This is a genomic window from Vibrio sp. NFR (assembly GCF_027587095.1).
Lineage (GTDB): Bacteria > Pseudomonadota > Gammaproteobacteria > Enterobacterales > Vibrionaceae > Vibrio > Vibrio harveyi.
In genome coordinates this window covers 172,605-230,275 of record NZ_JAPPTN010000005.1, presented here as the reverse complement: position 1 = coordinate 230,275, position 57,671 = coordinate 172,605, and the positions used below count along the sequence as shown (strand labels likewise).

Below are 57,671 nucleotides of genomic sequence, written 5' to 3'. Positions count from 1 at the left end.
TCATCAATACAGGGTAGAGCTTGATACGCAAGCGATTCGACAATTAGGTCTGAGTGTGGGTGATATTGCGGAGCAAATTGGTCGTCAAAACGTTAAGTTACCAAGTGGTAATGTTGAAACACCAGACAAAAATTTCCTGATTCGTTTTGACGAACGCCGCGTTACGCCAGAAGAACTAGAAACTATTGTTGTTGGCTCAGGTCCGAATGGCTCAATCATTCGCTTAAAAGACATCGCTACGATTACAGATCGCTTTGAATTAGATGAGCAGAAAGTACTCTTCGATGGTCACCCTTCTGCCCTTCTAAAAATCAGTAAAAACAAAGAAGACGATGCTCTCAGAATCAAAGAACGTGTCGCTCAATTTGTGGAAGAACAGCAAGCCAACGCGCCAGACGGAGTCATGCTACAAATGACCAATGATCTCTCGTCGGTGCTTTGGGATCGTCTTACTATGATGGTTAAAAATGGCTGGCAAGGTATCATTTTGGTCTTCGCTACGATGTGGTTGTTTTTTAGCTTTCGCTATTCATTTTGGGTTGCCGCCGGTTTACCTGTTGCATTTTTAGGTGGCTTGTTTTTGATGGCACAGCTTGGACTATCCATCAACATTATGTCCTTAGTCGGCTTGCTAATGGCGATCGGTATCATGATGGATGACGCAATCGTTATAGCAGAGTCCATTGCCGCTCACCTTGACCGAGGCGAAGAGATTGATGACGCCGTTATCAAAGGCGTTAAGAAAGTTTTACCGGGTGTAATTTCTTCCTTCTTAACCACCGTTTGCATCTTTGGTAGCCTGCTGTTTCTACAAGGTGAAATGGGTGCAGTGCTAAAGGCGGTCCCGCAAGTACTTATCTTGGTATTAAGCTTGAGCTTAGTGGAAGCATTTTTGATTTTACCCAACCACTTATCTCATTCACTGCATAAACAAAAACAGGAAAAGACCACACCAAAGTTCAAACAAAAACTACTGGCATCTTTTGAGAACTTCCGTAATACCACGCTGGTTAATGCCGTAGATAAAGTGGTCGAGTATCGCTACGCTTTCATGGGCAGTGTCATTACTTTGCTGCTGATTTCTGCCGCAACGTTAATTGGCGGTTTGCTTAAGTTCCAGCCCTTCCCTGAGCTAGACGGGGATATTGCCGAAGCTCGTATCATTCTTCCTCCTGGGTCTTCGCTATCCCAAACAGAGGCAGTGGTAGATAAGATCGTCGCATCAGCGCAAAAGCTCGATAAAGAATGGACTGAAAAAGTTGAAGGCGGTAATCCGCTCGTACTACACATAACCAGTCAATTCAACGCGAATGCCGATGCCAACGAATCAGGTCCCCATATCGCAACAGTTAGATTGGACTTGTTAGGGGCAGAAAGCCGCAACACTCTCATTGATGACTTTATCGCAGCATGGCGTGAAGATATTGGAGAACTCGCAGACCCCATCTCTCTGGTATTCAAACAGCCCACGATGGGACCGGGTGGGCGAGCGATAGAAATTCGTGCAAAACATGATGATCTTGATGCATTGAAAGCAGCTTCGATTGATATTCAACAGTATCTTAATCAATTTGACGGTGTTCATGGCGTGCTAGATGACATGCGCATGGGTAAAGAGGAAGTTCTGGTTAAATTGCGTCCCGGCGCAGAAGCTTATGGCATCAATGGTCAGCTTGTTGCAAACCAACTGCGTGCGGCATTTTTTGGTCAAACCGCTGACGAAATCCAAGTCGGCGTTGAGAATATTTCGATAGAAGTTCGACTAGATAAAACGCAAGCAGGCGACTTACAACAGTTGGCGAACTTTCCGATTATCTTGCCAGACGGTAGCCAAATTCCGCTCGCGACCATTGCAACATTGAATTTCCAGCGCAACTACGTACGCATCCAACGTATTGATGGATTGCGCACGGTGAGCGTATTTGGTGATACCGACAACACCAAGGCAAACTCAACCGCTATCATTCGCCAATTCCAACAAGATGAAGCGCCAAAATTGATGCAGAAGTACCCTGGGTTACGTTTCGACTTTGAAGGCGAAGCTAAAGACACAGCCGAGACCGGAGCCTCTATGGGCAAAGGCTTCTTGCTTGGGTTATTTGGCGTGTTTGCCATCCTAAGTTACCAATTCCGCAGTTACTTGGAACCGTTTGTAGTCATGCTCGCGATCCCACTTGCTTTTATCGGGGTAGTATGGGGGCATATTGTGCTTGGGCATTCCTTAAGTATGCCGAGCATGATGGGCTTTGTCTCATTGGCTGGTATCGTAGTAAACGACTCAATCTTGCTAGTACAGTACATACGCCATCATGTAGATGAAGGTGACAATGTTCATGATTCTGTCGTTAAAGCGAGTAGAGAACGTTTCCGTGCCGTATTCCTAACTTCGATGACAACCGCTGCAGGTTTGCTACCGTTGCTAACGGAAACCAGTTTGCAAGCCCAAGTTATCCAACCTCTGGTTATCTCTATCGTGTTTGGTATTTTCGCCTCGACGTTGTTGGTACTGTTTATGATTCCTGCCGCTTATGCCATTTTGGCTGACTTCGGTCTAGTTCATAAGCACGAAGAGATCTAAAACAATCCGATAAGTTTCCTTATCAAAACAAACAAGAGCGGCTTAGGTCGCTCTTTTTGTTTTCAGTGAAAAACGTTAAAAGCCACACAAACACGTAACAATTAAAAGGTTATTATGAGGCATTAAGTGCAAATATGAACAATTGAGAATGCGATATGTTGACTTTTATATAACTAATTCAAATGACAGGTACCGTGTTTATGATAAGTTTTATTATCAAAAACGACATTTAGCACAGTAAAAACACACACAGACAACACATTCACAATTTGAACTAACGATAATGAAATCATTGATTGAAGAATTAACATTTTAACAATGATTACAACAATGTTAACTTTAGCCCCGTTGGTCGCACTGGTGGTAAGCCTCTCACCAAGCCTATTGTCAGTATGATATGGACGTTCGACCATCTCCAAAATGAATAGACACCCAAATTGGTGCCCTTTTTTCGCCCGCGAAGGTATTCTTCGCGGGCTTTTTTCTTTCTAACTATTTCAACTCACTACTGTTGCCTATCATGTCGCCAGATATATCGTTCGTTTTCACTAACTCGTAAACACAAAAAAAGCCAACCTAGTTAAATAGATTGGCAAACAGAGCAACAAGATTGACGCCGATAATTCATCACGTCGCCCTTGTATCGGATGTACTTTGGTTAATCGCGCTTCCTTGTGACTAACACGGAATCTTTAACGTCAGAGCTTAAGATTTGGTTGCCTCTATCTTCTGGCACTTGATCTTTACCAACTGCGCTTGTTGTTCTTTGATGTGTTTAACAATGCGCTCATCACGTTCATCAATGGCGTCCATGTTCATTTGTTGGATGTCCGCAACTGCCTCATGCTTCATTGTTGTAAATTCTTGACGTAGATCTGCACTCCACTCATCTTTGTCTAGAGTGTTAGCAGCAGCGATTGGTGATGACATTACAGCAATAAGACCTAGAGTAGATAGAAATACGCTTTGCATAATAAGCTCCTTAGGGATTAGCAGTTCATTGGGTTGCATCCTATACATTGCACATAGAATGCCAACTTTTTAAACCTTTAATATCAATGACTTAAAATAAGCATCATTTTTCCACCATCTGCTCGGTGGCGAATTTCACACACTCAGTGTTAAATTAACCAAGCAAATTTATGAATATTTAACCATTCACTCAATTTATAGTATAGGAAGTTCATTTCAGTTCGCTTAAGGTACAAAAAAAGCAGCCCGAAGACTGCTTTGTAATTTCGTTCTAGGTGAAACTAGCTTTGCATACTTTCTCTACCAGTTGTATTCGCTGACGGCTTCTTGAACTTACTCATCACACGCCCGAAAAAGCGTTTGATTGCTCGGAAGATGTTTTTAATGTCTTCAAGCATCAGGTACAAACAAGGCACCAAAATCAAGGTAAGTACAGTAGCAAACAGCACTGCGAAACCAAGGGCTACTGCCATAGGGATAACGAATCGAGCCTGCAAGCTGGTTTCAAACATGATGGGTAAAACACCAGCAAACGTCGTGATCGATGTCAGCGTGATCGCTCGGAAACGTGCACACCCAGCCTCAACGACTGCTTGCTTGATGCTCATGCCTTTTTCACGCACCTGGTTGACGTAATCTGTCATCACCAAGGAATCATTGATAACCACACCCGCTGCCGCGATCAAACCAAACGTCGACATCATGCTGATGTCCATATCCAGCCAGAAGTGTCCCCAAATCGCACCTGTTAAGCTAAACGGAATCACCGACATGACGATCAGCGGTTGGGTATAGCTCTTCAACGGCACAGCCAGCAAGATGTATACGATGATCATGCCTGCAATGAAGAACATGATTTGCTCGTTACGCTGCGCAGCTTGCTCTTCAATATCACCGCCCAATTCCGTTTTCACACTCGGGAAAGCTTGCTTCATGTCCGGTAAGATGTTGTCGTCAATTACCTTCACAACTTCTTGAGGTTCAACCAACTCTTCATCAATAGAACCATAAACGTAAACGGTTTGGTAACCACCTTCTCGTCGAATGCTACTCACACCCGGTTGTTCGTTGATCTTAACCACATCACCCAGCATGACCTTTTTCCCTGCTGGCGTCGTGATCACTGCATAGCGTAAAGAAGAAAACGCTTCACGAGTCAATTGCGGGTAACGCACCATGACTTTGATTTCTTCACCATCACGAATGATGCGTTGCGCTTCACCACCATAGAAACTGCCACCAACTTGTTCTGCAATCATCGTCAGATCCAAACCAAGGTCGTAAGCAACTGGAGCAAGTGATAGTAGAACTTCTTTGCTACCGGAATCGATAGACGAAGATACGTCATACAAACCTTCTTCTTGCTGCAGTCGACCAATCAAGTAACGACCAGCTTCATTCAGCTCGTTAATATCCGAACCAAACAATAAGTAACCAAACTCATCACGATCACCACCGCCTGCACTTTGCTCACGGATCTTAAAGCTCTTCATTCCCGGAATCACAGGCATAGCTTCACGCCAACGACGCGCAAGCTCAAAGGTATTAAATGGACGTAATTCTTCATCGACAAGTGGCACAAGAATGCGACCTTCAGTACGACTGCGGTTGTAAGACAGCACGTCACGAATCATACCTTGACCGTATTCATCGATGATCTGATCTTCGATTTCTTGCATCACACCTTCAATGGTTTTTAGCGCATTAATGGTTTGCTCACTCGATACCGTGTCATTCATTTCAATCGTAATCGCAGGATAATCCGTTGGTACCTTTGGATTCGGAATCACACGCACATAGTTAGAACTCACCAGGGCTGCACTAATAAGAAGCAAGCCACAGAAGAAGGCAAATACAGTCCAGCGCCAATGCGTACACGCTTTAACAAAACTACGGTAAGGACCATTCACAAAACCAAAGAAACGCTTGTTAAAGCTATCACGCCATCCATCTGGTTTGATTGGTTTGAAGTTCGTATGCGCCAAGTGAGCCGGAAGAATCAACTTAGATTCAATCAAACTAAAGGTAAGACACAGGATCACAACACCAGCAATGCCATAAAAGAAAGCACTATCGATACCACTAGAAAGCAGGAAAGGTGCAAATACCGCAATCGTAGTCAACACACCAAAGGTAGCTGGGGTAGCAACACGTTTAACGCCAGTGACAACATTTTCGACACCACCGCCCTTCTCTTCGATTTCACTATAAGCACTTTCCCCAGTCACGATAGCGTCATCGACAACGATACCGAGTACCATAATAAAGGCAAATAAAGAAACGATATTTACAGTGATACCAAGCATGGGCATCATCATCACTGCACCTAAGAAACACACTGGCAGCCCTAACATTACCCACATCGCCAAGCGGAAACGCAAGAACACGCTCAGCATGATCGCTACAAGCGCCGCACCTTGAAGCAAGTTTTTCAGCATCATATCGAGACGACCATTGAGGTAATAGGTCATATCAACCAGTACTTTCAACTGAATATCACTAGGTAACGTTTTGTTCTTTGCTTCAATATAATTACGAACAGACTCTGCAACAGGAATGATGTTTTGGTCGCGCGTGGCTTGAACCGCCATGTAAATTGCGTTTTGACCTGAATATTCAAAGTAACGATCTTCTTCTGTGAAGCCATCTTTGATGGTTGCAATGTCTTGCAGTAACACCTTGGCGCCATTTGCGCCGAGTTTAACGGGGATATTTCGAAATTCATCGCCATGGTAGTACTGGTTCTCAATACGAACCGCGATCATACCTGCGTTGGTTTTCACCTCACCTGCGGAGAAGTTAGCAGAATAGCGACGAATCGCATTACTCACGTCATTCAGTGTTAGATCATACTTACGCAAAACAAGTGGGTCGACTTCAATCGCAATCTCTTCTTCTGGCGCACTGAGATCCACCAACATAACGTTTTGTAGTTGCAGAAGCTCATCTTCGACTTGTTTAGCAATAGGTTTGAGCTCTTCAAGAGGTCGGTCCCCGACTAACCCCATCTCAATCACTTCTTGCCGCCACTCCACTTGATAAACGTTAATCGGCTCCATACCCGCAGGCAAATTGGATAAGGTGTCCACTCTTTGCTTTACATCGTCCAACACACGTTTGATGTCCGCGTTCACATCCACTTCAATCGACACATGCGCACTGCCTCGGGATGCGCGTGCGACCGTCTTTTTGATGCCGGTGACGTCTTTAATCGACTCTTCCACTTTCACCAAAATACTCTCTTCAATTTCTTGTGGAGAAGCACCTGGATAAGCAGCACGAATATTGATGTAGTTGACCTCAACATTCGGGAACATTTGACGTTGAATGAATAAGAAACTCACGATGCCCATCACGATGATGAACACCATCATTAAGTTTGCAGCGACAGAGTTATTGGCAAAATAGGCAATAATGCCTTTTTGTTGATTCTCTTCCATGATTGACTCCTACTTACTGTACGACGGTTTCGGAGTCGTCATTCTTTTTTGCGACTTGGACTGCCATGCCTTTTTGCGGGTACTCAGGCAAAGTCAGAACAAGCATGTCTGATTGCTCCAAGCCTTCCCCAACAAGCAAAAACTCACCTTCTGCACGAAGCACGTTTACTGTTCTTGGTTGCAGTTCCTTTTCACCATTCACTACCCAAACCGTTCGGTTTTTCACTAACTCTTGTGGTAAGCGATAAATGTGCTTTAGTTCTTTACCTGTGAAACTCACTTCGACATACGAGCCAAACTTAATCGGCGGCTGCTTGTTATCTAAGCCATAAGGATCTTTCACCTGAATGACCATGTTGATCATACGTGTCGCGCTGTCGATCATTCCTAAATCTCGAACGACCTTACCTTCTCTCGTTGTTGAAAGAATACCTTGTTGGGTCACCGTTGCTCGCAGTTCTTTTAAGGAGTCAGGAAGGAACGCACTGTCAAAGCCTGCGATCGGAACATGGATCTCTGCCACTTCAATGTTATTTAACGTAGCCACACGAGAACCAGAAGAAACAAATTGACCGACACCGATGTCGCGTTCAACAACGAGAGCATCGTAAGGTGCTACCACTTTGCAGTTTTCTAGGTCACGCTTTGCTCGTTTCAGGGCTGCTTGCGCTGACTTCACTTGCGCTTGAGCACTTAACACCTGTGGTTTGCGTAAATAGAGGTCTGTAATTTGTTTATCGCTTAACTTCTTCGCTTGACGTTTCGCTACCTCAGCTTTTGCTTGCTCTTCAATTAGAGCTGCACGAGCGCTTGCTAAACCGGCTTCAGCTTGGAGTACTGCCGCTTCGTAATTATCACTTTCAATCGTGAATAGCACTTCACCACGTTTAACGATGCCACCAGTGACAAAGTTTGGATGCCAACTCACGACCTCACCGCTGACTTGTGCAGCGAGGTGGGTTTTCTCGAAAGGGACCATCTCACCATGACTGGTGATTACGACTTTATGATCGGTTGGAAAAAGTGAAGAAGTTTGTACTGTAGGTTCAGTAACGGTGTCTTTGGTTGACTCTTTTTCTGGTGCGGTCGCAGCGATAGCGGCATAGCCCGCATAAGCCCCCCCCATCACGACGAAGGGTAAAAGCCAACGTAATACTGGTTTTGCTAACATCAAAAATCCTTTTTTATTTTTGTATTCTCCTATTCATCCCCATCAGGCATTCGCCTTAAGACCACGTTAAAAATCCGAGATTTTGTAACTGGACCTTACACTCCCCGCGGACAAACAGTGAGATATTTGCATCTGAAATAGACAACTTTATAAAAGAGCCGTGCTTCCGCTGTTTTTGTGACTATCGATCACAAAAGAACTATCCATGGCAAGTTAATAAAATTAACAAAAACTTAACCACTTTCGCAAGTTACGACCTCTCACACTCACCGTTTATACGCAATAGGTGTGCCAATCGTTTACTTTTTAAATATCAATAAGTTAAATTAATCTAGCTATTTTTTGTAGTTCAGTGTTGGTAATTACCACCAGATATTAGTGATATTAACCATTTACCAACAAAACATAAGTTAAAAACATGATATTGTCCGCCTGAATAATATTCCATTTTCATGCATTAAATGTGGTTTCGCGCTCTTTGCCTTGAATGTGAAAACTGCGACTTAACCTAACCCGCTCGCATTACCAGTTACCAACGCTTGATATATAATCAAAAGGTTATGATAAACAAGGAAGTGTGCATTGCGACGTTCTCTCTCAAAAGCCCTCTTGGGCTCTATGCTCTTACTGGTCTCAGCGTGTTCATCCATTCAACACAGAGATCCAAGTGAGAAATCCACCAGCTTTCAATTTGGCTATCAAAATGATTCTGCTTTGGCTGAGTTTTTTGAAAGCTACGACAAAGATCCAGACTCTGATACCGGTTTTTATCCACTAAACCAAGGCAATGACGCACTTCTTGCTCGAATAGCTCTGATTGAATCCGCCGAGAAAAGTTTGGATTTGCAGTACTACATTTACCGTAGCGACGAAACTAGCCAACTGATGACATGGCGATTGTATGAAGCCGCTCAACGCGGTGTACGTGTTCGCCTATTGCTGGATGACATGCAAAAACGCAATGATGAAGGTATGGCGCAACTGAATGCTCACCCTAACATCGAAATTCGTTTGTTCAATCCTCATCAATACCGAGACGCGCGCGTATTTGCTCTTGCGAGTGACTTTGACCGCCTTAATCGTCGTATGCACAACAAGTCACTAATATCAGATAGTGTCTCCGCGATTGTTGGTGGCAGAAACATTGGTAATGAATACTTCTCTTTTGAATCTAATGTCGAATTCGGCGATTTCGATGTCATGCTTTATGGCGAGGCTGTGACACAAACCGCGGATCAATTCGACCTTTACTGGAACAGCTTGTATGCGATCCCAATGGAATGGATTGTGCCTGAATCAGAAAGAGTTGCCGATGATGCCATTCAAACTCAAGTTAAGAACTTGAAATTAGAAGAAAAGTTCTCTGCTGGTCCCTATAATTTTAAAGAACTCGATCTTTACGAAGAACTGCAACAGGGCAAGTTGAATTTATACTGGGGACAAGGTGAAGTTTGGTTCGACTTGCCCGATAAGATTGCAACTCAAGAAAGCCAACTTGTTGCCAACCTCAGTGAACTGTTAGCAAACGTAGATAACTCTTTTGTACTAATATCCCCGTACTTTGTGCCAACAAAATCTGGGACAAAAGCACTGACGGACGCGGCAAAGCGAGGTATCGACATCACAATAGTCACAAACAGCTTGGCATCGAACGATGTGTTTGCCGTTCATGGTTGGTATGCGAAATACCGAGAAGACTTGGTTAAAGCTGGGATCAAGCTTTGGGAAGTGAAAGCCAGCGCAAAAATCAAAAGTAAATGGAGTCTCACGGGCAGTAGCAGAGCAAGTTTGCATGCCAAAGCCATGATGATCGATAGTAAAACTCTGTTTGTTGGTTCCATGAATTGGGATCCACGTTCCGCTGAACTCAATACCGAAATGGCAGTCGTCATCGAACAACCTGAATACGTGCAAAAATCCTTAGCGGAGTTGCCCAAACAGCTCAGAGAAAATGCCTATAAAATCGTAATCAAAGATGGCGACATAGCGTGGGTTGATATGGAAACTGGTGAAGAATTCGATTCGGAGCCAGAAGCCAGTGTATGGAGAAAAATGGGCGCTTGGTTCTCTGGCATACTTCCAATTGAAGATCAGCTATAACCCTCGTTATGCGCCTGCTGAATACCAGAAACCAGAGAGAATAGCCCACCGCTCAGAACATAAGGGAGTCGTGTTCTATTGAAACGTAATACGACAAAAATAGAAGAGTGAAAAAGGAATCACGATGTCAGTAAAATGGAACGAATATTATCAAAAGGTCGCGCAGCAGCCGCACCGTCCCAACGTCGAGCGTGCAGCGAATTTACTTACTCTCGATAATAAAACCGCTATAGATGCGGGATGTGGAACTGGAAGAGACTCTCAGTATCTTCTTAGTCGAGGCTACACCGTTCATGCTTTCGATGCGCATCAAGACGCTGTCGAAACCTGCTTAACTCGCTTTGAAGGCAACCCTCACTATTCCATATCCCATTCTTGTTTTAGTGATTTTACGTATCCTGCTTGCAGTTTATTTATCGCCAGCGCTAGTTTGTTCTTTTGTCCTAGCGAACACTTCGCCAAGGTCTGGCAAAAAATCAACAAAGCATTAGGGTCTGTTGACCTTTCGAGCTGATTTTTGCAGCGAATTGTTGGGGATTTATACAAGGCAGAGACTTTGCTGTGTAGCTAGCCTACATGAGAAGGCGATAACGCAGTAGAAATGACCAACAAACGCTGCCCGGAGGGTTCGGCTAAAATCGTTTTATGCTTTGTTAAGGAGTATTTACTTAGAATGACTAGGCAGCACACTCCTTGCCTCGCCTAAAACGATTTTATCTCGAACAAAATTTAACCGTGAAAGGGTCAACAGACCCTAGTACCTAACGGCGTATTTTGTGGCGACTTGTTAGGAATCAACGATTCTTGGGTTGAGGCAGATACTCACCCCAACATCTGTGCTTTCACCAAAGAGCAAGTGGAAGCTTTGTTTGAAGGTTATGAAATACTTCATTTTCACGAACGAGATGAAGATGGCACAACAGCTGTTGGACACACAAAGCATTGGCACACGTTCAGCATCACCGCCATTAAACGTTAATTAAAAGGTAAGCTATGTACCATTTCCAAGGCGTGACACTGCGACGCGCGACCCCTGAAGAAGCAAAGAATCTATATCAGTTAATTACTGAAGATGAACGATGGGCTAAATTTAATGGTCCTTACTTTCCATATCAAACTCCGACACTGGAAGGCTTTCGTAACAACACCTTACAACGCCTAATAAAAGGTGAAGACATGTTATTGATTGAGTTCGAGGGTAAACCTGTTGGCTCTGTCAGTTGGTATTGGGAATGCGAGAGCACGCGTTGGTTAGAAGCTGGGATCGTCATTTACGATTCTAACTACTGGAACAAAGGGTTAGGTTTTAGCGCATTGGTGCCTTGGATAAGCCATATCTTTGACACACAAGAAATAGAGCGAGTCGGATTAACCACATGGTCAGGTAACCCGAGGATGATGCGCTGTGCGGAGAAACTCGGCATGCAGCAAGAAGCACGAATTCGTAAAGTGCGTTATTACCAAGGCGAATACTACGACTCGGTCAAATATGGCGTATTGAAAGAAGAGTGGCAAACACTGATCCAAGGCATGTTCAGCCCAGATCAATTCGCATAGATCACTTACACAATACCGGAGTAAAAAGAGCAAATGCCCTACAAAGTGAGATAGCCCGCCACGAGACGAAAAGCTAATGACTCGTCAGAACACATTATAAAACAAGTGTTTTTCATGAGTTCTTTGCTAAACATAGTCGCTATTTGCTATGGTTTCAGAGATCCATCCACTCTCGACGCAAAAGGACGTTTTATGCGCTTAATCATCGGCATATTCTTCGCTGCTCTACTCTCTTTTCCATCTCTAGCATCAGAAGAAAAGTATTCAGAATCCGACCTTTTAGATCGCCCTTTGATGGAACGTTATATCCTCGACGAATTAAAGTCTCTACGTCAGGAACAACAGGATTTAGAACGACGGATGGTCGTCGAGATCACCGACCGCGAGCTTACCGTAGCCGATAAATCATTGAACTACGCTAACGTCACCGTCACCTACTTCTTCTATATCATCGCAGGTGTTGCATCGCTAATTGCCTTTGTCGGTTGGCAGTCACTGCGTGAATTTAAACACAACACCAAAGAAATGGCAGACAAGCGACTAGAAAAAATCGCTCAGGAATACGAGAAAAAGTTCCTAGCATTAGAACGCGACTTAAAACGCAAAACTCGCATCATCAGCGAGAACAACAAAGAAATCGAGAAAATCAACGAAATCCATAACTTATGGCTTCGTGCACAAAGCTCACAAACTCCAGAGCAACGTATCGATATCTACGATGAGATTCTGCTGATTCGCCCGGGCGATTTGGAAGCACTGACTTACAAAGCAGATGCCGCAATGGAGATCAAAGAATACCACTGGGCACTGAGCTTATGTAATCGCGTTTTGGAAGTAGATGACACTAACGGACCGGCGCTTTATCAACGTGCATGTGCGTACTCTCGACTCGGCATTGAAGAACAAGCGATTGAAGATTTGGAGCGTGCAATAGATGCCAGTCCATCAATTCGCGACTTGTTAGCTGAAGAGCAAGATCTGGAACTGCTTCATGGACATGAACGCTTCGAGCAACTTCTCACAAGTAACACTACAGAGTCTAAGCATGAGTAGCCACTTCAATCTCGAAGACGCCAGCCAAGTTCTCGTTGGTGCTTTTGCTTTAGCCGTGCCAATTTCATTTTCGGAAGAGGCATGGCGACTAGGAGAAAGCCTGCCTTTTATTAACTTACTGATGTTGTTTAGCCTTTCAGTACTCTTTTTAGGTTTTTTCGCCTATCAAAGTGTATTTCAAAGCAACATCAAGACTCGTATTACGGTATTTATTTTTCGTGTCGTGATTGCTTATTTTATTGCCGCTGTAGTTGTTGCTCTGGTTCTATTTTGCATCAACAAATTGCCAATGTTTACCGACCCAATTATCGCTCTTAAACGCGTAATAGTCATAACCATGCCAGCTTCAATAGGCGCTATCGTCGTCGATAGTTTTGATAAAGAATAGAACCACATTCTCGTCACTAGGGGCTAGTTGCCCCTAATCATCCAACGTTAAGTTAGACCCCGAATGATCTTTCCCTAATACGTCTTCTGGGTTTCTTAACGCACACGTTTCAAGCGACAAACAGCCACATCCAATGCACCCGCCTAAGTCATTTTGCAATGCTTTTAGCTTTTGAATTTTTAGATCCAATTGTGCATGCCAATGACTTGCCATGGTTTCCCACTGTTGTTTGTTTGGCGCTTGATGCTTGGGCAACTCTTCTAATGCCTGTTTGATTTCTTCGAGGGATAGTCCGACTTGTTGAGCTGCTTTAATTACCGCAATACGACGAAGTACACTGCGGTGATACCGCCTTTGATTGCCTTGGTTTCGCCAGCTTGATATGAGTCCTTTCTGCTCATAAAAGTGCAGTGCTGAAACCTTTACTCCAGAACGCTTTGCTACCTCACCAACACTGATTTCCATGCTTTGCCTCTTGCTCTTACAAATGCCAACCTCAAGCTTTATTGAGGTTTTAAGTTACATTACGTTAACAAATTAAGCCATTAAAGACGATGAAAAATAAAATCCTGTCCTCATTGGCTATGCAGTATTTAGAGGGCATTCTTCACGACTATTTACGATAAGAACATTCTAGCAACAGATGCCAAAACGGTTACGGTAGGGATGATGCGACGCTTGGGTTAGAAAATGAATGGCAAAAACAGGTTGATTGCCATTCATTAGCTTTAGTGGGATCTTTCTCTGTGTGAGCGCGGATTACTGTTGAGCAAGGATCATACGTGCATTAAGCGGCTGAATTGGACGATTGTTGTGTCCCATTGCTTTAGCAAACTCTTTCACCTGCTCAGGTGAGATCGTTTTAGTGTCTTTGATCACCAACCAACGAACTCCTTCAGAGCAAGGCGGAGTCGTTAGAGAACCATTAAAACGGTAGTAATCTTTATCACTTGGGATAAGCGCGTCCGCATCAAAAGGGACTTCAATAGCAACATCATGATCTTTATTAGGGATGTTTTGCAGTAACTTAGCTAGATCTGGATTCTCATTACCCAGTTTGAAGAACACTGCGACAACGGCTAGGTGACCCGCCTTATCAGCATGCACAAAGTGCGCTTCTAGAGGGTATTCCTTTCCATCTACATGGTTTTCTGATGGCGTGTGGAAGTGAAATTGTTTTAATACGAACTCTTTGCCATCAATCGTCAGTGTATTTTTCCCTTCTAAACTCGTCTGTAAGGTATGACCGTTGTTTAGCAATGAAATAGCTTTACCTTGATAATCAAATTGAAGCTTATCTAGTTTGGCTTCAGTAGACGATTGAATATTAATTGGGCTTTGGTTTTGTCCTTTAGCACATTCGGAAGCAAACTCCCCCCAATGAGCAGGTCCATGCTCCCCCTCGTAGCCCCAATTCGCCGCATTCGCGGAGCTCGCAAATACCAAAGCAAGACCAAGTGCTGTTAGTGACTTTTTCATGTTTTCTCCTTGTTTTCTTCCATTCGAGTGTTGTGAAAGCACACTCATACTAATCGTTGTGGAAACATACATAACAGACTGAAAACAATGATTGCGAGCTAACTTTGGAACCCATCACTCTAGTCGCGAAATTGAGATATTACTTAGGATTCAAAAGTAAGAAAACATCTCACAAACGAAAAGACCGAGCACGAGGCTCGGTCTTTATTTTTGAATCACTTATCGAGCGTATCAAAGATGCTCAGATATTAGTATTGCTATAAAATAGAGAACACTAATTTAGAAGAGAGCGAATCCCGTCATAGTACCATTCCTGTACTACCTAGTCGTGCTCAGCTCTGGATCTTCTGTTTGTAAGTTCTCGGCTAACCCCATTTCTCCTGCTGCAAAGAGTACGCTCCCTAATGCGGATAGGGTTTCATTGCCCTCACGGTCTGGAAACTCACCCGCTTTAGCAACCGTTTCTGGCTCGATAGTGTTTTTACACACAACACTCAAACAGCCCTCATCTTCTAGTTCTACATTGGGAACACCCAACACATCATCAGCCAACACACTCACTGGGAAAGTGCTAAATAGGAGTGCTGCCAACATCAAATGTTTCATTCCATACACCATACACCATACATTCACGTCAAAGATAAAAACTAAGACAATGATAATGTGAGAATGTTCAAAGGGAAAGCGGCAAAACAAAGGCAGTCCTGCACATGAATCTTACTTGTAACCAGAAACCACTACGTTTAACTTTCTCGCCAAGTGAATGCATCGTTCACCATCAAAAGCGTATGATGCATTCGCAATTTAGACTGGGCATACATTTCCTCTACTTCAGCTAAAGTGAAAAACTGTGCTTTACCTATCTCATGGCTAAATATTGGTGAGATTTTTTGGTCTTCAACCTCTGTCACCCACACGTGACGAAGCACCAAATCACCATCATCAAAACACCCTACATAAGTGTTCAGGTAATTATCTAAACTAACTTGTAAGCCCGTTTCTTCGAAAACTTCTCGAACTGCAGCTTGTTGAGGAAGTTCCTTCACTTCGACACTGCCAGAAGGAATATGCCATAACCCCTTTTTTGTTCCGTGAAGTTCTTGAACTAATAAAACTTTTCTGTGTTGATTGAAAATGACCGCGCCTGCGGCTTTGGCTGCAATCTCAACATGATGCTGAATTCCATATTGCATTGGTACCATTCCTTTTTTCTATTACGTCAGATGAGGTGATATTAGTGAATGCCAATCTTTTTTCACTCAATGGGGTGCTCGAATATGCTCTTTTATTTCACTGTATATTTGTAAGCAAACAACGCGCCGCTAACAATTCCAAGAAAAAGACAGGCGAGGAAAATAACAAAATTACGAGCAGACTCATCTTCTGATTGGTATAGCGGTCCAAATAGAGAACCAAATAAGTGGAAGAGGACAACAACGACGATAGCGCCAAACACACCACCAATAACCACCCTGAGCCAGTGGTATCTATTCCGCTTCTGCATGCTAAAGACCTTAAAGAGGCTTTCCTCTGCTTTCCCAAAACAAACTTTAGAGAGACGAAACTATCACGAGAAGCTTTGGTGATAAGTAGTAGATTGGTCCTTTGCGATTCATGACATTATCGTACTGAAATAACTGCAACTATTCTCATTGTTAGCCTTATTTGAAACCACGGTAAGCTCCTTATTCACATAATACCGCTCACCATGCAAACCAAGCGCCCCCTGACGTGTCAAATCATTCATCGAATGTTCCCTGCCTTTTGCATCTAAATACTTTCCAGGAATGCGTTGTCGAACCTTTTGCTCAATAAAAAGGAAGATATCAGCAACACAATTATGGGGAACGGGGTCTGAACAAAGATTAAAGCTAAGTGACACAATTTATGGCAACTGACTATTCTTCCGTTTCCCTTTTAGCTTTTAAAGCAGAGAAAAAACCGATAAAAAAGAGAGCATTGGTTACCACTAGTACAAAACCAGAAACAGCTGGTAGGTTGGTGCCCAAAATTAGTGACAGAATATAGTACTGTGCGCAGGCAGCCATGACACAGAGGGAAAGAGGTCTTAACCACATAGAATAATTTGTAAACTGATTAAAAGAACTCAAGCAAATTGAGAAAAAGACATGAGAAAAATGGATCGTAACCAGAGAGAAGAATACAACTAGCGCAACTATTAACATTTTCAATCACCCATTTTTGCTATTCTCAGCAATACCTGTATATGCTTCTTAAACATAAATTTGACTTAGATTTAGAATGAACGTTGATACCCCTTCATTGAAAAAACCGCAAATCTACTCAATATTTTTCCGTCTGATTTCACGATAGTTTGTAACTTACTGAATAGTAGTTTTACCTCCAAAACGTCTGCGGGCATCGATAGATACATGAATGACGAGCTCCAGACGTATTGCAAACGGGGTTTTAGGGAGATAACTGTATCTCTTTAAAACTCAGCCCCGTCAAACCCAACTCGTGAACTCGCTCGTACAAACCACCTTTCTTATCTGTACAGAACATTCGCAACCCTGCCCCTTGAACTCGAAACAAACCAGCGCCATTAACAGCTTTCTTCTTCAAAACAAGCTTCTTAAAGGGTCTAACCCGGCTCTGCTTTCCATCGCGAAGATTGAACTTAGTTGCATAATGGTCGATAGCATCTAATTGAGTCAAGATGTTAACAGCTCGCCAAGACTGCTTATTCAGGCACAATGGGAGAAACTCAACATCTTCACATAGTCCCCCCAGTTGATCCGCGATCGAGATAGGCATGGCTAATGATATCGCTCTCCAAGCAGCAATATCCGGCTTTGGTAATGCCTTTTCGTTTTCAACTTCTAACCATTCGACATCGACACACTTCCAACTAGCTTTGACAGGCTCGCCGTACAATTGAATCGGTTTTCTTTCAGTCTCCTGAATAGAAAGTGCCAATGAAGGCTCTTGTAACAGTGCGAACTCGTTGACATTTGGAGTTACAACAAACACTTTGCTAAATACTGCCATAGACGCCCCTAAACAGATTGAATGAGTTATTGAAAGTTCCCTTAAATCAAGGCTTTCACGTACTTCCATATATGTAACGATTATACTTAGATACCCAAAAGGCAACTGTACCTTCTTAAAGAAACGCTTAATTTAAATATGTTGACCGACATAAAAAGATAAATATAACGCCATGCCTATCATCACGTTATAACCTATACATGAGGTAAACGAAGAATTGCCTAATCATAGTGTTCTCGCTTACGCTTCAATGAGTAACGGGTTTATAACAAAAACGCCCCAAGGTTAACTTGAGGCGTTTGTATTAATTTTATATCAAGAAGATTTTAGGTTGCTTTCTCGCGACTCTATTCCCAATCAAGAATAACCTTGCCTGACATACCGCTACGCATTACATCGAAGCCTTCTTGGAAATCATCAATCTTGTAGTGGTGCGTGATGATTGGTGATAGATCCAAACCAGATTGGATTAATGAAGCCATCTTGTACCATGTTTCGAACATTTCACGACCGTAAATACCTTTGATCACCAAACCTTTGAAGATAACTTGGTTCCAATCGATACCCATGTCTGATGGTGGAATACCTAGAAGTGCAATGCGACCACCGTGGTTCATCGTCGTTAGCATGGAGTTAAATGCTGATGGGTTACCAGACATTTCTAGACCTACGTCGAAGCCTTCTGTCATGCCTAGCTCAGACATTACGTCTTCTAGCTTCTCTTCAGCCACGTTTACTGCGCGAGTTACGCCCATCTTACGAGCAAGCTCTAGGCGGTATTCGTTTACGTCTGTGATAACAACATGGCGAGCACCAACGTGTTTCGCTACCGCAGCTGCCATGATGCCGATTGGACCAGCACCTGTGATCAGCACGTCTTCACCAACGAGGTCAAAAGAAAGCGCAGTGTGTACAGCATTACCAAACGGGTCAAAGATTGATGCTAGATCGTCAGAGATGCCTTCTGGGATTTTGAACGCGTTAAACGCTGGGATCACTAAATATTCTGCGAATGCGCCTTCACGGTTTACACCAACACCGATCGTGTTTCGACACAGGTGAGTACGACCACCGCGACAGTTACGACAATGACCACAGGTGATATGACCTTCACCAGAAACGCGGTCGCCGATTTCAAAGCCACGAACTTCCTGACCAATCGCAACCACTTCACCCACGTACTCGTGACCTACAACCATAGGAACTGGAATTGTCTTTTGCGACCATTCGTCCCAGTTGTAAATGTGTACGTCAGTGCCACAGATAGCGGTTTTCTTAATTTTGATCAGAATGTCGTTGTGGCCAACTTCCGGTTTTTCAACCTCAGTCATCCAGATGCCTTCTTCAGGCTTTAGCTTTGATAGTGCTTTGATTTTCATAATATTCACCCAATATTGCCCCGCTCTATGCGTGGCAAAAAATTCTTTCATCTACCGTCATTAAAGAAGAGGTAAAGGCTTTACCCATGAGCCGACTCAAAAGAGTTGGGAAAGCCTTTGTAACCTTTTAGTCTCTCAGACTTAGATGATGCCCATATCTTTACCAACTTGGATAAACGCATCGATTGCTCGGTCTAGCTGCTCACGAGAGTGTGCTGCAGACATTTGAGTACGGATACGCGCTTGACCTTTTGGTACTACAGGGAATGAGAAGCCAATTACATAGATGCCTTTCTCTAGTGCGCGCTCAGCAAATTCTGCTGCTACTTTTGCGTCACCTAACATAATTGGAATGATCGCGTGGTCAGCACCACCCATAGTGAAGCCTGCGTCTTCCATACGAGCACGGAAGTGTGCTGCGTTTTCCCATAGACGCTCACGTAGGTCACCGCTCTCTTCTAGTAGATCCAGAACGCGGATAGAAGCGTTTACGATTGCTGGTGCAACAGAGTTAGAGAATAGGTATGGGCGAGAGCGCTGACGTAACCAGTCAATCACTTCAGCTTTACCAGATGTGTAACCGCCTGAAGCGCCGCCCATTGCTTTACCTAGCGTACCGGTGATGATATCGATACGGTCCACTACGTTATGGTGTTCGTGCGTACCTGCACCTGTTTTACCCATAAAGCCAACAGCGTGAGAATCATCAACCATAGTTAATGCGCCGTACTTATCTGCTAGGTCACAGATAGCTGGAAGGTTAGCCACTACGCCGTCCATTGAGAACACACCGTCCGTTACGATAAGAATGTGGCGAGCACCCGCTTCTTTTGCAGCGATCAATTGTTGCTCTAGTTCTTCCATGTTGTTGTTTGAGTAGCGGAAACGCATCGCTTTACATAGACGAACACCGTCAATGATTGACGCGTGGTTTAGAGCGTCAGAGATGATCGCATCTTCTTTACCCAGGATAGTTTCAAATAGACCCGCGTTTGCATCGAAACATGATGTGTAAAGAATCGTGTCTTCTTTACCTAGGAACTTAGAAAGCTTCTGCTCAAGCTCTTTGTGGATGTCTTGAGTACCACAGATGAAACGTACTGAAGCCATACCAAAACCGTGCTCGTCCATGCCTGCTTTGCCCGCTTCGATAAGCGCTGGGTGGTTAGCAAGACCAAGGTAGTTGTTTGCACAGAAGTTTAGTACTTCTTCACCAGTAGAGATTTTAACAGCCGCTTGCTGTTGAGACGTAATGATACGCTCTGCTTTGTAAAGACCTTCCGCCTTCACTTCTTCAATTTGCTGTTCAATCTGTTGGTAAAATGCAGAAGACATTCGCAATTCCTTCCTGTTTATTTTGTCGAGTTTTCACTCGATTAGAATTAGGTTGAGCCTTTATGTGACGGGGGTCACAGGCAATTACTTCTCAATTAAGTGTAGTGTAATTCAAGGAAGGAAAAACGATTATCCCTCAAGGTGGAAAAGCATTAATGAATTCTAGGCACGAATCCAACTAATGCTTTTCTATGAGGTTGTATTGAAAGGAGTTATAGCCAAGTTGGCGTTGTTAAAAGCGCTTCAAACTCCTTCGCTGGCAATGGTCGGCTATAGTGGAAACCTTGTCCGAACTCACAGTTTAGGTTTTTCAAGTAATCAACGTGACGCTGCTCTTCAATGCCTTCTGCGACGATCTTAAGGTTAAGCGCTTTCGCCATTGCAATAATAACGTTCACAAGCTCACGATCCGATTCATTCTCAAACATGTTCTGTAAGAAACTGCGATCAATTTTAAGTCGGTCAAATGGGAATTTCTGTAAGTAACTCAATGCTGAGTAACCGGTACCAAAGTCATCAATCGTTAGCTTCGCCCCCATCGCACGTAAGTTATCTAACATGCCCATCAGTTCATTGCTGTGGTTGAATAAAAGACTTTCAGTAACTTCAACATCAAACAATTCAGGCGGCAGTCCCGACTCCTCAAGATGAAGCTTGATTTGCTCAAAGAGGCGATCACAGTATCTAAACTGCACACTAGAAAAATTTACTGATACAAACAAAGGTGAATCTTTCTGCCACTTCGCTGCTTGGTGACATGCTTGACGAATAGCGAAATCACCAAGTTGATGAATCAAGCCGTTCTTTTCTGCAATCGAAATAAACTCTTCTGGGTTCACAAACCCAAACTTGTCGTCATTCCAACGCATTAGAGCTTCAGCGCCGACAATCGCTCCGCTTTCTAAATCAATAATAGGTTGGTAGTAAAGCTCTAATAAGTCTTGCGAAATGGCGTTACGCAAGCGAGTTTCCAACTCTAAGAAGCGCTGCAAATCTTGGTTCATGTTGTGATCGTAAAAACAGAAAGCGTTACGTCCATCCTGCTTAACTCGATACATGGCCATATCCGCGCACGCCAACAACTGCTCGGCGTTATCACCATCTTCCGGGAAGACTGACATTCCGACACTCGCCGAGAGGAAAAACTCGTGGTTTTGCCATACAAACGGCTCGTTAAACACAGATAGAACCGTTGTCGCAAATCGTTTTGCGCTGTCCGCATTGTGCAAGTCTGGAATCACTAACAAAAACTCATCACCGCCAATCCGAGCCAATAAGTCTGTTTTTCGAACTGCGTTGTGCAATCTTTCCGCTGCGAGTTTTAAGACTTCATCACCAACGAAATGTCCCATGGAATCATTAATCTGCTTGAAGTGATCAAGGTCGATGAACATCACCAACACATTCGAACCGATGCGTTCTGCACGTGAAAGCTCTAAGTCGAGACGCTCGGAGCCATAAACTCGGTTTGGTAATCCGGTCAAGGAGTCATGTTTCGCTTGATAAGCTAACTCCATCTCTGACGATTTACGGCGCTCGATTTCACTGGTCAGGCGCTGGTTCTGTTGAGAAAGAAAGTCTTTACGCTTCTTCTCCTCTTCCAATTTTATTTTCAGCTCTACGCGAGTGTTGTTTAGCGTGAATGCATAAAGCAACCCAACCACAATCATGATGGCAAGTACACTTAAACCATTAATGAACATGCGTGAAGTATAAATATCTCGCTCACTGAGTGATTCAAACCACGCCATCAACTTAAAGTGATGATGTTCAATGGGTACTTCAAAATAGATTTTTTGCTTTAGCTCTTTGGCAAGGGCTCCTGGATCCGTGATGTTTTCTTGTTCCAGCTTACGACTAATAGAATCCCAAACTTCCATTTCCACATCGTTGATCTTTAACACCATCCGGCTATAGCTGCCTTCATGTTCTTGATTCGTCAGTTGGGAAATCACCACTTCTTTGTTGATATCAGCAATCAAAAAGCCAACAGGCTTGCCAGAAAACATCACTTGCTTAACGACTTGAATGAGGACCTTACCATCATTTTGTATCGCTCTAACTTCCTCAGGATGAGCGTGGTCGTTAAGCAATCGAGACGTATCGATGCGATGATCTGTTTTAACGCCCGTAGTGACGATGGTTGAACCATCTAGACCAACTAACGTCAGCTTGGTGTAGATGATCTGGTTGTTGACGGTTTTCGCGTTGGCTTTCTCTTGCAGCTTACGCTTCAAGTTGATCAAACTAGCGCCTAAGCCATATTCCATCGACATGCCTGAAGCAAGATTCGCAAAGAAGGTCTGCACCGTTTTATCAGTTGATAAGTGGTCGACATCTTCGCTGGCTATCGTGAATAAATTATCGAGAGTACCCGCGTAGCTTTTTACCTTTAGGTCAAGTTCACGATGCTGAGAATCTTTTAATTTGTTTTGACCTAAACTCGTCACAGTAATAATCATCGCTAAATAGAGCGACACCAAAATAGCACTGACGGTGATGATCTTCTGGCTTGATATCTTTTTTACAGACTTTCTCATATATCGTTCTTACTATCTTCTAAGAAGTAGTCATTATAAAAATAGTAAATTGACGGGTAGTATTTCTCGACCAACTTCTGGTACGTCCCATCTTTTTTAATTGACTTCAAATATTGATTAAATGCGGCTTTTAATTCAGGGGAGTCCTTACGGAAGGCAACCGCCATTTTTTGATTTTCGGACACAGGACCAATTACTTTGATTTCTCCTGGCCACTTTTCCAATGCAATCAGTGTATCTGCTACATCAAGCAGTGTACTTTCTGCATCATTCTTCATTATCGCTGGCACCATCTCATTCAATCGACGCTGCCCATCAGGCAAAATAACTTTTGCTCCCGTGTCATACAGATTGTAAAGGTTCGGGTCTAGACACGAGTGCTCCATCGCGAGAACTTCACGACCTTTGATAAGCGATTTCACCATCGAGATATCGTTCTCAATGGAACCTGTCGGTTTGATTGGGGTAAGGGTGGAATCTGTACGTGCAACTAACCAAACCGCAGATGGGAAGTAATCATCAGAAAAATCGACGACATGAGTTCGCCAATCAAGAATAGTGACTCCGTTAGCAATCAGATCACCTTCAATGGGCATCGTTTTGCCAACCTGAAGCTGGGCGTCTTTGTAATCAACTTGTTGACCTGTCAGTTTACCTACCACATTGTTCCATTGCGCTGGTACGTATTCATATCGGACGCCAAGAGACTGAGCAAACCCTTTAATAATATCCACATCCAGCCCTGTCAAAGTCTGCACTTCACCTTGGTCGATGTAAGAAACAAAGTTCGCGTATGGCACACCGATATGACGCAAAACGCCGCTGTCTTTGATGTCTTGTAAATCACCAGCAAACACTGAAGCAGAGAGTAGTGACGTCATACCAACAGCCATTGCCGTCATGGTTCGTTTGATTAATTTCACTGACATGGTGAATATCCCTCTCTTTAACAAAGCGCCCAAACATGGGCGCTTTGACGATAAACAACATTAGAACGAGTAATAAAGATCCGCAATGGCTTCAACCAGACCTTCTACATCTCTCTCATCATGGAATAAATGAGTCGAAATGCGCAACGCATGTGTTTCGTACGAATCATCCTTGTACAACTTGAAGCTTGTTGTACGGATGATGTAACCATAATCTTCACGAAGACGATCACGGAACTGCGTTAGTCGTTCTTCATCTGTTACATCAAAAAACGGGTTAAACGTAGTCAGACCGCTAGTTAAGCCCTCAACGTTTGGCGAGTACATTTGCGCTTCAGGTAACGCTTCGCTAAGCAGCACCTTACATAACTCACTTAACTCCAAGATGCGTTCTTGAATTCGATCGCGACCAATTTCATCCCACATCTTACAGCTGTCAGCAAGTGCTTGTTTTGCCGGGTAGTTGTCATTACCAATGTACTGCATTTGTAATTGCTTACCTAGGTAATCTGCATGAGATAAAGAAGAGTTAATCAACCACAATGGGTTTTCACGATCGCTCCAGTACTCATTTAAGCGTTTACCGTTGTCACGTACATATAAGATACCCGTAGCGCCCGGACCACACTGCCACTTATGACCAGAACCTGCATAGAAATCACAGTCCATGTCATGGAAATCAAGATCGAACATACCCACAGTGTGCGCACCGTCAACTAAGGTCGGGATTCGATGTTGCTTAGCCAAAGAACAAATGGCTTTCGCTGGAAGTGTTGTACCAGTTTTGTAGGTGATATGAGAGAACACGATTAACCGAACATTTTGATGTGCTTGAATCGCATCGCTGAACGCTTGAATATAGTCTTCTTCTGTCACATCTTCTGTACCAGTGAAGACAGGAAGTTGAATCTCTACGACATCCACACCAAATCGATGCTTGGCAACGTTCATAGGGGACGTCGCCGCAACGTGTTCGTGATGAGTGGTTAAGATCACATCGCCCGGCTCGAAGTGAAGACCGTTGATGATAGAGCATAGACCATCAGTAGTGTTACGACTCAAGATGATTTCATCCGCATTTGCACCAAAGCCCGGTGCAACTTGCGTCACCATTTCAGACACATAAGGCCATGAACCAAATTTATTCTTCATGTCCCACGGGTATTTCGCAACCAGTTTGTTGTTATCCTCATACCCTTCAAGAACATGTCTTGGCATTGAGCCCGTAGTACCGATGTTCATATAAGTCGTTCGCTTATCCAAAACGAACTGCTTTCGAACTTTACGCCAGAGGCGTCTTTCATTTCTTTTACCTAGTCTGCTCCAATCGATATTCTGTTCCTTTGCTTGAACAGCACCAGAAAACGCCGAAGCACTGACGCCAGCCACAACTGCACCAGTTGCACCTTTTAAAAAATTGCGGCGGCTGCGATTAGTCTTAATAGATTCCTTGTCGCTCATCTTTTCGATCCTTGTCGGAAGTTTAGCCATATTATTAATTATGAATCCGTAACTAACTGTTACTTAAACATTATTACCAAATAGATTCCCTGTTTAGATTTTTCGGCGGCAATTAAGTGACTTTAGTTCCATTTTTTCATTTCATTTGATGATATAAGCAACAGTTCTTTACGATAAAAATAAACAACTAAACGCATATTACAATATTCACTAAAACACCTAACTCTAATATAAATAGAAATTAATTTTATAATGTAAAAATCATAAAAAAGCGTGAGTTGTAATATTTACGAAACAAATTAGATAGCAAGGTTAATATTAAGTTCTAGCACGTTAAATATGTAACAGAATAAATTTAATTCATCAGCGCTATCATTCGTTTGTTGAAATAACAATCATGACGAATTATTAAGCGAAAAATTCTATTTAAACAGTAGATTTGTTCGATGAACAGAAAGGGAAAGTAAGCAAGAGGAAGGTGGCGGTAGCTATACCCAAGTAATCTCGAGACACTTCATTCAGCGAGAATGGCTTGGGTATAGATAGATTAAACGGCTCGTAATGTGAACTTTTGTTGATATTGAGATGGTGTGCTGCTGGTCTCTAGATAACTGTGATGCAACATGAGTATCGACTGTACAATCTTGGTCCCAATACCTAGCGAGCCTCCCTGTGCTTCTTCTTCAATATGGTTAATAAAGGCAAAATGAATTCTTGATTTATCGTCACTCAAATGAGCATGACAATGTACTTCAGAACGCATTGGACTGTGGCGCAGCGCATTTTCAAGCAAGTTAAGCACCAACCGCTCTAAAAGACCTTTATCACCCACGGTTTGAATTTCGTTATCGACGTCTATTTTCAGCAGCACTTCTTTTCGAGCAAACTGGCTTTGCATCGTCTCGGCGCACTCTGCCATCAAGGCTCCAAGATCCACTGGTCGATACTCGTAATTCGGCATGGGAGCTTCTTTTCGAGCTACGTCCAACAAAGAGTGCAATTGCGTAGACAGCTTCTCACAGTTTCTGAAAGCGACGTCAATCAAAGGGTCGGATTCCGGATGCTGCAAACGCCACGTTTCCAAATAGCCAAGAACGCTCGATAACGGTGTTTTTAAATCATGACTAAGCTGCAATAAGCTTTGACGACGATGAGACGATTGATACTCCAACTGCAAAAACTGTTGCTGGATATGCTTCGCCATCATCTGATAGGAATTTGCTATCGGTACTAATTCCGGAACTTGGCGCGTAAAATCGGGTTGCAGGCGGAAATCATGTTCTGCTTGTTGTTGAAGCTGATTGGTCACACGCTCAATCGGGTTCAATAAACTGCGTTTCACTAACACATAAGCACCTAATGCAAAGCCTAAAATAGACACTAAAACTAACCCAGCGAGCGCGATATAAGGTGTGTCTACTTGGGCGTTGGCAATCGCATCATGTCTGGTACTGCCAATGACTACATAGAGATAACCCACGGTTGAGCCGAGTTCCTCAATCGCTGCTACGGAAAACACTTTGTGCTCGCCACGATTACGAGGATCTTCGCCTAAGATGGGGAATGGCTCGTCATTCAAGAATCGTTTAATTGGGTTAAGATCTACCTTACCCATGATCTCTGCACCTTCTGGTGCTGCATGGGTAGTGATGTTGCCTTGGCTATCAAGAAAGTAGATTTCGAAATCCGGACCAATCAACATAAGGGTATGAAAAATGGATTTAAGCGCTTTCGGGTTGTAATCCGTACCTATCATCAACGGATTATCATCACGCATGTGGCTTGCCAGCTCTTTGTGTAGACTCTGTTTAGTGCGTAATTCAATGGTCTCTTTTTGCCAATTGTACGTTAATGCAATAACGGCTGCTGCTAAACAAAACCATAGGCTCGTGAACACCACTAAGCGAGATTTGAAGCTCATCCTAGCGCCTCCTTAATCAGTCATTACTTGGGTAGTTAAGCTACTGTCGTGGTTGAAACTTGTACCCCACGCCCCATACCGTCTGGATAAAATGATGATCAGAGTCAGACAAAGACAACTTGCTACGTAGGCGATTGATGGTGCTACACACCGTATGATGATAACCGGAATGGCTGGTATTCCACACATGGTCGAGCAATTCATCTTTACTGTAGACTCTACCCGGGCGTGTCGCGAGGAATTGCAGCAAGGTAAACTCTGTCGCGGTAAGAGTGACATCCTTGTCATTTAGGGATACCTGATGCAATTCTGGAATAATTCTTAATGGACCAAAATCCATGCTATCTTCAAGTTCACTTCTTTCAACTTGTACTTCAACGGTTTGACTTACCCGTCGCAATACATTGCGTACTCGAGCTTGAAATTCTAATACGCTAAACGGCTTGGTAATGTAGTCATCCACACCCGCCTCTAAACCATCCACTTTATCCATCTCACCATCTCTGGCGGTCAGCATGAGCACAGGGCTCCAATCTTGTTGCTGACGTAAATAATGGCAGATATCTAAGCCGTCACCGTCTGGCAAACCTCGGTCAAGAATGAGTAAGTCAAAAGGTTGTTGTTGGTATTGCGCTTTGGCTTCGGCGACATTCGTTACCCGCAACACTTGGTGTCCTTGAAACTTGAGATGCATTTGAACCAGTTCTGCCAAATCATCATCGTCTTCTACCAGCAAAATGTTCGCGACTAAATTGATTGCCTGCTGTTCCATAGTCCTTTCCCTGCGTCTGAGAATCCTCACTTTGCACATGACCGGAACAAATCGGAATTTCTTTCAAAAAAGGTTCCGATGACGCCATGAGGGTTAAAGCGCTCGGCTACAAGCGCTTTGGAAAGGAGACGCCATCGGAGCCTGTATTACTCGACTCGGGTGATAGTGAGTTTCGCACCAGGATTCAGGAAGCGATGGTTCGCAGAAAGCGCAGAATTGGCTAAACCATCATCTTTACTTACCACTCCAGCGTGAAACGCCACTACGTCATTTGTGTCGTTACGAGCAGCATTAAAGCCTTCACCACCGCCTGCTGGTCCCGGAATGGTGGCTGCAAGTTCATCGTTCAATTCCGTGCCGGAATCCCAAACGTTCATGCTCATTTCGTAGCTTTCTCCCACCGCCAATGATTTAAGCGATAGACCCGTTTCCCCAACAAACGCATCGTTGGTGTTCACAAACATGGAAGCGACTGAAACGTAGCCCGCTTTGTGTGGGTCAACCGTAAAGGTTACGGAATCACTTGAACCAGGAAGCACTAAACCATTACCTGACAACGTTTGGTAGACATAGTCATTGGAATCCTTTAGCGCTAACAGCTCGGCATTGCTGCCCCCTTCTGCAAGATGCTCAAGCTCAACAGAAGCGCTTTTGCCAATTTCAAACAGTTTGTATTTGTCGTTGTGAGCCAAAATCGCAAGTGGCGACATCGGTTGATTCGCGGTCAAGTTTGCAACGTTAATCGTGTAACGGTATGACTTCACCACATCGTTATCATCATCGCTTGGACAACCGGCGAGTAAGCCGACTGAAGCTGCTACGAGTAAGATTCTGTATTTCATACATCCCCCTTACTTCACAACAATTGTGATGGTTGCAACTGGGTTCAGCCAACGATGGCTGCTGCTGTCTAGGTCACTGATGCCGCCAGTTGGATCGCTATCACCAAGGTTACCCGGATGCACGTGAACTTTGTCATTAGTCACTGCAGCTTCAACACCGGTGCCGCCTGTACCAAAGGTAATGAAAGGTGGATTTGGCATGCTACCTTTAAGTTCATCATTGGCTTCTGTGCCTGCATCATAACTTCTTAGCGTTGCTCGGTATGTGCCAGCTTCCGTTGGGATTTTCCAGCTATCTAGTCCCACGAAACCATCATTGGTTGGCAGAAGCATCGCACTAAGAGACAAGTATCCATGATCACCACTGTTCATGGTAAAGGTGGTTGCGACACCCGGATTCAAAATACCACCAGCCGGGTTCTCAACCACAACACCACCAGCATTACCAATGACACTAGCAAGACCCGAGATGTCACCACCTTCCGCCATTGCTTCTAACTCTGGGGTAGCGGCTTCACCGGTTCTGAACATCTTAAGATCAGAGCCATGCGCTGCGACAATCAGTGGCGTAAAGTAAATGCCTTTTGTCGCGTTAGTCACGGTGATTTCCAGTTCCGCTGCATTCACTGATGCAGAGCCTAGTGCCATAGCGACTGAAGTCATGACGAGTCCGAGTTGGGTACGTTTTTTCATTGTGATTCCATCCTTTAATGAGGGTTGAACTACTCAAGTCCATGTTTACGGCTTTACTTCTTTGTTTGTAACTTGAGTAGGTTAAGCATTACGTTTCGAACGTTTTGCGTTCTTGCCTCTAAGAATGACGAACAAATCTATCAGCAACTTCATCGAATTCTCATAAAATTCTCACAAGTTCTGTTCGATTTTTTCAGCAGCGATTTTTACTCTTAATCAGCTATTTACACTTCGTGTACTCCCCTCCTACAATGCGGTATTCCCTGTTTAAATCACGATTCTCAGCATGATTCATAACGTACTGGCTGCTTACTATGGCGAAATCTACGGCATCGCTTTTTTCAATCACTACTTGAACCATTACGCCCATGGTGAACAACAAACGCTGTGGCAAACCTTGATTGAAGTAGAAGAGCTCACCGCAGAAAAGCTCAAGCCTGTATTACTAGCAAATGGCATGGATATCGAAAGCCGACACCAAGAGATGCTTGATAAAGGCTTGGCAGACGCAACCAAGTGGATAGAGTTGCCATGGCTGGAGTTGGTGGCAACTCTTCTGAAGTGGGTAGAACCTTATGAGGTCAAGTATCGAGAGTGGCATGAAGAAGTGAAAGCTTCACAGCAGTATTCAATCGCTGAGCAAGAAGCTATCGAGTTGATTGCGGACCACGAAACGGCTATTTATCACTGTTGGCAGCACTACCATATTGGTGAATCTGGCTTGCCTGCCCTGAATACCTTCTTAGCAAAATATCGCTAAAGCGAGAAGGTGACACTTGAACCGAACAAAACCGTACCAGACAATACCGTTATTCCGCTGCGCAGAACTGAACAAATATGGTTAACCCAAAACTCATTGCCCTACTCCCTGATCTTGCTTCGTTTATCTTAGTGGTAAACGAGGGCAGTTTTACCGCTGCAGCCAAACAACTTGGCGTGACGCCATCGGCTTTAAGTAAGTTGATCACACGGTTAGAACAAGCCCTCTCAGTGAAACTGTTCGAGCGAACGACTCGCAAGTTGATCATCACTCAAGCCGGGCAAAAGGTTTACGACCAAAGCATCGCCATGGTGAATGCGGCGCAGCAAGCGGTTGAATTATCGGCGGAAGATCATGCCGAGCCCACGGGTGCACTCACAGTGGCTGCACCCGAAGCGTTTCTTAACTCGGTGCTTCAACCATTTGTGTTGCCATTCCTAGATCGCTACCCAAACATTCAGCTCAAGCTACGTGCTGCTGATGGTGAGATTGATCTTTTTCGCCAAGGTATCGACGTAGCATTTAAGCTCACCGACAAACCCGATGAGAATCTGGTACTCAAAGAGATCAGCAAGACCAATCTTGTTTTGTGTGCCTCTCCAGATTACCTTGCCAAACACGGTATGCCAGAGCATCCGACTGAACTTGAGCAGCACGATTGTATTTATCTTGCTGAAAACGACAAAGACAACATCTGGTCTTTCTTTAAAGAAGAAGCTTTCCACTCTATTGCCGTGAGTGGACGCTACGCCGTTAACCACTCTCAAATGCGCTTGAACGGGGTTAAGTCTGGCTTGGGAATTGGAATCTTCCACGACTTCGTGATTAAAGACGCGTTAGAACGAGGAGAAGTGGTAGAGGTTCTGTCTGATTGGATGATCAAAAGTAACTACCACGGCGCTATCGCGATGCAGTATGCACAAACCAAATACATGCCTGCTCGCCTGCGCGTGTTTATTGACTTCGTTAAGGAGCACTTAGTCTCCGGAGAGGCTAACCATGTTTAATGCCCTTCACCACGTCGCAATCATTTGCAGTGATTACCCAACATCAAAACACTTTTACACCCAAGTCTTGAGGCTAAAAGTCATTGCTGAAAATTATCGTGAAGCCAGAGACTCGTACAAGCTCGACCTTGCTCTACCTGATGGAAGCCAAGTTGAGCTGTTTAGCTTTCCGGGCGCACCGAATAGACCAAGCTTTCCCGAAGCACAAGGGTTGAGACATCTCGCGTTTTTGGTTGATGATGTTGAGCAAGTAAAAGTCTACCTCGAATCGAATGACGTTGAAGTTGAGCCGATTCGCATTGACGAGTTCACAGGCAAAGCATTTACCTTCTTCCAAGATCCAGATGGCTTGCCGCTGGAGATTTATCAGAAATAAAAAGAGCCAGCAATTCGCTGGCTCTTTTACTATTTCACTTGTCTCTTGCTAGTTCAACGCCGTTTTCAGCTTCTCGACGCGGTTGAACAACAGCCAATCCAGTGCGAGAACGGTAACAATTGCCAAACCGCCCATCGGAAACGCCAAACACAATACTACCAACGTTACTAAACCAAGCTTCCAAATTCCGTCTTGTTGAAATTTAGGTGGCGCCCCTAATGCAGCACTGCGACTTGGTCTACGAATCCACCACATCACAACCCCTGTGATTGAGATTAAAATGAACGCCAGACAGAACACCACGTTGAGCACTTTGTTCAATACACTCACATCGCCTTGGTGCAATGACACGCCTGCCGCCATGAACTTGGCAAACAAACTGTAATCTTGCCATGTGACGTCCACCAACAAGCGACCGGAATATTGGTCAAAGTGACTGGTGCGATCTTGTCTTGGATCGGAAATATCACCGCCCATTGAGTTAGCAGCCACGGTGTAAACACCTGTCTCAGAGCGTGGCAAAAATAGCTTATAGCCAGTAAAACCCATCATTTCTGCCTTGTGGACGATATCATCAATAGATAGTGCATCATGACTGCCTGCATAAGCCGATTCTTCCTTCATGTTGGCGTGATCATGAGCTGGTTTATCTTTCGACTGTGGCACAGCAGCAAGCTCTAAGTTCCATGGCACCTCTTCTGATGCACCATGATTCAGGTCTTGGTGTGTCAGTGTCGACTCTGGTTTCTCACCCCATGTGTAATAGGTTGGGAAGGTATTCCAAGCTTGCACCATTTTCGCGCCCCATATCCCAGCCCAAGACAGACCTGAAATCAAAAAGAACAACAGAACAATTGATAGCACACCGCCTAAATTCGCATGCAGATCTCGCATCAAAATACGAGTTCCACTGCCAAAACGAATTTTCAAAAAGCCAGCACGGCTTGCGTTGTCTCTTGGTAACCACAGGTACAAACCAGACACCAACAGTAAAATGCCTAAACTGGCGGCGATTTCTATTAACCGATCACCCAAATCACCAATAAGCAAAGTGCCATGGATGTTATTCATCAGTTCATAGATGCTATCACCACGGTTAATCGTCCCTTGTACTTCTCCGGAGTATGGGTTCACAGCAACAATCAATGAGCTGCCTTCTTGATTTTGAATCGAGAATCGGTTGGCGATATCAGATGTTTTTGCAGGCACAAATTGGGTGATATTAAAATCGGGATACGCCTGCTTTACCGCGTCTAACTGTCTAGAGACAGGAACGGTTTGCTCTTGCGGTATAACGTGCAACGTTGCCTCATATCGAGCCAGTTCGATTTCATCATCAAACAGCATCACTAACCCCGTAAGGGAGAGCATCAACATAAATGGAATAACGAATAAACCTGCGTAGAAGTGCCATCGCCACGTCATAAAATAGATGGACTTTTCGCGTGAAGCTTCCTTGAGTTGAGGCTTTGCCGAGTTTCTCAACATGTGTATTTTCCTTTTTTCATTGTGAACACCCAAATTCAGTCAAACGCATCCTGAACATACTCATCGGTATGTGACGTCATTTGACTTAGATTCGGGAGTACCACTGCTCGAATGGCAGTGTTGTTGGCTTTATTTACTTGTAATTGTTTTTGTTATGAGAAAAAGGAAATTGGGGGAGCACGAGGAACTGGCGTTTCAAATCGCACACTTAGAGCCAAATAAGTGTAGCTGTCAGAAACGACCAAGCTCAATCTTGAGAGTATCGGTGTCGTTGGAAGTGTATCGTGATGAAAAGTCGAGAAGTGGCTGAACGGACAAGGCTTACCTTTGTGGCTGACGGAGTTGTCACCCTCTTCTATCTGCACCAACTCAAAACCGTTCAGTGTACATAGCGTCGCCCACACCCCCATGCTGTTACCATGAGCATTGATAACAGGCATCAGTGTCACTAGTGCCCAACTTAGAGCACTAGCAAATAACATGGAGCGATAAAAAGGAATTAATCTACGCATAACGGTGACTTAACAAATTTCACATAGCGTAACCAATTCTGAGTGCTAGCTCAAAAAGAGGATTCATAAGTGGCTGCTACCTCACAGGTTTTCTTGAATACTGTGATTGACAGGCACAAAAAAGCCCGCCGAAGTGGCAGGCTGATGGTCATCTTTTCAAGTTGGATAAACGGTTAGCTAAACAGCTTGCTCCAAATACTTGGGTTACGCTTATCGTGGTACTCTTCACGTAGACTATCGATTTCACGTAATTGATCTTTCGCTTCTTGTAGCTTGCCCGCATCGAGATCAGCTTCAATCTTATCTAGCGTTACCGTCAACTTGTTAAAGCCTTCTAGGTAGATATCAAACTTCTCTGGTGGGTAATTACCACGCTTAGATTGTTCGACGATCGCTTGCAAGCTATCAATCGCAGATTTCATGGTTTCAACATCAGACGCTTCCGCCGCCTGTTTGAATTCCATCTTCATCTGCTTCATGTTTTGTTTTAAATCGACGGCTTCTGCCATTGCATAAGTTGAGCCTAACGCAATCACACACCCTAGTATTAAAGGACGTAACATCTTCACTTCTCCATTGAATGCCGAATTCTGAGTCGGCTTTTTAATGCGAGCAGTGTAAAGCAATCCCTTAACACTTGCATAACCAAAAGTGTAATCAAGTTTATGCGTTGCGAATCTCGTCATACTCTACGATTGGCTTACGACCGCGCAACTCTAAGAAGGCTAAGAATTGTTGTGCTGAGTGAGTAATAACTTTGCTACTGTCGATACCCACTCTGTCCATTAACTCGCCGACTAAGCTCAGATTACCCACATCATGGCAGAAGTGTGCATCGCTGCCGGTAGTGAAAAATACACCCAATTCTTTGCCGATTTGTGCAATCTCATGGCAGCGGTCTACACTACCGACGCGGCTATTGCCCTTCAGAGTGGTGTTGTTAATTTCAATCGCTACATTGTGCTCTTTAGCGCACTTCAGCACAGCTTCAAAATCAAAGTCAAAGTTCGGGTTACCTAAGTGACCCAACGCATCAACACGACCATTTTTGATGATATTCAACAACGCTTCCGTGTGCGTGGCACTATCTGCAGGGCGGAATACTGGCTCATGAAAACTGGCAATCACCCAATCCAAATTTCGATCAACGCTGTCGGGAATGTCGATGTCACCTTGAGTGTTCATGATGTTAGATTCAACGCCACGAATGATCGCAACCCCCTCAAGAAAACGAGGCAGAATTTTCTGGTTAGAGAAAAACCAGTAATGAGGCGCACCCGGCATTGATTCAGCGTGATCGGTCGTACAGAACATATCAAGCCCGTTCTCTTTTGCCGATTTCGCGTTTTCAATCAACGTACTGTATGCGTGACCACTGGCGTACGTATGCGTGTGGGTATCAACCTTAAATTCCATCATCAACTCTCTTGGTGCGCAAATTGGCGGCTATTGTATACCCACAAGTCACCTGTCGTCAGCCCAATCTTAGCTTGCAACCTCACCCTATTCTTCGCTGATAGTTTTGATCAAAGGCAGAGCCTTCTCCCAGCCGTGGTTGAACATCGACACAAAATCACTGTGAGTGTGAATGGTTATACTCAGCAATAAGCGGTCCTCCAAAGTATCGATCTGATAGATCTCTCGCGATCCGATCCACTTTGACGCTAAGTCTCCATCCAATTGCTGCCGATTATCTGGGTTAAAAATGGCAACATGATGAAACTCCAGTTTTTGTAGCGGCTGTACCGTGTCAATTATCGCTCTCGTTCCGCCCATGTCTGGGTCAAAAAAGGTCATATCACAACCTTCTTCCCATGCGCCATCAAATTGAGACTGAGGCGAAAAGGCTTGTGCCCATCGTTTATATAGTTCGACATCGGTCAGCACGCTCCATACGCGCTGAGGTGTCGCGGCAATCTCGACGTGATAGTTTAAAGTCAGCATGTTTTCTCTCCCTGCACCTTTCTTGACGCTAGCTCATTCTGATTAAAAATCAAACAGGCACTGACGTTTACACTTCATTTGTCACAGCTTGCTAGGCTAAACCTCCCCTTAAGGTGTTTTAGCTCGCAGTACATGTACGCGGCGTGCCGAGAACCTAACCCAACAGGTATTCAATACCGTCGCTAACACAATCAAACTCACTCCTGCAACTTGGCTATGACTCATTTGGTCGTCAAAGAAGGTCCATTGCCATACTGCGGTAAACAACAGATTGGTGAATATCAGCGGTGCAAGCTGCGAACCACTGCTTGCAAGCTGGTACGCTTTGGAACGGAATACTTGCGTATTAATAATGAGTAACGACATCAAAAATACGAGTGCAGTATTGGGCGTTTCAAAAGTGCTTATCGATAGGGAATTAACCAACATACTCGCATCATTCACGAACACGAGTGGCAAGATAAGCAGTGCCGCTGTGCCGAAGGTCCAAAAATTGATTTCTAGTGGTGATAGACCACTCTTACTTGCTTTGTAGAGCGTCAATTGAGAACCCGAGTTAAACAGCCCACCAGCTAACCCCAAGAGCAAATCGATACGCCATGTAAACTCGCCATCTGCACCCGCCAATAAAATCACACCTGAAAACGCCATAACGAGCGCTACGATAGTCGACATTCGAATCTGACCACGCATAAACAGCTTCTCGACGATGGGCATAAACAGTGGTCCAGTTGCGAACAGTACAACCCCTTCAACCAAGGTGAGCGTTTGCAAAGAAGCAATGAAACACAACTGACACATTGCGATGAAAAGAGCACGCAGAACAATTGGTTTAATAGTACCTGCAGTAGGCAAAGTCAGATTCTTAAAGCGCAGCATGACCAATAAAATGAGAGCTGGAGTAAAGAAGCGTAAAAAACTGAACATGGTCACGGATAAATCATCACTGAGCTGCTTTGCTAACAGCCCTGTAACAGATAAGCTTAATGTCGACATCAACATAAAGATGACGGGTTTATTTTCTTCTTTCATTGGATACTCCTTAATTCACGGAGTATTTTAGGAAAAGGCGTTAGTGATAAATAGCGAGTATTTTTAAACGCTAATGTAAGTAAAACTTACAAGTTAAATAAAATACAGTTCATAGAGAGAGCCGAAGCAGTATGCGCAAATTAGTCCCACTAAAATCCATCTACGCATTTGTCGCTGTAGCGGAGACAGGCAGCATGACAGAAGCCGCCCACCTACTCTCTGTGAGCCACTCTGCGGTGAGCCAAGCCATCAAATCGTTAGAAGGTCAGGTCAATAAACCTTTGTTTGATCGCATTGGTCGCCAAGTCAGACTCAACAATGATGGTAAAAAGTATTATCGCAAAGTGGCGCCTGCGTTGGAGCAAATCGTCGATGCCACTGAAGCCTTGATTCACGATCAAAACTCCAAGCGTATTACGCTCAATATGGTTAACTCACTTGCTTTGCATTGGTGGATCCCTCGCATGTCGAGCTTGCAAGATTACGCCCCTCAGTTGGATATTCGTCTGTCTAATTTGGTGGGATTGTTTAGCTTAGAGCAAGAGGGGATTGACGCTGCGGTCGTGCATGGCAGTCCTCAAGAGTGGCAAGATTACTATTGTGAAAAGCTGAGTGAGGATGAGTTAGTGTTGGTGTGCAGTCCCGAATTATTAGAGCAGCCTGATAACCGAGACATTCAGCAACTGCTATCAACTTACCCCATCATTGAAGTCACTAACGATCGCCGAAAGCATGACTGGCAAGTTTGGGAAGAAGAGACAGGATTACTGCGACCTACCAATAAAAAGCCAATGACCTTCAATATGTCCATTCAAGCGGTGCAAGCAACGACAAGACGTTTGGGGTTATTGGTAACCCATCGTCTATTTGTCAAAGATGACATCAAATACGGGCAATTGGTGGAATTGGGCGAGCCTGTGGTCAACCCATACCAGCAGTTTTACTTTGTTTGCCCACCACACAAACTCAAACAGGAAGCCTTTCATTTACTGAGGTCTTGGCTAAGACAAGAGTTTAGCTGATACGCCAACATGCCCGTGTGCTAGAGCAGCGATCACACGAATTGTATTGAACCTAAAGTTTCGCCTGCACAAATTTGCAATCGATTGAATATTGAATTGAGATAATCGACTTCATACCCAAGTGACTTCAAGATGCAGGATTCAGAGCGTTGTCATTGATTCGAGAGTAAGGAAAACAACTTGGTAATAGCTAGCTCTTTCCAAGTTGTTTGACGCAGCCATTTGTTTGACTAAAAAATCGAGTCAAAGACACGCTCCCAAAGGGCACTCTTTGCAAATAGTAAGGGGCTTGGCTTGTATACTTTGTTGCCGATTCTTGATTTAGAATGACTAGATCTTTAAATCGCCGCCGCGTCTACAAACCAAGTCATTCTCGCTGAACCTAGCATCTCGACGTTACTTGGGTATAACGTGGATTTATTTGCATCACGAGTGAATAGATTAATGCCGGAATTGGTATAAAGTAAAAAGAGTGCTTTTGAAATCCAAGGATGGCTTTATGAGGTTGTATCATTTCTTTATGAGTGGCGTTGTTCTCATTGCCCCACTTTCTAGCTCAGCCGAAACGATGGGTGAAGTCAGTTCACCTGACGTGAAACCTTTTATTATTGGCGGACAGCAAGCTACAGCCAACCAACTCCCTTTCTTTGCACGCGTCATTTTACACCGTACGGGTTCCAGTCAGTTTGCCAACATTTGCGGTGGTACCATCGTTAATGACAGGTACATCATGACCGCAGCACACTGTGTTGAACCGAGTGTCTTCACTGGCGGATGGACAATCAACGATCTTCGCGTGTTGGTGAAAAACCCAACCATGAACGATGTGTTTGTGGAAGAATTTAAAGACGTGCGAGCTATCACCATTCATCCAAACTACGATCCAGATGACCTTTGGATTAACGATATTGCTGTCTTGGAGCTCACGCGTCCAATTACCGACAACGTCCAATCCATCACACTACCACAGGACTTTGGCGACTACAGTGAGCAGACGGTATATCAAATCTTTGGGCTTGGACAAACCTCAACGAACGATACATCAGGCCCTAACTATCTACGCTGGGCAGAAATCCAACCCTTAACAGATTTACAGTGTGCCTCACTTGTTTCAGGCTTTAACTCACAAGAGAGCTTGTGCGCCAATGGCTTCCCTAACCGAACTTACACTGGGATATGTGCAGGGGACTCTGGAGGTCCTTTGACCTATCAAGACAGCAACGGGGATTATCAACAGATCGGCATAGTGAGCTACGGATCTTCGGTTTGCGAGTCTCCCGCTATTCCAAGCGTATTTACAGAAGTACTCAATTACACTTCTTGGGTCGAGGCGCAAACCAGTTCCGGAGTAAAAACGGTCTACAACGCCACTCTGGCTGAAAGCGAGGATTACCATAGCGAAGGGGATTCAGGGTTCGATCCGGAAGACACCACCAGCAATGATTTTGGCAATAATAACAGTGGTGAAAGCAGTGGCGGTTCACTTGGTTTCGGACTGGTCACTCTTGGCAGTTTATTCGCTTGGGTCAGACGCCGTCAGCCCTTGTAGCACGTGCCTTAAACCTTACTTACAATTTTTAGAATAAAAACTCTAAAACTTATCATTTTCCAGTACATCTTAAGCCGATAATCCTGTTATTATCGGCTACCCAACTACTTTCAGATCAAGTCCATGAATAATGCTGCATCGAGTCGCCGTATTTCAGCGATGCTGTTTTTGACTCTTGGCGTCATATTGTCCGTGTTTGCTGGTTTTGCGCTGTCGCAGATGTTTGTTATTGAGCAAGATTCCTTTCAGCTAATTTCTGCCGTCAGCTCCGTCATGATAGTGAGTTTTCTTCGTTATCAATGGCGCGCATTGCCTGCAGTAATACTCGGGTTATTCGCTTATTATTTTTGGACCGGAAGAACACTCGAACATGCGTTGCTTTACGCTTTCACTGTTCCATTGTTGCCTTTCGCATTTTCTAGCTTGTTTCATTACCTCAACAACCGTGCCCTCTATCAACCCGCAGAGCAAAGGATCACTTTATTCTTTGTCGTCATTGGGTGCTTATTTCCGTTCGCTAATACGATCAAGATGATGTTGGTCAACACCTTTGTTGATGGCCAATTTCTAAGTCCGGACTTTTTGTTCTATGCCACACTAGGGAATTACTTAACTCAGTTGTTGGTGACACCTATTTTGTACGTCATGGTGAGCTTACTCACCGATACCGACACACAATCGTATCTTGCCTTAGACAAGCGTTTAAGAGTTTCAAACTCCCGCTGTCGCGGCTACATAACATGGCTAGTAAGCTGTATTGCCATTTTTATTACTGCGGTACTTTCTTCATCTTCTTTCATGCTCAACTCGCTGAGCTTCTTTGCCGTACTTCTTGTCGTGATTGGTTTAGCTAAGCACGGACTCATTCGCCCACTGTTTGTTGGCGCGCCGTTCATTTTATTGATCATTAATGACAGTATCAGCCACTACAACGCAGGCTTAATTGGTGACAAACAGTTCTATGGTTTGCTGATCATCATTACCGTGCTCACTACCTTGGCGTATTTACTCGGTGGCTATTCAGTGAAGCTGTTCGAGATGACACAAAGACAGATTCGTTCAGAGCGGATTGACCCGTATTCAGGCTTGTCCAACATCGCCCAGTTAAAAGAAGACATCAGTCGTCAACGCCATTCCCTGTTGCTCTATCTTGATCTGACGCCAACGCTTTCTATGCTCACAGACCTCGGTCATGAGGGTAAATCGCAATTAATCATGCAACTGAGTGAGTTTCTTTATTCTCGCAACGACAGTATCAATCGCTGCTACCGCCCACCTTTCTCTACAGGGTTGTTGAGTTTTACTCATTACTCAGACCTCGCAGAGGAAGAGTTGCAAGAAGTCGTGGAGTATCTAGAGAGCTTTCAATTCTATTGGCGTGGCACCTCTGTTGCTCTTGTTTCGCCAACGATATTTTGTACCGTCGTTCATCACGGGCAAGACATTGAAAAGGTGGTGTCGATTTTGTGTGATCAACCACCTCAAAGCGATCGCAGTATTCATTGGATTAACGCACAATCGTTCGAAATGGACCGCGTCGATAAACTCAACCATATCCAACAAGTGTTTAAGCGCGAGCAGTTTGAACTGTTCTGCCAACCATATATGAAGCTCTCAGGTGTCGAAGAAACTAAGCACAGTTTTGAAGTATTGTTACGCCTAAAAGAACAAAATGGAAAAGTGCTCTCACCTGCGGCATTTTTTCCTCTGATCAACCAATTCGGATTAGAGATAAAACTTGATCACTGGGTGATCATCAACACGTTTCGAATGCTTGGGGACAAGGTAAAAAACTGGGATGACATTGGGCATTGCGCGATCAATCTTACCGCGAAAACCCTAAGTGCAGAAAACCTAGCCTCTCGCATTATAGAGAGTGCCAAAAGCTTTAATGTACCGTTGGAAAAGATTTGCTTTGAGATTACCGAATCTTCAGCACTCATCAATGAACAACAAGCGATTGAAACCTTAAGCTTGTTACGCAAACTCGGCTGTAAAGTCGCAATTGATGATTTCGGTACTGGTTACGCTAGCTTTGCGTATTTGCGCCGCCTGCCATTAGATATTCTGAAGATTGAAGGGGCATTTGTACGTGAAATCACTAAGAGTGAAACCGACCGATTGATCGTCAGTTCCATTGCGACGGTTGCGAAAGAAATGCACTTAGAAACCGTCGCAGAGTTCGTAGAAACCGCAGAACATAGCGAGATATTACGCAGTTTGGGGATCAACTTTGCACAAGGTTATGGCGTCGCAAAGCCTATGCCGCTGAGTCGTTACCTAGCGAACCTCTTTGACCACCAAGACAAGAAAGAACAGTTACCAGCGCCAGAGTTCGCAACTTTATAGCGGTTTGCGTTTTAGGCGGGAATTGATGATGTCTTCAATCAATTTCTGCTCTTTCTTGGCTTTCTCATAATTTTGTTTACTGCGCCAACGTTCCAACACTTTCTCTAGCCCCTGCACTCGGGCATGTTTGTATTCAAGGTGTTTTTGTACCGAAGCGCATTCTGCTTGCATCACGGCTTGTTCATGTTCGTGGTGGTGAAGCATTTTTTGTAGCATGTGATCAACGCGATTTAAGTTCATCAGCGTCGCGCTATTAAGCACAGGTGTTGCAAGGGCGGATTGACCCGCATGGTTTTTGAGTTCAGAAAGCTGCTCTAGCTGCATCGCAAGATGAGAGTGACGCTGCCGCATCACATCGAGCTGCTGCCCCACTCTATCACGCTGCTTTTCTTCCATTTGCTGCAGCTTACCAACAGCTTTTAGTTTGGACTCCATGCCGTAACCTTATTGCGCCTCACTCTGGAACATCTGCGCCAACGCCGTCAAACTGGTTGGGTAGTCTACGGCTTCATTTGCAGACTGCTGTAGATAAGCACGCAATTGCGGATACATAGAAACCGACTGATCCAACTCAGGATCTTGTCCTGGTTGATAGCCACCCAGTGGTAATAACTCTTTAACTTGCAGATAGTTGGAGTAAAGCTGACGGAAGTTATTAGCAATCGTGCTGTGCGCCTCGTGAGTACAAGCGTTCATACAACGGCTGATAGAAGCATTGATATCAATCGCTGGGTAATGCCCTTGCTCAGCCAATTGACGAGACAACACAACGTGCCCATCCAAAATTGCACGAGCAGAATCAACCACAGGGTCTTGTTGGTCATCACCTTCGGCAAGCACGGTATAGATTGCGGTCAGACTGCCATGCGGGTTTTCGCTGTTACCCGCTCGTTCTAAAAGCTGAGGCAAAACGCTGAATACCGAAGGCGGATAACCTCGTGATGCTGGCGGCTCACCCAAAGACAAGGCAATTTCTCGCTGCGCCATCGCATAACGCGTCAAAGAATCCATCAGGAGCAATACGTCTTTACCTTGGTCACGAAAGTACTCAGCAACTCGGTGACAAAGTAATGTGGCGCGCAATCGCATCAGTGGCGATTCATCCGCGGGTGCGGCGATAATCACCGCTTTCTGACGAGCTTCTGGTGTTAGGTTTCGTTCAATAAACTCGCGGACTTCTCGACCACGTTCGCCAATCAAACCCACGACAATCACATCTGCCTCTGTGTTCTGCGTGATCATTCCCATCAAGACACTTTTACCGACACCACTGCCAGCCATCAAGCCAATGCGCTGCCCTTTACCCACGGTCAATAAACCATTGATAGCACGAACGCCAACATTAAGAGGCGTATCGACCGGGCGACGTTTAAGTGGGTTGATCGGTTTAGGTTCAAGTGAAACACGATCTCCCCCTTTAAGTGGCGCACCGTCATCGAACGGTTCACCTAATCCGTTGACCACCCGCCCTAACCATTGCGAACTAAGCTGTACCGTGCTGTCTCCATCCAGTGGAATGACTTTGGCACCAGCAAATAAGCCACCTAAACGGCGAATAGGCATTAAGTAGGCGACGGTATGATCAAAGCCAACCACTTGCGCTTCGATCATATCCCCTTCTGCGGTTTCAACTAGGCAACGTTGTTCCAGTTTGAAACGACAGCCAACGGCTTGAAGCATCAAACCATTTACTTTGATCAATCGCCCTGTCACTCTCGCAACGGGAATTGAATCGAGCGACGCTAATGCATCGCTCAAACGCTCACTTAATACTTCATGGCTTAAGGTGCTATTCATCTTCGGTTTCAACCTGCGGAATCGACACTTCATCAAGCAAGTGCTGCTTTACGTTGTCCATACAAGCTTCCAAGCGTGAATCGCAGCTCGCATCAGCTTCGGCATCTTCGGTGACAAGCTGACAACCGCCCACAGGCAACTCGGCATTTGCAACCAACTTCCAAGCTGATGGCAAATCTGCATTGATCTGATTAATACGCTCTAAATCCTGCGGATTCAAATGCACAATCACACTCTCCGCTTTGCCCGGCATTGCCGATAGCGTTTCATCAACCAAGGCTAAGATTTGCTGTGGCATTAAGGTCAGCTCAGCACGAATAACCTGCTGCGCCACCTTTTGTACTAACTCGCAAATCATGTGACGTTGTTGCTGTTCTTTTTCGTTCTGCCAACGAGACAGAGCATGGAACAACTCATTCACTGGTTTCGCCGCTTCCATAAAACCTTGCTTTCCAGATTGCTCTCCAGAAATAAACCCTTTTTGAAAGCCTTCTTTTTGTCCATCGAGCAAGCCTTGTTGTTTACCCTGCTCAATGCCTTGACGTAGACCTTCATCATGACCTTGCTGTAAACCCTGTTGAAAGCCAGCCTCAAGCTGTTGCTGAATATCAGCTTGAGTATCTTGCCAACCTTGATTTTCCAGCGCGAAGTCATCTTCAATATTTACTGGCTGTGCCAAAGGTGGAAAGCGATGTAAACGGTAACCACTTGGGGGTAAACGCATGGTATTTGGTGCTTTGTCTGCCATTGCGTTACTCCACCGTTGGCTCTTCGTAAAGTAGCAGTTGAATTTCGCCCGACTCATCGAGCTCACGAACTAGCTGCATAATGTCCTGACGTGCACGCTGCACTCGGCTCAATACCACGGCGCCGCGCAGTTCCATATCGTCTTCTAGCGCTTTAACCATACGTTGAGGCATAGAACGTTTGATTGCCTGCTGCATAGTAATCTCGGAGCCTTTCAATGCCACAGCCCACAATTCCAATGGGATCTGTTGAACCAGTGCATCCATGGTTTCTTCGCGCTGACGACCCAGCACCATGAAGTCGAACATGTTCTCTTCGATTTCATTCACAACATCCTCGTCGTGCAGTTTGAGCATTTCCATCAAGGACGCGCGATCACCTTCAAATCGGTTAATGATGTCTGCCGCTTGCTTCACACCAGACAAAGGCGTGGTTTGACTAGCAGAAACCTTGTCAATGCAACGCTCTACAAGCTCGTGCAAATCGTTCGCAACTTGGTGATCGATATCTTGCAACTGAGCAATGCGGAACAAGATCTCATCATGGTAATCCTGCGGCAGGTGCTTCAATACGGCTGAAGAACTGTCCGCCGGTAGATAAGCTAAGAAAATAGCCTGCATCTGTGGGTGCTCGTTGACGATAAATCGTGCCAACGTTTCCGCCTCTACCCACTGTAAACGCTGCATGTTATTGCGAATTTCATCGCCATACAGGTTGTTGAGCAACCCCTTTGCCAAATCGTTACCTAACGCTTTACGTAGCGTATTGGACAAGTATTCTTTCGACGCGCCACGAATGCCGCTGTGCTCTCGGAAATCTTCAAAAAAGTTTTGGATGACACCACGAGCAGAATCACTTTTGATGCCATTCAACTTCGCCATTGCGCGAGTCACACGCTGGGTTTCATCACGAGTAAAGTTTTGCAGCACTTTCGCAGCCGCGTCCTCTCCCATCCCCAGTAGCACAAGGGCGGTTTGTTCTACATAACTAAGCGTCTGTTTTGACGTCAACGGCGCTGTGTTCATTGATGTTTACCCATTGTTTCAGAATTTCGGCTACACGCTCTGGCTCTTCGTTGGCAATAAGCTGTAGGTGTTTCAATTGAATCTCAAGTGGAGAGCCTGCTGGCGGTAACATGTCACTGTTAACATCCAATCCAGACGAAACGGCAATCCCTTTCTCTGATAGTTTGCGATTGAGCACTTCTTCACGCTCACGCTCTTCACGAGTTTGTAGGTTGTCGTAATCCGGTTCGATTTGCGGCTCAGCAAACTCCAGCTCAGGAGCAGGTTTGTCTGCACCTGTGAGATGCATGATAAGCGGACGAAGAACAAAGAAGATCATCGCCAAACCCAACATTCCGCCAATCACGTAACGCAAAGGCTGCTGTACCGTCGGGTCTTGCCACCAAGGCATTGCTGGCGGCGCGTCAATCTCGATTGGAGTGAAGTTGAAGCTCATAAGGCTCAAGCTATCACCACGAGCGTTTGAGATACCAACTGCGTCCATGATCATGGTCGAAATTTGCGTTTTATCGGCTTCGCTCCAAGCCACACCATCCGGCGCCGCTTGTGAGTTCAGCAAGACCGAAACACTTAATTTGTCTATCTGACCTTGTTGGTATTGAGTACGACGAACACTGCTACCCACTGCGTATTGACGGTTGATCTCCGAACGCGCGTTTGAGTTCTGGCTGTCATTCGTTGGCGTTTCACCGGTGACTGGCGGTTGGTTGCTCAATGAACCAGGGATACCAAGAGCGATTTGGTCGATTGAGTTATTTTGAATCGTATGCTCATTACGGACCACTGGAGCGTTGTCTAAGATTTCTTGCGTTTCTTCAACTTGGCTGAAATCCATATCTGCCGCGACTTGAACACGGAAGTTACTTGGTCCCACGATTGGGGTCAGCATGTCAGCGGCACGTTGAATGATTTGTTTCTCAACGTTTTTTTGATATTCAAGGTATTTGGCGTTCACTTTGCCAGCTTCAGCAGAAGCAACGTCTGCACTCAATAGGCGACCGTATTGGTCAACGACAGAGACAAACTCCGGCTTCATTGCCGTCACACTGCCAACCACCAAGTTAATGATCGCTTCAACTTGCTCAGGCTTAAGGTCTTCACCCGGTTTAAGCTCTAGCATGACCGAAGCCGACGGGTTTTCCGTATTTTGACGCACAAACAGGGTTTGACGAGGAATAGCAAGGTGCACACGTGCGTTTGCAACCGAGTTTAGAGACATGATAGTACGTACTAACTCACCTTCTAAACCATGACGGTAGCGTGCAGTTTCCATGAACTGACTGGTACCAAGAGAACTGTCTTCTTTTAATGAATCAAGACCCGTTGGCAGCTTCGCTTTTACCCCTTTTGAAGCCAAAAGCATACGGATACGTGCAACCTCACCTTCAGGAACCAGCACTTGTCCATTTTGCTCTTGCATACGGTAGCTGATGCCTTCCGTTTCTAATACCGACACAATCTCGCCAATATCAAAGCGTTCTTGCTGGCTATATAGAGGACGGAAGCTCTGAGAAGAACTCCAAAGCGCGACCACAATGAGCGCGGCAACAATAGCAGCCAATACAGCAGACAACACCAGGTTGCGTTGGCTGCTTGACCACAATTGCTTGATTTTGTTTGTAACGTCATCCATTCCATTGCTTGAAGAGAATGACTGAGTGGTGCCAGTATGCATTGCAGAAGTACCGGCGACTTGAGTGGATAGTTCTGACATGTATTACACCGGCATCTTCATAATATCTTCAAATGACATCACGACTTTGTTGCGCACTTGCATCAAAGCATTGAATGAGAGACTCGCCTTTTGGCTTGCAATCATTGCCCCGACCAAATCATCACTTGCCCCAGTTTCTACAGCCGTCATTTTCTGGCTTGCGACTGACTGATGTTGATTGACCGTATCGAGCACGTTCGTCATCGCTTGTGAAAAAGAAATTGGAGTATTCAAGGTTTTCTGATCAAGTGGGTTTGCACTTACCACAAATTCCGGAGGTTGAGCTTGTGTTCGCATCACCTCCATTTTTGACAGCATTAGCTGCTCTGCTGAAACCGCATTGGTTGGTTGACTTGCCATCTTTGTTTTCCCCTTTTAGGCAGCCGAGCCAAGCGCCGACTGTAGATCAATACCGTGCTCGCGCATTGCCGCGAGCTTGTAACGTAACGCACGGGTAGAGACACCCAATGCGTTTGCGGTTTTGGTTCGGTTTCCACCAAACTGACGTAATTTATCTAGAACAAATTGAAACTCAGCTTGCTTCTTCGCTTCGACATGTCCAAAGCTTGAAACAGGCTCAACAGACTGGACTGGTGTTAACAATTCAATTGGCAACATCAAGTCATGGGCGGTAATGTAATCACCGTGACGCATGACTAAAGCGCGTTGAATAACGTTTTCGAGTTCACGAATATTGCCTGGCCAGTGATATTGGCTCAGTGCTGAAATCGCATCTTGGGACAGATGACAACGACTGCCATCTTGGTATTTTTCGATGAAAAATTGGCTGATCGGTAAGATGTCTTCTTTGCGCTCACGCAGCGGCGGCCAATGCAATGGCAGCACATCCAAACGATAGTAAAGGTCTTCACGGAACGTGGCTTTTTGCACTTCTTCACGCAAGTCTTTGTTGGTCGCCGCGATCACTCGGATATCCAGTTGAATTGCTTTGTGACTGCCAACTCTTTCCACCTCACGCTCTTGAAGTACGCGTAGTAGTTTCGCTTGCACTGCTGGCGACATCTCACCGATTTCATCCAACAAAATGGTGCCACCATTGGCTTCTTCGAATTTGCCGCTTTGTGAGTTTGTTGCTCCGGTAAACGCGCCTTTTACATGACCAAACAACACCGCTTCCAACATAGATTCTGGAATAGCCGCGCAGTTGACCGCAACAAAAGGTCCATCCGCTCTTGGAGATTGCTCATGCACATAGCGAGCAAGCACTTCTTTACCCGTACCCGATTCACCAGTAATAAGAACGCTTGCATTAGTGCACGCTGCGCGATGAGCTAATTGAAGCACCTGTTTGCTACGCCATGATTCCGCCACAATGTTTGCCAATGGCTTACCTAAAGCTTCTACGCGCTTAAGTAAGTTCAGTAATTGGTTGGTTTCGAACGGACGAAGTAGGTAGTCTGTCGCGCCTGACTTCATTGTTTCCGCAGCTAAGATGCCCTGTTCTTGATCGACAACAGCGATCACAACACCAGCATTGCGCTGCTTCTGATGACATGCCACAAACTCACGCACACACATATCAGGCAAGTTAGAACTCACCAGAGTGATACAAGCACGCTCTTGCAAAAGTGCGCTACGACCAGTGCGGCTGTGTTTTGTCGAATATCCTGCATTCTCAAGTACACCCAACACTGGTTGAGCAAGGTTTTCATTTGGCTCAACCAACAAAATATCTGTTTTCGTCATCATTGAACCTTTACCTTCTCTTGTTGGGGTTGTTTTACTTCTGGGCGATTTTTCGCAATCACACGTTCATTGTCTCGAACCAGTCTTAATGTGACTCGGCGATTTTTGGCTTGTCCGGCTGACGTGTTATTACTGGCGATAGGGTAGCGAGCACCATGGGCACGAATTTCAATCATGCTGCGCTCAGCACCTAGCGCAACAAGGGCATCTGCGACTTGCTGGGCTCGTTGACGTGATACGCTTAAATTTGCAAGCTGAGAGCCTACATTATCGGTGTAACCATCGATCAAAATCTTAGTGACGCGCTCATCGACAGACACATAACTGTATAAGGCGGCCAATGTGTCTGATTGCTTAACACTTAATTGCTTTTGACCAAAATTAAATGGCAGATTGATATCGCGTGCTTGGGAAAACGAAAGCTTAGGCAAACGAGCGCGGCACTGGTTGAAGGACTCCAATGCACTCTGCATTCGGATAGTTGGTAACGTTACAGCGCTAATAGCGGAAGGATTACTTCCGCCAAGTGACAATGTCACCCAACGACCTGAAGCAACTTGCTCCAGTAATGCATCTGCACCATGGCTAAACTTAAACCGATTCGTCGCCAATTTATACTCAACCAACGCCCCATCTTTCGTATAAAGCTCATTAGACCATGGAGCATTCTCACTACTTAGCACCGCGCTATTCCATTTATTGTTGTTATTTCGAACATCTGCAATAAACGAAATTTGGCTATTTGGTTCCGCTAGGAAATAAAACTTCCCCTGTGGAACATTTGAATGCACCAAGTTGCACTTAAACTTATTTCCTTTATATGTCCAATTAGAAAGATCCATGGGTATGGTGATCTTTTCTCCAGCAACTGAAGAATTAGACAAGGTTAATAGTGCAATAGAAAATAAGCTTGAAAATATTATTAAGCCATTTCTGCCTAGGTATATCTTACAAAGCCCTGACATAGAATGGTTAATTAAATATGCCATCAAATTAGGAAGTTTGGCATAGGTAATCATATTAAGACCCTATTCTGAAATATTAAAATTGGTCAACAAACGCCCACGAAAGCAGGGTTCATTCTTACTTAAACTTAATTTGACCAACAAAAAATGGTTTGTATTGCATGAGGTTAGATGATTTTATTATCTTTCAACCCTAAATAGTTGAATTAACACCATCTTAGCTTCCGCTTGTTATATTTTTTATTAACTATTTTATAAGCCACAACCTAACTCTTTTTAAATTTCATTAAAAGTGCATATAGTTACCTACAAATCAACATGTGAACTAAAGTCACAATAATCAAAGTTGACACTAAAGGATCATTAAATTTTATGTATAGACTGGCCGCCATTAAGTTGAAGCAGTTTAGATTGTTAACGCACGGTAAAATATAGATGGAAAACAAAGTTAACGAGCCTATTTCCGACATCAATTTGTTAGATGTAGAATTATTAGGCAAACCTATTCATATCATTCGTGAAAAGCTCGAAATTTTGATTTCAGAATCCTGTTCCAGCCTCACAAATGAATTGCAAAATTGGCTCAGCTCAAACAAAGTCGAAGCGAGCTTAGTTTCTGTCGAGCTGCATCGGTTCTCGCCAACGCTGTTGGATAAGGACCAAACGTCCACTTACCAACATCAAGATGAGGGCATGGTGTATGTTCATGGTGATTCGCAAACTCTGATTAAGTTAGCAGACCGTTTTTACGGCGCAACGACAGAGCGCAGTTCAACCTCATTAACCGCTAGTGATTTACGATTACAAGAACGGATTAGCCGAATCATCACCAATTGGCTCGCTCCTCAAGAAATGTGGCAACTTTGTGAGTATGAAACGCCACGCGGAATTGGCTTACACGCCGAACTTTCCATCGCGTTTGAAGACTATCAGGGCACCATTCACCTCAAGCTAGACAGTGCGATGATTCAAACTCTGATTGAGCAGCTGGAAATGCACAGCGATGCCGATCTGTATCAGCCGTTTTGTCGTTCTTTAGAATCCACCCCCGTTCGTCTCAACGTCGTGCTAAGCAAAAAAACCATGGCGCTCAGTGACGTTGTGGGGCTACAGCCTAACGATATTTTGCCAATAGAGCTTCTAAATACCGTGCCTATCAGCATTGGTCCCCAAACCCTTTTCACTGGTCGTGTTGCCGAGCAAGACGGTCAGCTTGTTTTGATTTTTAACCCAGATAAGGAATCGCAGCGATGAGCGAAGCGCAAGAGAACACAGCATTCGACGCCGATGAATTAAATTTTGATGATTTTCAGTTGGAAGATTTTGAAACTGAGCCAACTTTTAAAGCTGAACCTGTTGCCGAGCGCGATTTGAGTTTCTTCAAGAGCATTCCAGTGACCGTAACACTTGAAGTCGCGAGCAAAGAGATACCGTTAGGTGACTTGATGAAAGCTGGTGAAGGTACCGTCATTGAGCTTGATAAACTCAACGGTGAGCCTCTAGACGTTAAAGTTAACGGGTCGCTAATGGGACAAGCAGAAGTCGTCGTTGTTAACGATAAATATGGACTTCGCCTTATTGATGTACACGACTCCGCACTTAGCGGTGTAGGTCGATAAGTTCGGATGGATTGCGCAATGAATGTTCTGAGTGTTTGTCAGCGTCGACGATCTTTGCTGACGATGGTGGTGTTCGGTTTATTACTGTTTGCACTGCCAACCATGGCGGCGGACAACGGCTTAACGATCCTATCGGTCTCCGACGGCGACACACAACAAGAGTACAGTGTGAAGCTTCAGATTCTGTTGCTCATGACAGCACTCAGCTTCTTGCCAGCGTTTATCCTCATGGCCACCAGCTTTACGCGTATTATCGTCGTATTGGCAATTTTGCGTCAGGCTTTAGGTTTGCAACAAAGCCCACCAAACCGAGTGTTGGTGGGTATTGCTTTGACGCTGACGATTCTAATTATGCGTCCCGTTTGGACTGACATTTACGACAATGCGTTTAAGCCCTATGACAACGGTGAAATTACTTTGGTTCAGGCGTTTTCTGTAGCTGAAAAGCCAGTCAGAAGCTTTATGTTAGCGCAGACGCACCAAAGCTCATTAGAGCAGATGTTACGTATTGCGAATGAGCCAATAGATCAAAATGTTGAAGACATTTCTTTCGCTGTTGTACTGCCAGCATTTGTGATCAGTGAACTCAAAACGGCTTTCCAAATTGGCTTCATGTTGTTTATTCCATTTTTGATCATCGATCTGGTGGTCGCTAGTGTCTTAATGGCAATGGGTATGATGATGTTGTCACCTCTGATCATCTCCCTACCCTTTAAACTGGTCATTTTTGTTCTTGTTGATGGTTGGGCGATGACGGTTGGTACCTTGTCTGCCAGCTTTGGGTGATGGGAGAACATCATGACACCAGAATTAACCGTCACTCTATTCTCTGACGCAGTATGGCTTATCATCTTGATGGTGGCAGTGCTTGTTGTACCTGGTTTGATTGTTGGTTTGTGTATTGCGGTATTTCAAGCCGCAACACAGATTAACGAACAGACACTGAGTTTCTTACCGCGTCTATTAGTCACACTCCTTATGGTGATTTTCGCAGGTCACTGGATGCTGCGAAAAATCATGGAGCTGTTCGATTACCTATTCCACAACATTCCGGGGATGATCGGCTAATGACGATCTCGTTCGCGGAATTGTCCATGATTCTTGGTCAACTTTGGTGGCCATTTTTCCGTGTGGGCGCGGTGTTTATCTCCATGCCTTTTTTCGGAGATGCGCTTATTCCTGTTTGGGTGCGCAGCTTGCTCGCCCTTTCTATTGTGGTGATCACCGCTCCACTGATGCCACCCATGCCAGAAGTCGAACTCTTCTCTATGACGTCTCTGTTTCTTGCTTTCGAGCAAGCAATCTGGGGCGTGATGTTTGGGTTGATTCTGCATATGCTATTCAATGTCTTTACCATGCTTGGTCAAGTCATCTCTCTGCAGATGGGTTTAGGTATGGCGATGATGAATGACCCAGTGAACGGACTTTCGGTCGCCATTCTTGGACGTATTTTTCTGATTTTTTCTACTTTGCTGTTCCTTGCACTTGAAGGACATTTGTTGGTTATCGACATTGTTATTCAGAGCTTTGTCGTTTGGCCGGTCGGCTCAGGTATTACCGCTCTATCTCTTCAAGGCATTATCAACATATTTGGGTGGATGTTTGCCTCTTCACTTGCTTTAGCGCTACCGGCTATCGTGTCCATGCTGCTTGCAAACATCAGCTTTGGTGTGATGAACCGAGCAGCCCCGTCACTTAACGTGTATGCACTCGGCTTCCCGATGACCATGTTATTAGGTCTATTTAGTGTTTTGATTTCAGTATCCGGCGTCCCAAGCCGCTACACCGCATTGGTGCATGACACGATTCGTTTTCTGAACAACTTTATGTTGGGGGGCTCATGAGCGATCAGTCGTCACAAGACAAAACCGAGAAAGCCTCCCCCCAGAAGGTAAAAAAAGCCCGCCAGGAAGGGCAGATTCCTCGCGCAAAAGAGTTCACGACTGCTGTGATATTTTTAGCGGTAGCGCTGTTCTTTTATTCTCAACTGAATGGCATTTGGGAAAGCATCTCGGGCGTATTCCGCTACAACATGACCTTGACTAAAGCGGACTTAGAAAATCCAAAACAGTTGGTCGAGCACCTAGGTCAAAGTTTGGCTGTCATTATTGAGATGCTGTTACCGCTTTTCACGGTGATCATCATTGTGACCTGTGGCAGTAGCATGGTGCTAGGTGGCTGGATGTTTCGACCAGCCAACGTGATGCCAAAGCTAAGCAAGCTCAACCCTATCTCAGGTATTAAGCGCATTTTCTCGACTCGCTCAGTCGTTGAGCTGTTGAAATCGACCTTCAAGGTTTTGGTTATCTTCGGCATCCTCTATGGCTACTTGGACAACCATTTGCAGCCGCTACTTGGTATGCAAAACTTGCCATTGAGCCAAGGTTTTTCTCTGATCATGTCGATTTTGTTCGAAGGTCTACTGCTGATGGGGTTTGCTCTATTACTGTTTGGGGTTATTGACATTCCTTACCAACGTTGGGAACACCTCAAGGAACTACGAATGACCAAACAAGAGCTCAAAGAAGAGTTCAAAAACAACGAAGGTCGCCCTGAAGTCAAACAACGTATTCGACAAATTCAACAACAGTTTGCTCGTCGTAAAATCGACAAAATGGTGCCAACTGCAGACGTAGTGATCACTAACCCGACTCACTACGCCGTCGCATTGAAATATGAGCCATCACTTTCTGATGCGCCATTTGTGGTCGCAAAAGGCGTCGATGAGACCGCAATGCACATTCAACGTATTGCCCGCGAGAACAAGGTCGAGATCATCAACTCGCCACCTCTTACTCGTTCGATTTATCACACCACCGCAATTGAGCAAGCCATCCCAAGCCAGCTCTATATCGCTGTGGCTCACATTCTAACTTACGTTTTGCAATTGAAAGCCTTTCGTAAAGGGGAAGGAAAAGAACCAACACCTTTGCCTCACTTTTCAATTCCAAAGCATTTGCAACACTGATTAACCCGCGTTTACCCAAGGACACGAGAGTATGTTTAACCGGTTAAAACAACTTCAAACTTCCACCAAAGGCTATATGGGAATTCCAATTGTCTTGCTGATGGTTTTGGCAATGGTAATTTTGCCTCTACCACCATTACTGTTGGATGCGCTGTTTACCTTCAACATCGTTTTAGCGATTCTGGTATTGCTGGTCAGCACTACAGCAAAGCGACCACTCGACTTTTCAGTTTTTCCAACCATTTTGTTGGTCGCGACGTTATTACGCTTAACACTGAACGTAGCATCAACGCGTATCGTATTGCTTGAAGGTCACAACGGTGGAGATGCGGCAGGTAAAGTTATCCAAGCCTTCGGTGAAGTGGTTATCGGTGGTAACTATGTCGTTGGTATGGTGGTGTTCATCATCTTGATGATCATTAACTTCGTCGTGATCACCAAAGGTGGTGAGCGTATTTCTGAAGTATCCGCTCGCTTTACCTTGGATGCCTTACCAGGTAAACAAATGGCGATCGATGCCGACCTCAACGCTGGTTTGATCGACCAAGAGACTGCACGTCTGCGTCGTAAAGAAGTCGCGAACGAAGCCGATTTCCACGGCTCAATGGATGGTGCATCTAAGTTCGTTCGCGGTGATGCTGTCGCAGGTTTGCTGATCCTATTCATCAACATCATTGGTGGTATCAGTATTGGTGTATTCGAGCACGGATTACCTGCTTCCGAAGCCTTCAAGACTTATGCCCTACTGACCATTGGTGACGGTCTCGTTGCACAAATCCCATCACTATTACTTGCTACTGCCGCTGCCATTATCGTTACTCGTATCAACGACAGCGACAATGGCATGTCAGAAACCATGCATAAGCAGTTACTGGCAACACCAGCAACTTTGTTCACCGTTGCTGGCATTATGGTGGTGATTGGTATCGTACCGGGCATGCCTCATTTGGCATTTTTCACCTTTGCTGCAGTATTGGCATTTGCTGGATGGCGACAAAGTAAAAAGCCCGTTCAAGACCCACAAATTGACCAAGTAGAAGCGCTTTCTCATGCAATGCAAGAAGAAGAGACCACGCTAACTTGGGATGATATTCCACACGTTCACACTTTGTCTCTTGCCCTAGGTTACCGCTTAGTACATTTGGTCAACAGAGAACAAGGTGCACCTTTGGCACAGCGTATTCGTGGTGTGCGTCGCAACCTCTCTGAACAAGTGGGTTTCTTACTGCCTGAAGTCCGTATCCGCGACAACTTAAGCTTAAAGCCAAATCAATACACCATCGCTCTAAATGGTGAAGTGATTGAACAAGGCTTTATCGAACCAGAACGCTTAATGGCAATTGCTGTTGGTGAAACCTATGGCGAAGTTGATGGTATTTTAGGAAGCGATCCCGCTTACCAATTGCCAGCCGTTTGGATTGAACATCAAGACAAAGCCAAAGCCCTGAATATGGGTTATCAGGTGGTTGACGATGGTACGGTAATCGCCACCCACATCAGCAAGATCATGAAGACCAATTTGGCAGAGTTGTTTACGCACGATGACGTAGAAGCCATGACTCAACGCCTTACAGCACAAGCGCCAAAACTGGCTGAAGCGTTAGCGGCAGCATTAACACCAGCCCAGCAACTTAAGGTTTATCGTCAGCTTCTGCTTGACCAAGTGCCACTAAAAGACATTCGCACCATCGCCAATACCATGTTGGAATCATCGGAAAACACCAAAGATCCAATTTTGCTTGCTGCAGACGTACGTTGCGCACTCAAACGCACCTTGGTCAACTTAGTTGCTGGTCAGAAAAACGAGTTGAACGTCTACGCCTTGTCTGACGAACTCGAACAGATGTTGATGACATCACTGCAACAAGCACAAGCAGCAGGTACGGTCATGCTAGACAGTTTCCCGATCGAACCAAACATTCTTGGACAGTTCCAACAGAATTTACCCTTGATTCGTCAACAACTTAAGCAACAAGGTCTACCACCAATTTTACTGGTGATGCCTCAACTGCGACCATTGCTGGCACGTTATGCCCGCACCTTTACCCAAGGGTTGGCAGTACTGTCTTACAATGAAATTCCAGAAAACAAACAAATCAACGTGGTAGGTAACCTTGGATAATCTCATCTCAAACAAAGCGATGTACGACTATTTGTGTTGCCTTGCTGAGGAACACATTGTCACGGAAGACGATAAACTGGTGTTTGATGCACTCAAACACAATGACATTCAGCATGCGTGTCAGGCAATTCGTGAGACGAAAACAGGAGAGGTGGAATACCAACACCTCACATTACGTTTTGGGTCACGTGGTGAGCAGAGCGTGTATCAATTTGAACTTTCTGAGCAAATGCTGTTTTGCTTAGATCTTTACAGCTTGTATCTCGCGCTTCGCCAAACTCAATTTCAGTTGGAAGCGTTTCATCCCGATTTGATCAGCAACGTGGTCGTGCCAATTCATGTTGATGCGTTGCTTTGGCAGCCTGGCGCGCACTTTCTTGAGCAAATGATTCAGTTTCACAATGCAGGATTTCAACATGTCGTGCCATCTCTGCAAGCAGATAAAGCGCTCTGCTTACACGAACGCGTTGGTACTTTGGTTGAGCAGCTCAAAGAAAACGCCTTTGCACTCTGGTTCGAGATCGCGACAAATCAAATTCACTTTGAGCATATTGTGGATTTCGAGCCAGACATGATTAAGTTATCTGTGACGATAGAAAACAAAGAAGATCAACATGCGTTTTTGCCTATTGCTCGTTTCCTACGTCGCAATCAATTTCCATGGGTAGCAGGGCGTGTCGCAAGCCAAGTAGAACTCAACCGCTACCGTTTATTAGGCGCGAGTTACTATTTCGGATACTTCAGCGATATTCCTACGTCACTGTCTTTTCAATCGTTTGATGGCGAATAAAATAAGAATGCCGTAGAACAATAAGGGCGAATTCTAAATTTAGAGTTCGCCCTTTTTTATACCCAGTCGTGTCGAGACGATGGGTTCAGCGAGGTTGATTTGTTTTGTAAACATGAAGGACTTAGTTTGTAGATGCGATGGCGATTTAACGGTCTACTGGGTCTAAATCAGCGATTTTCTGGAATGGGCATCACCAAAAACCATCAAAATGAGCCATTTGGAAAAAATATTTAACTTTCTAATTAATCATTAAAACCAATTAACCGCCTCTTGTTAGTGAGCAGGGAAATTCCCGAGGCCTGAAAAGATATTGAAAACCAAGGAGACTTACGATGGCTTTATCTATGCACACTAACTACGCTTCACTTGTTACGCAAAACACGCTGAACAACACAAATGGTCTATTAAACACTGCAATGGAGCGTTTGAGCACAGGCTTCCGTGTTAACTCAGCGGCTGACGATGCTGCAGGTCTGCAAATTGCTAACCGACTAGAAGCACAAACTCGTGGCATGAACGTAGCAATGCGTAACGCACAAGACGGCATCTCAATGAT

52 protein-coding genes and 1 pseudogene (2 of these 53 cut by a window edge) are annotated in these 57,671 nt (G+C 44.7%); 21 read left to right on the top strand and 32 right to left on the bottom strand.

From position 1 onward, the window contains the following. Nucleotides 1-2,578, top strand: partial view of an efflux RND transporter permease subunit gene (locus tag OH463_RS11810; protein WP_269991287.1) — the 3' portion only. Its footprint begins 524 nt before the window's first position; 2,578 of the gene's 3,102 nt are visible here — the last part of the coding sequence; its start codon lies off the left edge, out of view; the stop codon is at nucleotides 2,576-2,578. Nucleotides 2,579-3,283: 705 nt separating this feature from the next. Here OH463_RS11810 and OH463_RS11805 read toward each other — a convergent pair. From OH463_RS11805 to OH463_RS11795, 3 genes are all read right to left on the bottom strand, one after another. After that, entirely contained in the window at nucleotides 3,284-3,550 is a 267-nt protein-coding gene (locus OH463_RS11805; RefSeq protein ID WP_009701831.1) for a hypothetical protein, read from the bottom strand. A gap of 281 nt (nucleotides 3,551-3,831) precedes the next feature. After that, complete coding sequence (locus tag OH463_RS11800; RefSeq protein ID WP_029790151.1) at nucleotides 3,832-6,990, bottom strand: efflux RND transporter permease subunit; 3,159 nt, start codon at nucleotides 6,988-6,990, stop codon at nucleotides 3,832-3,834. Between the two features lie 13 nt (nucleotides 6,991-7,003). Continuing rightward, the gene (locus OH463_RS11795; RefSeq protein WP_269991285.1) at nucleotides 7,004-8,161 is read right to left on the bottom strand and encodes an efflux RND transporter periplasmic adaptor subunit; all 1,158 of its coding nucleotides are present in this window, start codon (nucleotides 8,159-8,161) and stop codon (nucleotides 7,004-7,006) included. Nucleotides 8,162-8,743: 582 nt separating this feature from the next. Between OH463_RS11795 and OH463_RS11790 the strand changes: the two genes are divergently transcribed. The 5 genes and pseudogenes from OH463_RS11790 (at nucleotide 8,744) to OH463_RS11765 (ending at nucleotide 13,259) form a co-directional block, all read left to right on the top strand. Further along, entirely contained in the window at nucleotides 8,744-10,261 is a 1,518-nt protein-coding gene (locus OH463_RS11790) for a phospholipase D family protein (protein WP_269991284.1), read from the top strand. Between the two features lie 124 nt (nucleotides 10,262-10,385). Then, nucleotides 10,386-10,751: pseudogene (locus OH463_RS11785) on the top strand (class I SAM-dependent methyltransferase); the annotation flags it as partial. Nucleotides 10,752-11,254: 503 nt separating this feature from the next. After that, complete coding sequence (locus OH463_RS11775) at nucleotides 11,255-11,818, top strand: GNAT family N-acetyltransferase (protein WP_005448776.1); 564 nt, start codon at nucleotides 11,255-11,257, stop codon at nucleotides 11,816-11,818. Between the two features lie 192 nt (nucleotides 11,819-12,010). Further along, entirely contained in the window at nucleotides 12,011-12,871 is an 861-nt protein-coding gene (locus tag OH463_RS11770) for a tetratricopeptide repeat protein (protein ID WP_005448770.1), read from the top strand. Beyond that, nucleotides 12,864-13,259 carry a DUF2391 family protein gene (locus tag OH463_RS11765; RefSeq protein ID WP_017188620.1) on the top strand — a complete coding sequence of 132 codons (396 nt, stop codon included), beginning with the start codon at nucleotides 12,864-12,866 and terminating at the stop codon, nucleotides 13,257-13,259. Before OH463_RS11770 ends, OH463_RS11765 begins: the two co-directional genes overlap by 8 nt. Before the next feature lie 33 nt (nucleotides 13,260-13,292). Here OH463_RS11765 and soxR read toward each other — a convergent pair whose 3' ends face one another. From soxR to OH463_RS11690, 15 genes are all read right to left on the bottom strand, one after another. Beyond that, nucleotides 13,293-13,724 (bottom strand): redox-sensitive transcriptional activator SoxR, encoded by a 432-nt coding sequence (soxR, locus tag OH463_RS11760; RefSeq protein WP_005448768.1) that lies wholly within the window; start codon nucleotides 13,722-13,724, stop codon nucleotides 13,293-13,295. Between the two features lie 294 nt (nucleotides 13,725-14,018). Further along, nucleotides 14,019-14,738 (bottom strand): carbonic anhydrase, encoded by a 720-nt coding sequence (locus tag OH463_RS11755; RefSeq protein ID WP_017819403.1) that lies wholly within the window; start codon nucleotides 14,736-14,738, stop codon nucleotides 14,019-14,021. A 318-nt stretch (nucleotides 14,739-15,056) separates the two neighbouring features. Next, nucleotides 15,057-15,344 (bottom strand): hypothetical protein, encoded by a 288-nt coding sequence (locus OH463_RS11750; protein WP_269991282.1) that lies wholly within the window; start codon nucleotides 15,342-15,344, stop codon nucleotides 15,057-15,059. A 137-nt stretch (nucleotides 15,345-15,481) separates the two neighbouring features. Beyond that, on the bottom strand, nucleotides 15,482-15,931 hold the full coding sequence (locus OH463_RS11745) for an NUDIX domain-containing protein (RefSeq protein WP_005448762.1): 450 nt from the start codon (nucleotides 15,929-15,931) through the stop codon (nucleotides 15,482-15,484). A 92-nt stretch (nucleotides 15,932-16,023) separates the two neighbouring features. Beyond that, nucleotides 16,024-16,242 (bottom strand): hypothetical protein, encoded by a 219-nt coding sequence (locus OH463_RS11740; protein ID WP_049536332.1) that lies wholly within the window; start codon nucleotides 16,240-16,242, stop codon nucleotides 16,024-16,026. A 926-nt stretch (nucleotides 16,243-17,168) separates the two neighbouring features. Next, nucleotides 17,169-17,819 carry an imm11 family protein gene (locus tag OH463_RS11735; protein WP_269991279.1) on the bottom strand — a complete coding sequence of 217 codons (651 nt, stop codon included), beginning with the start codon at nucleotides 17,817-17,819 and terminating at the stop codon, nucleotides 17,169-17,171. Between the two features lie 278 nt (nucleotides 17,820-18,097). Next, entirely contained in the window at nucleotides 18,098-19,129 is a 1,032-nt protein-coding gene (gene tdh, locus OH463_RS11730) for an L-threonine 3-dehydrogenase (RefSeq protein WP_005448756.1), read from the bottom strand. Nucleotides 19,130-19,270: 141 nt separating this feature from the next. After that, nucleotides 19,271-20,464, bottom strand: coding sequence for a glycine C-acetyltransferase (locus tag OH463_RS11725; RefSeq protein WP_005448754.1), 1,194 nt, complete (start codon nucleotides 20,462-20,464; stop codon nucleotides 19,271-19,273). A gap of 212 nt (nucleotides 20,465-20,676) precedes the next feature. Beyond that, entirely contained in the window at nucleotides 20,677-23,004 is a 2,328-nt protein-coding gene (locus OH463_RS11720; protein ID WP_269991276.1) for a putative bifunctional diguanylate cyclase/phosphodiesterase, read from the bottom strand. Further along, nucleotides 23,001-23,933, bottom strand: a complete 933-nt coding sequence (locus OH463_RS11715; protein ID WP_172458583.1) for a transporter substrate-binding domain-containing protein — start codon at nucleotides 23,931-23,933, stop codon at nucleotides 23,001-23,003. The genes OH463_RS11720 and OH463_RS11715 overlap by 4 nt, the downstream gene beginning before the upstream one ends. Before the next feature lie 60 nt (nucleotides 23,934-23,993). Next, the gene (locus tag OH463_RS11710; protein ID WP_005448743.1) at nucleotides 23,994-25,394 is read right to left on the bottom strand and encodes an aminotransferase class V-fold PLP-dependent enzyme; all 1,401 of its coding nucleotides are present in this window, start codon (nucleotides 25,392-25,394) and stop codon (nucleotides 23,994-23,996) included. A 547-nt stretch (nucleotides 25,395-25,941) separates the two neighbouring features. Next, nucleotides 25,942-27,315 (bottom strand): sensor histidine kinase, encoded by a 1,374-nt coding sequence (locus tag OH463_RS11705; RefSeq protein WP_005448741.1) that lies wholly within the window; start codon nucleotides 27,313-27,315, stop codon nucleotides 25,942-25,944. A 40-nt stretch (nucleotides 27,316-27,355) separates the two neighbouring features. Further along, nucleotides 27,356-28,087: a response regulator transcription factor gene (locus tag OH463_RS11700; RefSeq protein WP_005448739.1), complete on the bottom strand. Its 732-nt coding sequence runs from the start codon at nucleotides 28,085-28,087 to the stop codon at nucleotides 27,356-27,358. 146 nt (nucleotides 28,088-28,233) lie between these two features. Then, on the bottom strand, nucleotides 28,234-28,929 hold the full coding sequence (locus OH463_RS11695; protein WP_017188611.1) for a spondin domain-containing protein: 696 nt from the start codon (nucleotides 28,927-28,929) through the stop codon (nucleotides 28,234-28,236). Between the two features lie 9 nt (nucleotides 28,930-28,938). Then, a complete protein-coding gene (locus OH463_RS11690) occupies nucleotides 28,939-29,622 on the bottom strand; it encodes a spondin domain-containing protein (RefSeq protein WP_005448735.1) in 684 nt (227 codons plus the stop codon). A gap of 286 nt (nucleotides 29,623-29,908) precedes the next feature. Here OH463_RS11690 and OH463_RS11685 point away from each other — a divergent pair, with 286 nt between their 5' ends. The 3 genes from OH463_RS11685 (at nucleotide 29,909) to gloA2 (ending at nucleotide 31,765) form a co-directional block, all read left to right on the top strand. Next, nucleotides 29,909-30,382 (top strand): hypothetical protein, encoded by a 474-nt coding sequence (locus tag OH463_RS11685; RefSeq protein WP_199479421.1) that lies wholly within the window; start codon nucleotides 29,909-29,911, stop codon nucleotides 30,380-30,382. Nucleotides 30,383-30,459: 77 nt separating this feature from the next. Then, complete coding sequence (locus tag OH463_RS11680) at nucleotides 30,460-31,389, top strand: LysR family transcriptional regulator (protein WP_005448730.1); 930 nt, start codon at nucleotides 30,460-30,462, stop codon at nucleotides 31,387-31,389. Continuing rightward, on the top strand, nucleotides 31,382-31,765 hold the full coding sequence (gene gloA2 / locus OH463_RS11675) for an SMU1112c/YaeR family gloxylase I-like metalloprotein (protein WP_239212669.1): 384 nt from the start codon (nucleotides 31,382-31,384) through the stop codon (nucleotides 31,763-31,765). The genes OH463_RS11680 and gloA2 overlap by 8 nt, the downstream gene beginning before the upstream one ends. Nucleotides 31,766-31,813: 48 nt before the next feature. Here gloA2 and OH463_RS11670 read toward each other — a convergent pair whose 3' ends face one another. The 6 genes from OH463_RS11670 to OH463_RS11645 form a co-directional block, all read right to left on the bottom strand. After that, nucleotides 31,814-33,253, bottom strand: coding sequence for a PepSY-associated TM helix domain-containing protein (locus tag OH463_RS11670; protein ID WP_269991272.1), 1,440 nt, complete (start codon nucleotides 33,251-33,253; stop codon nucleotides 31,814-31,816). Between the two features lie 152 nt (nucleotides 33,254-33,405). After that, nucleotides 33,406-33,765, bottom strand: a complete 360-nt coding sequence (locus OH463_RS11665; protein ID WP_080585290.1) for a hypothetical protein — start codon at nucleotides 33,763-33,765, stop codon at nucleotides 33,406-33,408. A gap of 173 nt (nucleotides 33,766-33,938) precedes the next feature. Further along, complete coding sequence (locus tag OH463_RS11660; RefSeq protein WP_009697233.1) at nucleotides 33,939-34,328, bottom strand: cytochrome b562; 390 nt, start codon at nucleotides 34,326-34,328, stop codon at nucleotides 33,939-33,941. Between the two features lie 100 nt (nucleotides 34,329-34,428). After that, nucleotides 34,429-35,181: a phosphatase gene (locus OH463_RS11655; RefSeq protein WP_005448720.1), complete on the bottom strand. Its 753-nt coding sequence runs from the start codon at nucleotides 35,179-35,181 to the stop codon at nucleotides 34,429-34,431. A gap of 87 nt (nucleotides 35,182-35,268) precedes the next feature. Beyond that, nucleotides 35,269-35,709, bottom strand: coding sequence for an SRPBCC family protein (locus OH463_RS11650; RefSeq protein ID WP_005448715.1), 441 nt, complete (start codon nucleotides 35,707-35,709; stop codon nucleotides 35,269-35,271). 108 nt (nucleotides 35,710-35,817) lie between these two features. Then, nucleotides 35,818-36,741, bottom strand: coding sequence for a DMT family transporter (locus OH463_RS11645; protein ID WP_029790770.1), 924 nt, complete (start codon nucleotides 36,739-36,741; stop codon nucleotides 35,818-35,820). 131 nt (nucleotides 36,742-36,872) lie between these two features. Between OH463_RS11645 and OH463_RS11640 the strand changes: the two genes are divergently transcribed. The 3 genes from OH463_RS11640 to OH463_RS11630 all read left to right on the top strand — a co-directional run bounded on the left by OH463_RS11640 (nucleotide 36,873) and on the right by OH463_RS11630 (nucleotide 41,661). Further along, entirely contained in the window at nucleotides 36,873-37,763 is an 891-nt protein-coding gene (locus OH463_RS11640) for a LysR substrate-binding domain-containing protein (RefSeq protein ID WP_269991271.1), read from the top strand. 520 nt (nucleotides 37,764-38,283) lie between these two features. Further along, complete coding sequence (locus OH463_RS11635; protein WP_050908863.1) at nucleotides 38,284-39,312, top strand: S1 family peptidase; 1,029 nt, start codon at nucleotides 38,284-38,286, stop codon at nucleotides 39,310-39,312. A 123-nt stretch (nucleotides 39,313-39,435) separates the two neighbouring features. After that, nucleotides 39,436-41,661 (top strand): sensor domain-containing phosphodiesterase, encoded by a 2,226-nt coding sequence (locus OH463_RS11630; protein ID WP_009699559.1) that lies wholly within the window; start codon nucleotides 39,436-39,438, stop codon nucleotides 41,659-41,661. On the opposite strand, the gene fliJ is transcribed toward OH463_RS11630, so the two are convergent. The 8 genes from fliJ to OH463_RS11590 are packed head-to-tail and all read right to left on the bottom strand — an operon-like array spanning nucleotide 41,656 to nucleotide 49,670. Next, nucleotides 41,656-42,096 (bottom strand): flagellar export protein FliJ, encoded by a 441-nt coding sequence (gene fliJ / locus OH463_RS11625; RefSeq protein WP_005448699.1) that lies wholly within the window; start codon nucleotides 42,094-42,096, stop codon nucleotides 41,656-41,658. The two genes, OH463_RS11630 and fliJ, sit on opposite strands and share 6 nt — an antisense overlap. Nucleotides 42,097-42,105: 9 nt before the next feature. Continuing rightward, entirely contained in the window at nucleotides 42,106-43,458 is a 1,353-nt protein-coding gene (fliI, locus tag OH463_RS11620) for a flagellar protein export ATPase FliI (protein WP_029790766.1), read from the bottom strand. Further along, the gene (fliH, locus tag OH463_RS11615; protein WP_005448696.1) at nucleotides 43,451-44,206 is read right to left on the bottom strand and encodes a flagellar assembly protein FliH; all 756 of its coding nucleotides are present in this window, start codon (nucleotides 44,204-44,206) and stop codon (nucleotides 43,451-43,453) included. Before fliH ends, fliI begins: the two co-directional genes overlap by 8 nt. A gap of 4 nt (nucleotides 44,207-44,210) precedes the next feature. Beyond that, a complete protein-coding gene (locus tag OH463_RS11610; protein ID WP_005448694.1) occupies nucleotides 44,211-45,230 on the bottom strand; it encodes a flagellar motor switch protein FliG in 1,020 nt (339 codons plus the stop codon). Further along, nucleotides 45,193-46,944: a flagellar basal-body MS-ring/collar protein FliF gene (fliF, locus tag OH463_RS11605; protein WP_005448691.1), complete on the bottom strand. Its 1,752-nt coding sequence runs from the start codon at nucleotides 46,942-46,944 to the stop codon at nucleotides 45,193-45,195. Before fliF ends, OH463_RS11610 begins: the two co-directional genes overlap by 38 nt. A gap of 3 nt (nucleotides 46,945-46,947) precedes the next feature. Continuing rightward, nucleotides 46,948-47,304, bottom strand: coding sequence for a flagellar hook-basal body complex protein FliE (gene fliE / locus OH463_RS11600; RefSeq protein WP_005448690.1), 357 nt, complete (start codon nucleotides 47,302-47,304; stop codon nucleotides 46,948-46,950). A 15-nt stretch (nucleotides 47,305-47,319) separates the two neighbouring features. Next, complete coding sequence (locus OH463_RS11595) at nucleotides 47,320-48,651, bottom strand: sigma-54-dependent transcriptional regulator (RefSeq protein WP_026138187.1); 1,332 nt, start codon at nucleotides 48,649-48,651, stop codon at nucleotides 47,320-47,322. Then, entirely contained in the window at nucleotides 48,651-49,670 is a 1,020-nt protein-coding gene (locus OH463_RS11590) for a MotY family protein (protein ID WP_269991270.1), read from the bottom strand. Before OH463_RS11590 ends, OH463_RS11595 begins: the two co-directional genes overlap by 1 nt. Nucleotides 49,671-50,051: 381 nt before the next feature. Here OH463_RS11590 and OH463_RS11585 point away from each other — a divergent pair, with 381 nt between their 5' ends. The 9 genes from OH463_RS11585 to lafA all read left to right on the top strand — a co-directional run. Next, nucleotides 50,052-50,870, top strand: coding sequence for a FliM/FliN family flagellar motor switch protein (locus tag OH463_RS11585; RefSeq protein ID WP_017817315.1), 819 nt, complete (start codon nucleotides 50,052-50,054; stop codon nucleotides 50,868-50,870). Beyond that, nucleotides 50,867-51,235 carry a flagellar motor switch protein FliN gene (fliN, locus tag OH463_RS11580; protein WP_005448686.1) on the top strand — a complete coding sequence of 123 codons (369 nt, stop codon included), beginning with the start codon at nucleotides 50,867-50,869 and terminating at the stop codon, nucleotides 51,233-51,235. The genes OH463_RS11585 and fliN overlap by 4 nt, the downstream gene beginning before the upstream one ends. Before the next feature lie 18 nt (nucleotides 51,236-51,253). Continuing rightward, nucleotides 51,254-52,021 (top strand): flagellar type III secretion system pore protein FliP, encoded by a 768-nt coding sequence (gene fliP, locus OH463_RS11575; protein WP_005448685.1) that lies wholly within the window; start codon nucleotides 51,254-51,256, stop codon nucleotides 52,019-52,021. Nucleotides 52,022-52,033: 12 nt separating this feature from the next. Continuing rightward, nucleotides 52,034-52,303: a flagellar biosynthesis protein FliQ gene (gene fliQ, locus OH463_RS11570; RefSeq protein ID WP_005448684.1), complete on the top strand. Its 270-nt coding sequence runs from the start codon at nucleotides 52,034-52,036 to the stop codon at nucleotides 52,301-52,303. Beyond that, nucleotides 52,303-53,079: a flagellar biosynthetic protein FliR gene (gene fliR, locus OH463_RS11565; RefSeq protein ID WP_005448682.1), complete on the top strand. Its 777-nt coding sequence runs from the start codon at nucleotides 52,303-52,305 to the stop codon at nucleotides 53,077-53,079. Before fliQ ends, fliR begins: the two co-directional genes overlap by 1 nt. Then, complete coding sequence (gene flhB / locus OH463_RS11560; protein WP_047516189.1) at nucleotides 53,076-54,203, top strand: flagellar biosynthesis protein FlhB; 1,128 nt, start codon at nucleotides 53,076-53,078, stop codon at nucleotides 54,201-54,203. Before fliR ends, flhB begins: the two co-directional genes overlap by 4 nt. Before the next feature lie 31 nt (nucleotides 54,204-54,234). Beyond that, complete coding sequence (flhA, locus tag OH463_RS11555) at nucleotides 54,235-56,325, top strand: flagellar biosynthesis protein FlhA (protein WP_005448679.1); 2,091 nt, start codon at nucleotides 54,235-54,237, stop codon at nucleotides 56,323-56,325. Then, on the top strand, nucleotides 56,318-57,115 hold the full coding sequence (locus OH463_RS11550; protein WP_188014373.1) for an EAL domain-containing protein: 798 nt from the start codon (nucleotides 56,318-56,320) through the stop codon (nucleotides 57,113-57,115). Before flhA ends, OH463_RS11550 begins: the two co-directional genes overlap by 8 nt. A gap of 332 nt (nucleotides 57,116-57,447) precedes the next feature. Continuing rightward, nucleotides 57,448-57,671 carry the beginning of a lateral flagellin LafA gene (lafA, locus tag OH463_RS11545; RefSeq protein WP_005448677.1) on the top strand. It continues 628 nt past the right edge of the window, so only the first 224 of its 852 coding nucleotides appear in the window; its start codon is at nucleotides 57,448-57,450; the stop codon falls past the right edge of the window.

Bases quoted from the DNA above. Each gene is read 5' to 3' on its own strand.
- OH463_RS11750 (WP_269991282.1), bottom strand. From the start codon at position 15,344: ATGAAACATTTGATGTTGGCAGCACTCCTATTTAGCACTTTCCCAGTG.
- OH463_RS11630 (WP_009699559.1), top strand. From the start codon at position 39,436: ATGAATAATGCTGCATCGAGTCGCCGTATTTCAGCGATGCTGTTTTTG.
- OH463_RS11795 (WP_269991285.1), bottom strand. From the start codon at position 8,161: ATGTTAGCAAAACCAGTATTACGTTGGCTTTTACCCTTCGTCGTGATG.
- OH463_RS11585 (WP_017817315.1), top strand. From the start codon at position 50,052: ATGGAAAACAAAGTTAACGAGCCTATTTCCGACATCAATTTGTTAGAT.
- OH463_RS11670 (WP_269991272.1), bottom strand. From the start codon at position 33,253: ATGTTGAGAAACTCGGCAAAGCCTCAACTCAAGGAAGCTTCACGCGAA.
- OH463_RS11700 (WP_005448739.1), bottom strand. From the start codon at position 28,087: ATGGAACAGCAGGCAATCAATTTAGTCGCGAACATTTTGCTGGTAGAA.
- OH463_RS11805 (WP_009701831.1), bottom strand. From the start codon at position 3,550: ATGCAAAGCGTATTTCTATCTACTCTAGGTCTTATTGCTGTAATGTCA.
- fliF (WP_005448691.1), bottom strand. From the start codon at position 46,944: ATGTCAGAACTATCCACTCAAGTCGCCGGTACTTCTGCAATGCATACT.
- OH463_RS11715 (WP_172458583.1), bottom strand. From the start codon at position 23,933: ATGTCAGTGAAATTAATCAAACGAACCATGACGGCAATGGCTGTTGGT.
- fliQ (WP_005448684.1), top strand. From the start codon at position 52,034: ATGACACCAGAATTAACCGTCACTCTATTCTCTGACGCAGTATGGCTT.
- OH463_RS11745 (WP_005448762.1), bottom strand. From the start codon at position 15,931: ATGCAATATGGAATTCAGCATCATGTTGAGATTGCAGCCAAAGCCGCA.
- fliE (WP_005448690.1), bottom strand. From the start codon at position 47,304: ATGGCAAGTCAACCAACCAATGCGGTTTCAGCAGAGCAGCTAATGCTG.
- flhA (WP_005448679.1), top strand. From the start codon at position 54,235: ATGTTTAACCGGTTAAAACAACTTCAAACTTCCACCAAAGGCTATATG.
- fliR (WP_005448682.1), top strand. From the start codon at position 52,303: ATGACGATCTCGTTCGCGGAATTGTCCATGATTCTTGGTCAACTTTGG.
- OH463_RS11720 (WP_269991276.1), bottom strand. From the start codon at position 23,004: ATGAGAAAGTCTGTAAAAAAGATATCAAGCCAGAAGATCATCACCGTC.
- OH463_RS11765 (WP_017188620.1), top strand. From the start codon at position 12,864: ATGAGTAGCCACTTCAATCTCGAAGACGCCAGCCAAGTTCTCGTTGGT.
- OH463_RS11800 (WP_029790151.1), bottom strand. From the start codon at position 6,990: ATGGAAGAGAATCAACAAAAAGGCATTATTGCCTATTTTGCCAATAAC.
- OH463_RS11680 (WP_005448730.1), top strand. From the start codon at position 30,460: ATGGTTAACCCAAAACTCATTGCCCTACTCCCTGATCTTGCTTCGTTT.
- OH463_RS11770 (WP_005448770.1), top strand. From the start codon at position 12,011: ATGCGCTTAATCATCGGCATATTCTTCGCTGCTCTACTCTCTTTTCCA.
- OH463_RS11665 (WP_080585290.1), bottom strand. From the start codon at position 33,765: ATGCGTAGATTAATTCCTTTTTATCGCTCCATGTTATTTGCTAGTGCT.
- OH463_RS11735 (WP_269991279.1), bottom strand. From the start codon at position 17,819: ATGGAAGTACGTGAAAGCCTTGATTTAAGGGAACTTTCAATAACTCAT.
- fliI (WP_029790766.1), bottom strand. From the start codon at position 43,458: ATGAATAGCACCTTAAGCCATGAAGTATTAAGTGAGCGTTTGAGCGAT.
- OH463_RS11640 (WP_269991271.1), top strand. From the start codon at position 36,873: ATGCGCAAATTAGTCCCACTAAAATCCATCTACGCATTTGTCGCTGTA.
- OH463_RS11610 (WP_005448694.1), bottom strand. From the start codon at position 45,230: ATGAACACAGCGCCGTTGACGTCAAAACAGACGCTTAGTTATGTAGAA.
- OH463_RS11755 (WP_017819403.1), bottom strand. From the start codon at position 14,738: ATGAAAAAGTCACTAACAGCACTTGGTCTTGCTTTGGTATTTGCGAGC.
- flhB (WP_047516189.1), top strand. From the start codon at position 53,076: ATGAGCGATCAGTCGTCACAAGACAAAACCGAGAAAGCCTCCCCCCAG.
- fliH (WP_005448696.1), bottom strand. From the start codon at position 44,206: ATGGCAGACAAAGCACCAAATACCATGCGTTTACCCCCAAGTGGTTAC.
- OH463_RS11685 (WP_199479421.1), top strand. From the start codon at position 29,909: ATGATTCATAACGTACTGGCTGCTTACTATGGCGAAATCTACGGCATC.
- OH463_RS11710 (WP_005448743.1), bottom strand. From the start codon at position 25,394: ATGAGCGACAAGGAATCTATTAAGACTAATCGCAGCCGCCGCAATTTT.
- OH463_RS11660 (WP_009697233.1), bottom strand. From the start codon at position 34,328: ATGTTACGTCCTTTAATACTAGGGTGTGTGATTGCGTTAGGCTCAACT.
- soxR (WP_005448768.1), bottom strand. From the start codon at position 13,724: ATGGAAATCAGTGTTGGTGAGGTAGCAAAGCGTTCTGGAGTAAAGGTT.
- OH463_RS11650 (WP_005448715.1), bottom strand. From the start codon at position 35,709: ATGCTGACTTTAAACTATCACGTCGAGATTGCCGCGACACCTCAGCGC.
- fliP (WP_005448685.1), top strand. From the start codon at position 51,254: ATGAATGTTCTGAGTGTTTGTCAGCGTCGACGATCTTTGCTGACGATG.
- OH463_RS11655 (WP_005448720.1), bottom strand. From the start codon at position 35,181: ATGGAATTTAAGGTTGATACCCACACGCATACGTACGCCAGTGGTCAC.
- OH463_RS11695 (WP_017188611.1), bottom strand. From the start codon at position 28,929: ATGAAATACAGAATCTTACTCGTAGCAGCTTCAGTCGGCTTACTCGCC.
- OH463_RS11645 (WP_029790770.1), bottom strand. From the start codon at position 36,741: ATGAAAGAAGAAAATAAACCCGTCATCTTTATGTTGATGTCGACATTA.
- OH463_RS11635 (WP_050908863.1), top strand. From the start codon at position 38,284: ATGAGTGGCGTTGTTCTCATTGCCCCACTTTCTAGCTCAGCCGAAACG.
- OH463_RS11590 (WP_269991270.1), bottom strand. From the start codon at position 49,670: ATGATTACCTATGCCAAACTTCCTAATTTGATGGCATATTTAATTAAC.
- fliJ (WP_005448699.1), bottom strand. From the start codon at position 42,096: ATGGAGTCCAAACTAAAAGCTGTTGGTAAGCTGCAGCAAATGGAAGAA.
- OH463_RS11775 (WP_005448776.1), top strand. From the start codon at position 11,255: ATGTACCATTTCCAAGGCGTGACACTGCGACGCGCGACCCCTGAAGAA.
- OH463_RS11705 (WP_005448741.1), bottom strand. From the start codon at position 27,315: ATGAGCTTCAAATCTCGCTTAGTGGTGTTCACGAGCCTATGGTTTTGT.
- tdh (WP_005448756.1), bottom strand. From the start codon at position 19,129: ATGAAAATCAAAGCACTATCAAAGCTAAAGCCTGAAGAAGGCATCTGG.
- OH463_RS11740 (WP_049536332.1), bottom strand. From the start codon at position 16,242: ATGCAGAAGCGGAATAGATACCACTGGCTCAGGGTGGTTATTGGTGGT.
- OH463_RS11595 (WP_026138187.1), bottom strand. From the start codon at position 48,651: ATGACGAAAACAGATATTTTGTTGGTTGAGCCAAATGAAAACCTTGCT.
- fliN (WP_005448686.1), top strand. From the start codon at position 50,867: ATGAGCGAAGCGCAAGAGAACACAGCATTCGACGCCGATGAATTAAAT.
- OH463_RS11690 (WP_005448735.1), bottom strand. From the start codon at position 29,622: ATGAAAAAACGTACCCAACTCGGACTCGTCATGACTTCAGTCGCTATG.
- OH463_RS11725 (WP_005448754.1), bottom strand. From the start codon at position 20,464: ATGTCTTCTGCATTTTACCAACAGATTGAACAGCAAATTGAAGAAGTG.
- gloA2 (WP_239212669.1), top strand. From the start codon at position 31,382: ATGTTTAATGCCCTTCACCACGTCGCAATCATTTGCAGTGATTACCCA.